We start from the raw sequence: 57,109 nt of genomic DNA, 5'->3' as shown, positions 1-57,109 counted from the left end.
CGACGTGCGCCACCCGGTGGCGAGCGACGAGCCGACGCGCGCCGCAGCGGCAGAGGTCTTCGAGCTCGCCGACAAGGAGTCCGGCTTCTCGCGCCGTACCCTCGTGCGCAACAGCCTCATCGGCGCGCTGATCGCATTCCCCCTCCCGGGCATCACGCTCCTCCGCGGTCTCGCGCCGCAGGATCGCAACCCGGTGCAGCTCCTCAAGCACACCATGTGGGCGGAGGGCGTGCGCCTGGCGCGCGACCCCTCGGGCGTGCCGATCAAGGCGAGCGAGGTCACCATCGGCTCCGCCTTCCACGTCATCCCCGAGACGCTCAACCACGAGGATTTCGAGAGCCTCTCGCTCGACGAGCGCGGCGGCAGCGAAACCCTGCTCGACGCCAAGGCGAAGGCCATCGTGCTGCTCATGCGTCTCGACCAGTCGGAGCTCAAGGAGCTGCCGGAGCGCAAGGACTGGTCCTACGACGGCATCGTGGCCTACTCCAAGGTCTGCACGCACGTGGGTTGCCCGGTGGCGCTCTACGAGCAGCACACGCACCATCTGCTCTGCCCCTGCCACCAGTCGCAGTTCGACGTCTCCGATCACGCGAAGGTCGTGTTCGGCCCGGCGAAGCGGCCGCTGCCCCAGCTCCCCATCACGGTGGACGATGAGGGCTACCTCGTGGCGCAGAGCGATTTCCATGAACCTGTCGGCCCGAGCTTCTGGGAGCGCCTCAAGTGAGCACCGTAACCGAATCCCCCGCGCAGAGCGGCACGGCGCAGAGCGGATCGAGCCGCTTCACCGCCGCGGCAGCCAACTATCTCGACGAGCGCACCAAGATCGGCGTCGCCGTCAAGGAGTTCGGTCGTAAGGTCTTCCCCGACCACTGGTCCTTCCTCCTCGGCGAGGTGGCCCTGTACAGCTTCGTGGTGATCCTGCTCTCGGGCACCTTCCTGACGCTGTTCTTCCAGGCATCGATGGCCGAGGTCCACTACAACGGTCCCTACGTGCCGATGAAGGGCCTCGAGATGTCCGTCGCCATGGCGTCGACGCTCGACATCTCCTTCTCGATCCGCGGTGGCCTGCTGATGCGTCACGTGCACCACTGGGCTGCGCTGCTCTTCGTCGCATCCATCGGCCTGCACATGCTCCGCATCTTCTTCACGGGCGCGTTCCGCAAGCCGCGCGAGCTCAACTGGGTGATCGGCTTCGTGCTGTTCATCCTCGCGATGGCCGAGGGCTTCACCGGCTACTCGCTCCCCGACGACGTGCTCTCCGGCAACGGCCTGCGCATCATCGACGGCATCATCAAGGCGATCCCGGTCATCGGCACCTACCTGTCGTACTTCTTCTTCGGAGGCGAGTTCCCGGGCACCGACATCGTCGGACGCCTGTACATGCTGCACATCATGCTCCTGCCGGCGCTCGTGATCCTCTTCGTGGCGCTGCACCTCGCCTTCGTCGTGATCCACAAGCACACCCAGTTCCCCGGGCCCGGCAAGACGCAGCAGAACGTCGTCGGCTTCCCGGTGCTGCCGGTGTACGCGGCGAAGGCCGGCGGCTTCTTCTTCATCGTCTTCGGCGTGATCGCGCTGATCTCCTCGCTCGTGGGGATCAACCCGATCTGGAACTACGGCCCCTACGACCCCTCCCCCGTGTCGGCCGGTACGCAGCCCGACTGGTACATCGGCTTCGCCGACGGCATGCTGCGACTCATCCCGCCGGGGTGGGAGACGGAGTGGTTCGGCTACACCTGGTCGTGGAACATGCTGGTGCCCGTCATCATCATGCTCGTCTTCCTCGTGCTCGTCGCGATCTACCCCTTCATCGAGGCCTGGGTCACCGGCGACAAGCGCGAGCACCACATCCTCGACCGTCCGCGGAACGCCCCCACCCGCACCGCGATCGGCGCCGCCGGCGTCACCTTCTACGCGGTCATGTGGGCGGGTGCGAGCTCGGACATCATGGCGACGCACTTCCAGCTGTCGATGGAGGGGGTCATCCACACCCTCCAGGCACTGCTGATCCTCGGCCCGATCATCGCGTACGTCGTGACGAAGCGCATCTGCCTCGGCCTGCAGAAGAAGGATCGCAGCATCGCGCTCCACGGCTACGAGTCCGGACGCATCGTGCGGCTCCCCGGCGGTGAGTACATCGAGGTGCACAAGCCCCTCGACGAGTACGAGCGCTGGCAGCTGGTCAGCTACCACGATTACGCACCGCTCATGCTGCGTCCCGACGACAACGGCCGGATTCCCTTCTCGAAGCGTCTTCGCGCTGGCTTCAGCCGCTGGTTCTTCGAGGACCGGATCGTTCCGCCCAGCCAGGGCGAGCTCGAGCAGGGCCACCACGAGGGCCACTGAAGCTGGCCTTTGTGAGCGGGGTCGCACCTTCGGGTGCGGCCCCGCTTTCGTGTGCTCCACGCCTTTCCCGGCATGTGCGGTGCCGGCGCCTGCCCCAGCTCGTGCACAGACCGTACCGCGCGCGGGCCGGCCGAGTGACCTTCCGCACCGGACGCGGAGCTGCCCACTGCGAAACGGATCCGCGAGAGCTCGGCTGCCGAGAAAGACCGGGAACGTGATCGCGCCGATACCGGGCACGATCCCCCGGTGCCTCTCGCCCCGGGGCCTCTCGCCCCGGTGCCTCTCCCAGCCCGCTGAATGATCAGGCCGGATCCTCGGAGGCACGCTCACGAGAGAGCCGGGTAGCAAGCCCGACGCACAACGACGCAGCCCAGAGGCCGCGCCCGAAGCAGATCGGCACACCGCTTGCCCCGCAGCTCGCAGCGCCGCGGTACCGGCAGGCACCCCCTTAGCCGGCGTGCGAGTCGGCCGCCCGCAGCGCCGCCATGCCGGCGAGCAGCACTGCCGCGAAGCTCTCCGACCCCAGCTCCCTCTCGACCGCGCTCAGCATGGTGCGCAGACGATCCCCCATGTCCGGGTCGCGGGAGCTGGCCACCGCTTGGACGACCAGGCGAGCTTGCTGCGCATCGGGGCGGAATGACGGAGCGTGCCCAGCGTCCACGAGCTGCGCGAGGGCCCCGTCGACGCAGGCGAGGAATAGCTCCTGCTTGGTGCTGAAGTTCGCATAGACGTGAGGTTGCGGCACTCCGGCGCGCTCGGCGATCGCCTTCGTGGAGGCGCCGTGAAAGCCGAAGAGGCCGAACTCGATGAGTCCGGCCTCCATCAGGTGCCTGCGGTTCTCGCCCGGCCTCCTGCGTGCGCGACGATCCGTCATGCGTTCACCGCAGATCGAGGATCTTGCGGTAGTGCTCGCCGACCGGCTCGAAGCCGCGGTGGTTGTAAAAGGATCCGATGCGGGCCGTCGAGGCGGAAAGCTGCCGCACCCCGCGACCCATGCAGTAGTGCTCGTTCGCCTGCATGAGCCGGTCGCCGACCCCGCTGCCACGGGAGGCCTCGTCGACCACGATCTCCTGGAGGTGAGCGGTCAGTCCGGGAGCGTGCAGGAGGCGCGAGACGGTCATCAGGGAGTATCCGACGACCACTCCGTCGAGCTCCGCGACGAAGAGCACGTTCGTCTCCTGGTCGCGGTGCCGGAGCACATTGTCGTAGGCGACGGAGAACTCGTCGCGGCCGATCGACTCGCGGCCCGTGGTGAACTGGCGGGCCAGGGCGAAGACCGCGGCAGCGTCCTCGCCCCGGCCCCGGCGTATGATGATGCTCACGCGCTGGATCCCTCTGCGAACGGCCCGCTCAGCGAGCGAAGTTCCCGCGGTAGTACTCGAACACCCAGCCGACCACGCCGATCGCAACCAGCGGCAGCGCGAGGAAGGACAGCCAGAAGTGGAAGCCGATGCAGAGGCCGACGATCACGAGCGCCGGGCCGAAGGCCAGGAAGATCGGCCACCAGCTCCAGGGGCTGAACTCCCCGAGCTCGGGGTCCCCGTCGTCGATGTCGGAGTCGAGTCGATCCTCGACCAGCACGCCGCCCTGCTTCCGCTGCACGAGCATGAGGTAGAAGGCGATGAAGCCGGTGAGCGCGCCGGAGAGCACGATCGCGGTCGAGCCGGCCCACTCGATCCGGTTTTCCACGATCCAGCTGAAGATCGTGTAGGCCGTTCCGACCACCACGAAGTACGCGGTGAGCACCCAGAAGATGACGATGTTGGATTTCATGATGCGATCTCCTCGGAGTTACTTCGCGACTTCGCTCACGCGAACCGGCTGCTCGATGCCGCTGACCTCGGGGTGATTGAGGTCGAAGGCGGGCGACTCGGAGCGGATGCGCGGGATCGAGGTGAAGTTGTGACGGGGCGGCGGGCAGGAGGTGGCCCACTCCAGCGAGCGACCGTAACCCCAGGGATCGTTGACCGTGATCTTCGGAGCACGACGCGCCGTCAGGTACACGTTCAGCAGGAACGGGATCATGGATGCGCCCAGGATCATCGCCCCGACCGTCGACACCTGATTGCCCCAGGTGATGCCGTCGCTGGGCAGGTAGGTGTAGTAGCGGCGCGGCATGGCCATGACGCCCAGCCAGTGCTGCACGAGGAAGGTCATGTGGAAGCCGACGAACAGGACCCAGAAGTGGATCTTGCCGAGGCGCTCGTTGAGCATCTTGCCGGTCCACTTGGGCCACCAGAAGTAGAAGCCGGCGAACATCGCGAAGACGACGGTGCCGAAGACCACGTAGTGGAAGTGCGCCACCACGAAGTAGGTGTCGGAGAGGTGGAAGTCGAGGGCCGGCGAGGCGAGGATGACGCCGGTGAGTCCGCCGAACACGAAGGTCACCAGGAAGCCGAGCGACCAGAGCATGGGGGTCTCGAAGGTGATCGAGCCGCGCCACATGGTGCCGAGCCAGTTGAAGATCTTCACACCGGTGGGCACCGCGATGAGCATGGTCATGAGCGCGAAGAACGGCAGCAGCACCGAGCCGGTGACGTACATGTGGTGCGCCCACACCGTCATCGAGAGCGCTGCGATCGAGATCGTCGCGTAGATGAGGGTCTTGTAGCCGAAGATGGGCTTGCGACTGAACACCGGGAAGATCTCGGACACGATCCCGAAGAACGGCAGGGCGATGATGTAGACCTCGGGGTGACCGAAGAACCAGAAGAGGTGCTGCCACAGAATGGCACCGCCCTCGCCGTTGTAGATCTGCGCGCCGAAGATGCGGTCTGCGGCCAGGCCGAAGAACGCGGCTGCGAGCACCGGGAACACGAGGAGCACGAGGATCGAGGTGATCAGGGTGTTCCAGGTGAACACCGACATGCGCCACATCGTCATGCCGGGGGCACGCATCGTGATGATCGTCGTGATGAAGTTCACGCCGCCCATGATCGTGCCGAAGCCGCTCACGCCCAGACCCAGGACCCAGAGGTTACCGCCGACGCCGGGCGAGTAGGTCATGTCCGACAGCGGGGCGTAGGCGAACCACCCGAAGGACGCGGCGCCCTGCGGGGTGAGGAAGCCGCCGACCGCGATGAGCGAGCCGAAGGTGTACAGCCAGAACGCGAAGGCGTTGAGCCGCGGGAACGCCACATCGGGCGCGCCGATCTGGAGCGGCATGATGACGTTCGCGAACCCCGCGAACAGCGGGGTCGCGAACATCAGCAGCATGATCGTGCCGTGCATCGTGAACAGCTGGTTGTACTGCTCCTTCGTCGCCACCACCTCGAGGTTCGGCGCGAACAGCTGGGCGCGGATGACCAGCGCCATCAGGCCGCCGATCAGGAACCACACGAAGGAGCTGATCAGATACATGTATCCGATCACCTTGTGGTCCGTGGATGTAATCCACGAGACGATGACATTGCCCTTCTTCATGTTCTGTTATCCCCAGTTCCCTCAGTAGTTCCCGCGATTACTCGTTGCTTGCTTGGGCGTTCTCGTTGTCCACGGCGAGATGCCCCTGGTTCGGGTTCGCCTCGGCACTCACCTGGCCCGTGTTCCCCGCAGCACGCAGCGAATCGATGTAGGCGTCGTATTCCGCCTGCTCCACGACCTTGACCTTGAAGAGCATCATCGAGTGGTACTCGCCGCAGAGCTCGGCGCACTTCCCCATGAATTCGCCGGTCTTGGTCGGGGTGAAGCTCATGTAGTTGGTCTGCCCGGGGATCATGTCCTTCTTGTAGAGGAACTCGACCACCCAGAACGAGTGGATGACGTCGCGGGTCTCGAGGCGGATCTCGGTGGTCTTGTCCACCGGGAGGTAGAGCACCGGCATGGTCTCTTCGGTGGCCTCGCCCTCGTCGTCGGTCTGCACCTGCACGCCCTGGAAGTAGACGTCCTCGTCCACGTAGTTGAAGTCCCAGGACCAGCGCTTGCCGAAGACCTCGACGACATTCTCGGGCGCGTCGTAGCGCTGCTCGATCTTGCTCATCTCCTGGGCGGTGAAGCCGAAGAAGCCGAGCACGAGGATGACCGGCACCACCGTGAAGAAGGTCTCGATGGGCATGTTGTAGCGAAGCTGGACCGGCAGGCCCGTCTGGCCCTTGCGGCGACGGTAGGCGATGGTGGCCCAGATGATGAGGCCCCACGTCACCACGCCCACGGCGAGCAGCACGATCCAGGAGGTGACCCAGAGGCCGGTGATCCCGTCGGTGTGGTTGGTGGCTCCTTCGGAGCCGTCGGGGAGGAAGCCGCGCTGCTGCTCGGGGGTGCAGCCGGCGAGCACGAGGGCCGCGGAGAGTACAACCGGGGCCGCAACCCATTTCATTCGACGATTGGAACGCACCGCATACCTTTCGAAACGTTTCTCGCCGGCACCGTGTGCGGCGAAGCTGATGACTCGCTGATAGCTTAGCGCGAAGCTGGGCATTTCCCGAACCAAGGAAGCACGGGTGTTGCGCCGGCTGTGCGCGGGCGCGGCGTCAGCTGAAGCTGTCGCCGCACGCGCAGCTGCCCTGCGCGTTGGGATTGTCGATGGTGAAGCCCTGTTTCTGGATGGTGTCCTCGAAATCGATCGATGCACCGTTGAGATACGGGACGCTCATCTGGTCCACGACCACCTCGACTCCCCCGAAGTCGACCACCGCGTCATTCTCGAGTTCCCGCTCGTCGAAGAACAGCTGGTAGATGAGTCCCGAGCAGCCCCCCGGCTGCACGGCGATGCGCAGACGCAGATCATCGCGTCCCTCCTGAGCGAGCAGGCTCCGCACCTTCTCCTGCGCCGCCTCGCTCAGCGAGACCCCGTGGGCCCGCTCAGGGGCTGCGACGCCGCCGGCCGCTGCGTTCGTGTCACTGCTCATGCCAACTCCTCGTCCAAGCGTCGATACCGTCTCCCCCAGTCTACCGCCCGGTACCGCCGCCCTGCGCCGTCCTCGGCGGCCCGCTCGCGCCCGGCTTCGCGCGGGAACGCAGATGGGGCGCGGTATCCTTGACGAGACCGCCGGCGTCGCGCCGGCACCGAGGGAATATCCGGCGCGATCCGCGCCGAGCGAGAGGAGTGGCGTGGCGAAGAAGCGCGTTGACAGCGCGGCCGGGAACGACGAGGCGGGGTCCGCGGAGCGCGAGGCGGTCGGCAAGGGCCGGCCGACGCCGTCCCGCAAGCAGGCGCAGGCCGCCAATGCCCGCCCCATCGTCGGTTCCAAGGACAAGTCCGTGCTCAAGGAGCAGCGCCGGCAGCAGGCCACCGCTCGCGAGCGCGCCCGGCTCGGCATGATGGAGGGTGACGAGCGCTACCTCGGGCCACGCGACCGGGGGCCGCAGCGGCGTTTCGTACGCGACTACGTCGACGCCCGGTGGAGCGTGGGCGAGATGCTCATCCCGATGATGCTCGTCGTGCTCGTGATGACCTTCATCCCGGGGATCGTCCAGGTCATCAGCCTCATCGTGATCTGGGCCTTCGTCGGCCTCGCGGTGATCGATGCCGTGCTGCTGGGCATGCGCCTGAAGCGGCTGCTGGGGCAGAAGTTCGGCGAGGATCGCGTGCAGCCGGGATTCCGCTGGTACGCGGCCATGCGCGCCTTCCAGTTCCGGCCGCTGCGCGTGCCGAAGCCGCAGGTCAAGCGGGGCCAGCGACCCGCCTGAGTCCCATCGCCGCAACCACGGCGGATGCAGAACGGCCCGCGGATCTCCGCGGGCCGTTCTGCATCGTCCCGCCGACTGCGGGACGAGGGAGCGGGGTCCGTCAGGACGGCACGCGCTCCCTCGGCTGCTGCCACCCGGCGCGCAGCAGTCCGCGGTTGATCGCGCGCACCCACAGCGGCCCCTCGTAGACGAACGCCGTGTACCCCTGTACGAGGGTCGCGCCGGATTCGAGCCGCTCGATGACGTCGGCGGCATCGGTCACTCCGCCGACCGCGATCACGCAGAACGCAGGGTCCGGCGCCACGGCCCTGATCCGGCGCAGCACCTCCAACGAGCGCCGCTTCAGCGGGGCTCCGGAGAGTCCGCCGGCTCCCATGCGCTCGATGTCCTCGTCGCTCGCCCACAGGCCGTCCCGTGACACCGTCGTGTTGTTCGCGATGATCCCCGCGAGGCCGAGTCGCTGCGCGAGCGCAACGATCCCGTCGATCTGCTCGTCCTCCATGTCCGGCGCGATCTTCACGAGCAGCGGGGTGCTTCCGGCCGCCTCGCGCACCGCGGCGAGCAGCGGCTCCAGCATCTCGAGCTCCTGCAGGCCGCGCAGTCCCGGCGTGTTGGGAGAGCTCACGTTGACCGCGAGATAGTCGGCGATCGGCGCGAGGCGCTGGGCACTCCAGACGTAGTCGCCGACGGCGTCCTCCACTTCGGTGACGCGGCTCTTGCCGATGTTCACGCCGATCACGGGGCGCCGGCGCGACAGCCGCGCGCGCTCGATGCGCGGTACGGCCGCGGCGGACCCCGCGTTGTTGAAGCCCATCCGGTTGATCAGTCCGCGGTCTTCGACGAGCCGGAAGAGGCGAGGCCGGGGGTTGCCGGGCTGGGCGTGCCGCGTGAGGGTGCCCACCTCGACGTGTCCGAAGCCGATGGCGCCGAGGCCCTGGATGGCCTCGGCGTTCTTGTCGAAGCCGGCGGCGAGCCCGAAGGGGCTCGGGAACTCGGTTCCGAGGGCGCGGACCCGCAGCGAGGGGTGGGGCGCGCAGAGCCGTCGCACCACTGCCCCGAGGAGCGGGGCCGCCCGGATCACCCGGAAGGCGAGGTGGTGCGCGGTTTCGGGGTCCATGCGCCGCAGCACGGTGTTGAACAGCAGCGGATACAGGCGCATGCGCGTCACTCCTCGGAGGCTCGGGCCGCGTCGCGGCCATGGTCGTGCGCGCGTGCCTCGTGCTCGCCGGTGCCGCGCGTCTCGCCCTCGTGGGCTTCGGCGGCGCCGCCGGGGTGGGCGCGCAGCTCGGCGATCGCGGCATCGAAGTCGGCGAGCGACTCGAAGGCCTGATACACGCTCGCGAAGCGCAGATAGGCCACTTCGTCGAGCTCTCGCAGGTGCGGGAGGATGGCGAGCCCGATCTCGTTCGCGTCGAACTGGGCGATTCCGCTGGAGCGCACCGACTCCTCGACCCGCTGGGCCAGCACGGCGAGGTCGCCCTCGGTCACGGGCCGGCCCTGGCACGCCTTGCGCACACCGCTCATCACCTTCTCCCGGCTGAAGGGCTCGACCACGCCGGAGCGCTTGATCACGGTGAGGCTCGCCGTCTCGGTCGTCGTGAAGCGACGGCCGCACTCGGGGCATTGGCGGCGGCGGCGGATCGACAGGCCGTCGTCCGCGGTGCGCGAGTCGATGACGCGCGAGTCGGGGTGGCGGCAGAACGGGCAGTGCATCAGCGCGCCCCCGCCTCTGCGGCGCGCGCGAAGCGCGCGCTGACGGCCTCGCCATGCGCGGGCAGCCCCTCCGCTCCGGCGAGGGCGAGCAGCGGCGCTTCGACCTCGGCGAGCGCAGCGCGGTCGTAGGCGATGATCTGCTGCGGGCGCAGGAAGGTGTGGGCACCGAGCCCGGAGGCGAAACGCGCGGTGCCACCCGTCGGGAGCACGTGGTTGGAACCGGCCAGGTAGTCGCCGAGGCTCACCGGCGTGTAGCCGCCGACGAAGATCGCACCGGCGTCGCTGATCGCCGCGAGCACCGCCGCGTCGTCGCCGGTCTGGATCTCCAGGTGCTCGGGACCATAGGCGTTGCTGACGCGGGCCGCGGCCGCGAGGTCATCGACGAGGATCACGGCGGACTGAGGACCGCCGAGAGCGGCGGCCACCCGCGCTGCGTGGCGGGTCCGGGGTGCGCGACGCGCCACCTCCGTGAGCACCCGCTCGGCGAGCGCCTCCGAATCGGTGACGAGCAGCGACGCCGCGGCCTCGTCGTGCTCGGCCTGACTGATGAGGTCGGCGGCGACGAACGCGGGCTCCGCCGTGGCGTCGGCGATGATCAGGATCTCCGTGGTGCCAGCCTCGGAGTCGATGCCCACCCTGCCGGAGACGACCCGCTTCGCGGCGGCCACGAAGACGTTGCCCGGGCCGGTCACCACGTCCACGGCTTCGAGGCCGATCTCGCTCACTCCGTGGGCGAACGCGGCGATCGCTCCGGCGCCGCCGATCGCGTACACCTCCTCGATGCCGCAGAGCGCCGCCGCCCACATGACCGCGGGGTGCGGCAGCCCGCCGTTGTCCCGCTGGGCGGGCGAGGCGAGCGCGAGCGTCGGCACGCCCGCGGTCTGCGCGGCGACCGCGTTCATGATCACGGATGAGGGATACGCGGCCTTCCCCCCGGGCGCGTACAGGCCGACGCGGGAGACCGGCTGCCAGCGCTGCGTGACCGTGGCTCCGTCGGCCATGCGGGTGATCTGCTCGGCGGGCACCTGGGCGGCGGAGGCACGGCGCAAGCGGGCGATGAGCTCGCGTAGCGCGGCCTCAACCTCGGCCGGGCAGTCCGCGAGCGAGGCGCCGATCGCTTCGACGGGTACGCGCAGGGCGTGCCCCTCGACGCGGTCGAACTCCCGGGCCTGCTCGCGCAGTGCCGCCGCTCCCCGCGCGGCGACGTCCGCAACGAGCGGGCGCACCCGCTCGACCGCCTCTTCGGCGCTCACGGCCGCGCGCGGAACGAGGTCCATCAGTTCGGCCCGGGAGAGTGCTCGGCCCCGCAGATCAATCGTTCGCATCACCGAACCAGTCTAGTGTCCCGTGCTTCAGCCGACGGCGGGGACGAGCATGCCGAACCAGGCGAGCTCGCGGGCGCTCGCCACGAGGGCCTCGGCGGCAGCCCCGGGGTCGACCTCGAGGAGGGTGGCGAGCGCGTCGGCGATCTGCGCCAGCGTCAACTCGCCATCGCACGCGCCGATGGCCGCCGCGAGCAGCGGGTCCGCGGTCACGCGGCGGGCGATGGGCCGGTCGGTGCCGAGAGTGATCGCCCGCGGCGCCTCCTCGCCAGGCCGGTGCGTGCGCTCCTCGCTCACCGCCGGATCGAGCAGCCAGCGAGCGGCCAGCGCCTCCGCGTCGCTCATGAGCGCGGCCGCGATGCCGGCGTCGCACGCGCCGGAGAGCGCGCGCCCCGGCGCCTCCGCGCTCCAGTAGGCGCCCGCTGCCTGTTCGACGTGCACGACCCCCCGCTCGCGCCAGGCCTCCGCCCGGCGCACGCGCACGGAACCGAGCCCCACCGCCACCGTGCGCCGGAGGGCGAAGTCTGCGAGCCACGCGTTCATCAGCGCGTCGAAGTCCTCGCTGCCCGGGCGCGCGCCGCCATCCCGCGCCCAGGTCTCGGCATAGCGCGCCGGGTCGACGCGGTCGCGCTCGATCACCCAGGCGTCGAGCGGGCCCGCCTCCTCCGCCGCTGCCGCGATCCAGGCGCGCACGCGTTCGAGGCCGTTCACCCCCCAGTGGGACTCCCAGTTGGCCAGGCACAGGAACTCGCCCCCTTCGCCCAGCCGCGCGGGCGCCTCGCGCACCACGCGCTCCGCGAGCCCGTCTCCCGCGACACCGCCGTCGCGGTACTCGTACACCGGAGCCTCGCTCCCCCGCGGCGAGATGACGAAGGGAGGATTCGAGAGGATGAGCGCGAAGCGCTCCTCCGCGACCGGCGCGAAAAGATCACCGTGCCGGAAGTCGATCCGGTCGGCGAGGCCGTTCAGCCGGGCGTTGGCCCGCGCGAGAGTGAGCGCCCGCTCGGAGATGTCGGTGGCGACGACGCGAGCGGATCCGGCCGCGGCGAGGTGGAGCGCCACGATGCCGCAGCCCGTGCCGAGGTCCAGGCTCGCGTCCCCCGATTCGCCCGCGAGGCGGTGCAGCGGCGCCTGCCCGATGAGGGATCGGGTGGCCCCTCCCACTCCCATGACGTGGTCGGGGCGCGCAGGGCCGAGGCGGAGCTGGTCGTCGAGGTCCGAGAGGATCCACCACCGGCGCGGATGCTGCGACGACGCGTCCGCGATCTCGACGGGGTTCAGCGACAGCGCCGCCCGCAGCGCGCCCGTACGGTCGGGGGCGAGCAGCCCGAGCTCGATAGCGCCAGCCGCGCCGAGCCGCGGCAGCGCTCGCTCGACGCAGCCCTCCGACAGCGCCTCGCCGAGCAGGAGGATCCGGATCAGCGCAGCGAGAGGCCGCCGTTCCGCCAGTGTCTCCCGCTCGCGCAGCCGCCGGGCGGGAGCGAAGACGCCCCGCAGGCGCGCGGACTCCGCTCCGTCCCCCAGCAGCGATGCGACCGTGTCGGCGCGATAGTCGGCGGCGTCCAGATCCCCGCGCAGCCGATCGATGAGTGCAGCATCCACCGCACCAGCCTACGGCGTATGCGCCGCGCCGGTCCCACCGGCGCGGCGCACTGGCTAGTAGGCGACCGTGAAGCGGGTACGGTGATGCCGGGGGTGCTCGATCTCGTCGGCGATCGCCACTCCGAAGTCGGCGCCCGAGATCTCGGAGTTCCCCTCCGCGTCGGTCAGCAGCACCTCGCCGCCGACCCGGTATTCGCCGCGGAACTCGCCGGCTGCCCACGCCCCGAAGGATCCCGCGGGGCTGACGTAGAACCAGTCGAGCGGCTCCGGGGCAGCCCGGAGATCATCGAGCACCCCGCCCATCTCGGCGGCCTCCGGCTTGATCTCGTCCGGGAACTCCGGAGTGTCCATCACCTTCGGCCCGCCGTCGGCCACGAGGAGCGAGCCAGCGCCGCCGATCACCCCGAGACGCACCCCGGCGGCCTCGGCCTCGCGCGCGAGCGCCGCGATCGCCGGCCGCACCTCACCCGCCATCTCACCGCGGGGCGAGACCGCCACCACGACCACGTCCGCGCCCTGCAGGGCCGCGGCCCGGTCAGCCGCCTCGGTGATGGAGCCCCGCACGTAGCGCACCCCCGCGATCTGCTGAGCGGCCTCGCCGCGGCTCACGCTCGTCACCGGGAGGCCGCGCACGGCGGCCGCCTCCACGATGTGCGAACCCGCGTAGCCGCTGCCGCCGATCACCGTTACCTGAGTCATGCCACTCCTCTCGTCGGGGGATGCCGGTCAGCGCTCCCTCCCCTGCGACAACCGGCGCAGGCGGGCGGCTATTCCCGCGTGTCCGGCGCGAAGAGCGGCCCCCCGGCACGGCTCAGGCGAAGGCGCGGTCCCGGGCGCTGACCGGGCTGGGCAGCACCGTGTCGCCCATGAGGTGGCGGTCGGCCGCCGCCGCTGCCGCGCGCCCTTCGGCGATCGCCCACACGATCAGCGACTGTCCCCGTCCCGCGTCCCCCGCGACGAACACGCCCGGCACCTCCGTCGCGAAGTCCGCGGTCCGGGCGAAGCCCCCGCGAGGCTCCCGATCGAGCGCGAGCGCCGGATCCCGCACCTCTTCCGGGCCGGTGAAGCCCATGGCGATGAGCACGAGATCCGCCTCCAGGAGGCGCTCCGTGCCGGGGATCGGCACGCGCCCCGCCTCGGTGAAGCCGGTCTCGGCGACCCGGAGACCACGCACCGCCCCAGCGCCGTCCGAGACGAACTCGACGGTGGAGGCGAGGTAGCGGCGCTCCCCTCCTTCCTCGTGGGAACTCGACACTTCGAAGAGCGTCGGGTGGATGGGCCACGGCTGCGTCTCGCCGCGGACCTCCGCCGGCTTGCGCCCGATCGCGAGGTTGGTGACCGACTTGGCGCCCTGACGGTGGGCGGTCCCGATGCAGTCGGCGCCCGTGTCGCCGCCGCCGATCACCACCACGTGCTTCCCGGCCGCATCGAAGGGCGTGGCGTCCAGTGCACCCGACTGCACCCGGTTCGAAGCGGTGAGGTAGTCCATCGCAAAGAGCACGCCGTCGAGCTCGCGCCCGGGAATCGGCAGATCCCGCGGCACCGTGGCACCGGTGGCGACGATCACGGCGTCGAAGCGCCGCCGCAGCTCGCTCCAGGACATGTCACGGCCGATCTCGATACCGCATCGGAAGCGGGTGCCCTCCTGCTTCAGCTGCTCGATCCGGCGCGCGACGAGCGCCTTCTCCAGCTTGAAGTCGGGGATGCCGAACCGCAGCAGGCCGCCGGGCTGCTCATCTCGCTCGTAGACCGCGACGGTGTGCCCGGCGCGTGTGAGCTGCTGCGCCGCGGCGAGCCCGGCGGGCCCGGAGCCCACGACGGCCACCGTCTTGCCCGTCAGCCGCGAGGGGGGCTGCGGTGCGACCCAGCCGTTCGCGTAGGCCTGATCGATGATGCTGTTCTCGACCTGCTTGATGGTGACCGCCGGCTGGTTGATGCCGAGCACGCACGCCGACTCGCAGGGCGCGGGGCACGCGCGGCCGGTGAACTCGGGGAAGTTGTTCGTCTCGTGCAGGCGCTCGATGGCTTCGCGCTCCCGGCCGCGGTAGACGAGGTCGTTCCACTCAGGGATGAGGTTGCCCAGCGGGCAGCCCTGGTGGCAGAAGGCCACGCCGCAGTCCATGCAGCGCGAGGCCTGCCGGGCGACCACCGTGGGGTCCGCGGGGTCCACGACCTCGCGCCAGTCCATCAGCCGCAGCGCGACCGGGCGCTTCGGCGCGAGTTCGCGCTCGCGCACCTTCAGGAATCCGCGGGGATCAGCCATGGGTCGCCTCCAGAATCTCGGTCCACACCCGTTCCCCGTCGGGGTCGATGCCTTGCTCATCGGCGCGCACCCGGATCTCGAGCACCCGGGAGTAGCCGCGCGGGATCAGCCTCGTGAGGCGTCCGTAGAAGCGCTCGGGGTCGGTGGCGAGCTCGGCGAGCAGCCCCGCTGCGAGCTCCGAGCCCGTCTGCTCGCGGTGACGGCGCAGGAGTTCGGCGACGCGCTCGCGCAGTTCGCGCTGCCCGGCGTCGAGGGGCTGGAGCATGAGCGCGCCGGAGGCGAGCTCGGCCGCGTTGATGTCTGACTGGTCGAGGTCGAGGATCACGGCCTCGCCACCGGACATCCCGGCACCGATGTTGCGGCCGGTCGGTCCGAGGATCAGCGCGAAACCTCCGGTGAAGTACTCCAGCGCGTGGTCTCCGGTGCCCTCGACCACGGCGGTGGCTCCCGAGCCGCGCACGAGGAAACGTTCCCCCACGGTGCCCGCGATCCACAGCTGGCCGCTCGTCGCGCCGTAGCCGATCGTGTTGCCCGCGATGACGTTGCCGAAGGCGGGATGGCCGGCGTCGGGATGCGGGCGGATCGCGATCTCTCCGCCCGAGAGGCCCTTGCCCACGTAGTCGTTCGCGTCGCCCACGAGGCGCAGCGTGATGCCGGAGGGCAGGAACGCGCCGAGCGACTGACCCGCCGAGCCGGTCAGGGTGACGTCGATCGTCCCGGGCGCGAGGCCCTCGGCGCCGTACCGGCGGGTGACCTCATGGCCGAGCATCGTCCCGACCGCGCGGTCGATGTTGCGGATCGGCAGGTCGATCACGACGGGCTCGCGCCGCTCCAGGGCGTCGGCGGCCATCGGCATGAGGCGGCCGTCGAAGTGCCGCTCCAGTTCGTGATCCTGCGCGGCGCCGTGGCGGCGCGGCTCCTCCGGAGCGAAGACGGGCCCGCGGAGGATCGGCGTCAGGTCGAGGCCCTCCGCCTTCCAGTGCCGGATCGCGTCGTCGACGTCGAGTGCGGCGGTGTCGCCGATGGCCTCGTCGAGGGATCGGTAGCCGAGCGAGGCGAGGATCTCGCGCACCTCCTCCGCGATGAAGCGGAAGAAGTTGACGACGTGCTCCGCCTTGCCGGTGAAGCGGTCGCGCAGCTCGGGGTTCTGCGTGGCGACCCCGACCGGGCAGGTGTCGAGGTGGCAGACGCGCATCATGATGCAGCCGGAGACCACGAGCGGCGCCGTCGCGAAGCCGAACTCCTCCGCGCCGAGCAGGGCGGCGACGACCACATCGCGGCCGGTCTTCAGCTGCCCGTCCGCCTGCAGCACGACACGCTCGCGCAAGCCGTTGAGCATGAGGGTCTGCTGCGCCTCGGCGAGTCCCAGCTCCCACGGCGAGCCGGCGTGCTTCAGCGAGTTCATGGGGCTCGCGCCCGTGCCGCCGTCGTGCCCCGAAATGAGGATCGCGTCGGAGAGCGCCTTCGCGACGCCCGCCGCGACGGGCCCGATCCCGCTCTGCGCGACGAGCTTCGTGGAGATGCGGGCGGAGGGATTGGCGCGCTTGAGGTCGAAGATCAGCTGCTTCAGGTCTTCGATGGAGTAGATGTCGTGGTGCGGCGGCGGCGAGATGAGGCCGACGCCGGGCGTCGCGTGACGGGTGCGCGCGATCCACGGGTACATCTTCTGCGGCGGCAGCTGGCCGCCCTCCCCCGGCTTGGCGCCCTGCGCGAGCTTGATCTGGATCTCGTCGGCGTGGGTGAGGTACATGGAGGTGACGCCGAAGCGCCCCGATGCGACCTGCTTGATGGCGCTGCGCCGTTCGGGGTCGAGCAGCCGTTCCTCGCTCTCCCCTCCCTCTCCGGTGTTCGAGCGCCCGCCGATCCGGTTCATCGCGATGGCGAGCGTCTCGTGCGCCTCCGGCGAGATCGATCCGTAGCTCATCGCGCCCGTCGCGAAGCGCCGCATGATCGCGCTGACGGGCTCGACCTCGTCGAGGCCGACCGGGGGGCGCTGGGGCGCGAAGCGGAAGAGGCCGCGCAGCGTCATGAGCCGCTCCTGCTGTTCGTTCACCCGCCGCGTGTACTCGGCGAAGATCTCGCGTCGCCCGGTGCGGGTGGCGTGCTGGAGCTTGAAGATGGTCTCGGGGTCGAAGAGATGCGGCTCTTCTCCGCGCCGCCAGCGGTACTCCCCGCCCGTCTCGAGCTTCTTGTGGGCGAGCGCCGCGGGATCGTCGGGGTAGGCGGCGCGGTGCCGCGCCGCGACCTCCGCCGCGAGGACGTCGAGGCCGACGCCGCCGAGCTTGCTCGCCGTGCCCGTGAAGTACCGCTCGACGAGTTCCGGTGCAAGGCCGATCGCCTCGAAGGTCTGAGCGCCGCAGTACGAGGCGACGGTGGAGATCCCCATCTTGCTCATCACCTTGAGCATGCCCTTGCCGAGCGCCTTGATGAGCTTGGCGATCGCCTCCTCCTCGGTGACGCCCGTGATGGAGCCGTTGCGCACCAGGAGTCCCGCCGACTCCATGGCGAGGTAGGGGTTGACGGCGGCGGCGCCATATCCGATGAGGGCGGCGACGTGGTGCACTTCGCGGACGTCGCCGGCCTCGGCGATGAGGGCGACGCGCATGCGCTGCCCCTCGCGGATGAGGTGGTGGTGCACCGCCGAGACGGCGAGCAGCGTGGGGACCGGGGCGAGGTCCTTGTTGGAATCGCGATCGGAGAGGATGATGAACTCCGCGCCGGCCTCGATCGCCGCACTCGCCTCCAGGCACATGGCCTCCAGGCGGTCCGCGAGGCCCTTCGCGCCGAAGTCGACCGGGTACAGGCCGCGGATCGTGACGGCGCGCTCCCGCTCGGGATCGTCACCGAAGTGCTGGATGCGGGCGAGCGCGTCGTTGTCGATCACGGGGAAGTCGAGGATCACCTGCCGCGCGTGCTCCACGGACTGCGCGAGCAGGTTCTCCTGCGGGCCGATGCTGGTCACCAGGCTGGTGACGAGCTCCTCGCGCAGGGCGTCCAGCGGCGGGTTCGTGACCTGGGCGAATTGCTGCACGAAGTAGTCGTAGACGAGTCGGGGCCGTGAGGAAAGCGCGGCGATGGGGGTGTCCGTGCCCATTGCCGCGATCGGCTCCACGCCGTGCTGGGCCATGGGGGTGAGGACCAGTCGCAGTTCCTCCTCCGTGTAGCCGAAGGTGCGCTGCCTGCGGCTGATGGAGGCCGGCGGGTGGACGAGGTGCTCGCGCTCGGGCTGTTCGGAGAGACGGATCCGCCCCGCCTCGAGCCAGTCGCCCCAGGGGGCGAGCTCGGCGAGCTCGGCCTTGACGGCCTCGTCGTCGCGCAGTTCACCCGTCGCCAGATCGACGGCGAGCATGCGGCCCGGCTGCAAGCGGCCGCGGCGGATCACCCGCTCGGGGGCGATGTCGAGCACGCCGGTCTCGCTGGCGATCACCATGATGCCGTCAGCCGTGACGAGGTAGCGGCCCGGCCGCAGACCGTTGCGATCGAGCGTGGCGACGAGCTCGCGCCCATCCGTCGCGATCATCGCCGCCGGCCCGTCCCACGGCTCCATCACGAGCGAGTGGTACTCGAGGAAGTCGACGAGCCGCGGGTGCAGGCCCGTCTCGGACTCCCAGGCCTCGGGCACCATCATCGCGAGGGCGTGCGGCAGGGAGCGGCCGGCCATCACCAGCAGCTCGAGCACCTCGTCGAAGCTCGCCGAGTCGCTGCCTCCCGGTGTGCAGATGGGCAGCAGGGGGCGCACATCGCCGAGCGCCTCGCTGGCGAGCTGCGCTTCGCGGGCACGCATCCAGTTGCGGTTTCCGCGCACCGTATTGATCTCCCCGTTGTGCGCGACCATGCGCAGCGGCTGGGCGAGGTGCCAGGAGGGGAAGGTGTTGGTGGAGTAGCGCGAGTGCACGATGGCGAAGCGGCTCTCGAAGCGCTCATCGGAGAGCTCCGGGTAGAAGGCGGGCAGCTGCAGGGTGGTGACCATGCCCTTGTAGACGATGGTGCGCGAGCTCAGCGAGGGCAGGTAGCACCCCGTCTCGTGCTGGATCCGCTTGCGGGTGCGGTAGGACTGCCGTTCGAGCTGATCGGGGCCCGGCACGCTGCCGGGGGCGGGTACGAGGATGAGCTGTTCGATTTCGGGGCTCGCGGCGAGGGCGCTCGCGCCGAGCACCTCGGGACGGACGGCGACGGGCCGCCAGGCGAGCACCGTGAGGCCCTCCTCGGCGGCGATGGCCGCGATCCGGTAGCGCGCCGCGCGGCGCTCGGTGCTGGCACGCGGCAGGAAGACGAGGCCCGCGGCGTATCCGCCGGCCTCGGGCAAGCGCAGGGCGGGATCGAGCTCGGCGAGCCGCGCTCGGATGAAGGTGTCGGGCAGGTCGCAGAGGATCCCGGCGCCGTCACCGGTGCCCGCGTCGGAGCCGACCGCGCCGCGATGCTCGAGGTGCTCCAGCGCGGCAAGCGCGAGCGACACGATGGAGTGGCTCGGCTCGCCGGTGAGGGAGACGACGGAGGCGAGACCGCAGGCGTCGCGCTCCTCGGCCGGATCGTAGAGGCCGACGGCCGTCGGCGCGTCGGGGCGGGCGGGCGTGGCGTTCGGGGATGCTGGGCGAACCGTCATCGACGTCCTCTCTCGGTCGGCGGGACGTCGGCGACCCGGGCGGTCCCACGCGCGCCGCACCGCGTCCCGCTGGGGTCGCGAGGCGGCGCGACGGTGGATGGAGACTCAAATTTACCACCCGTTTCTTCGGTGAAACGAATCCGTCATCGTACTTTCTACATCGGATTCGGAATTGCGCGCATATACACCGCATATCGTGCGGAATCGCTTGACATTCGCCGAACACCCGCGTTCGCCGTAACATTCTCGAAACACGGCCGTCGTGACCTCGAAATCGCGGCCGCGGGAAGGCCCGTTCGATACCCGCATCACCTCGCGCGCGATGTCCGATTATCGGACACGCATCGCAAGCCGCCGGCCCTTCCGGAGACGGCAAGGGCCCGGGAGACGCCGATCCCGGCGCCCCCGGGCCCTCCCGAGGACGAGCGCTCAGCCGCCGAAGCTCGCGGTGTCGCCGACGAGACGCGTGTGGTCCGCGGGAACCGGCTCGACCGCGGCGCGCGCCACCTCGGCCGCAAACTCGGAGACGTTGTAGAGGCGGCCGGCCTGCTCGCGGCGCTGCTCGATCGCGCCGGGGTTCAGGCGGTTCAGCAGCGTCGCCGTCACGGTGCCCTCGATCATGTCGCCCGAGACGACGACGAAGCCGATCCCGCGCTCGTCGAGCTCGGGGATCCGCTCCCGCAGCGCGTCCTCGCCCGCCCGCTTCGACAGGGCGACCGCCTCGTACTCGGGCATGGTCGGCGTGGTGCGGATGAAGTGGGCCTGGTGGCTCGTCACGAACACGACCCGTGATCCCTCGCCCATCAGCGGCAGGGCGGCGTCGAGCACCGAGAGCTGCGCGTCGCGGTTCAGCTTCAGCGCATAGTCCTCCCCCATCCCGCTCTCCATGCCCCCGGAGGCGTTGAGCACCAGGATGTCGAGGCCGCCGAACTCCTCCCGGACCGCCGTCATCATCACTGCGACCGACTCCGGATCGGTGAGGTCCGCGCCCTGCACGATGGCGCGCACCCCCAGTTCGCCGAGCTGCGCCGCGAGCTTCTCGGCCCGCGGGGCCTTGTTCCGGAAGTTGATGACCACATCGGCGCCGGCCTCCGCGAAGTAGCGCACCGTGTCCGCGCCGATGCCGCGGGACGAGCCCGTCACCAGGGCGCGGCGGCCGGCGAGCATGCCGGGTTCGAGAATCTGTGTCACAGGGGCTCCTCAATCGAGTGGACAGTCTGCCCTCCAGGGTAGTAGACACCATCCGTCTTCGGCGCTACGGGGTATCGGGACACGTGCGGAGCGAGTACGCTGCAACCACGGCGAGGGCGCTCGTCCAGTGACGACGCCGCAGTCTCCAGCGACCAGTCGAGGAGGTTTTCACCATGGCCGACCGAACGCTCCGAGGAACCCGCATCGGCGCCACGAGCCTGCAGGGCGAGGAGGGGGTGGAGCTTTCCCCCCGCAGGCCGGTCGAATACCTCACGGACCGGGGCAGGCGCTTCGCCGTCATGTTCGACGCGGACGCAGAACCCCCGGCGGAGTGGTTCGACCAGCGCACCGGCGAGATCGGATTCCTCGACGACGAAGCCGGCCGCGCCGCGCGCGCCGAGTTCGAAGAGAAGGAGACCACTCAGCGCACCCCCTGGGACATGCTGATCGAGCGGCGCACGCGCGAAGAGCTCGAAGAGCTGCTGGAGGAGCGCCTACAGCTGCTCCGCGCCCGCCGCGGCGGATCCTGACCGCGCGCTGCGGCGGGCCCGAGCGATCAGCGCCGCCGCCCCGAGCGCGAGGCCGGCGCCGCCCAGGAGCATGAAGCCGCCCGCCACGGGCGCGCCGATCACCAGCGCCGGGGTCGCGCCGTGCACGAGCGGCACCGTTGCGACCATCGCATCGGCCGTGTGCGGCACCAGACGGTCCAGCTCGCTGCCGTCGGGGGCCACGACCGCGCTGGTGCCGACGGTGGAGATGTTGACGAGCGCCCGTCCCGTCTCGACGGCGCGCAGGCGCGCGATGGCCAGCTGCTGGGCACTCTCATCGGTGCGACCGAAGTCGGCATTGTTGGTCTGGGCGAGGATCACCTCCGCACCCCCGTCCACCATCGCGACCGCCTGAGCGTCGAAGATGATGTCGAAGCAGATCGCCAGCCCTGCCCGGACCACCCCGGCCTGGGTGCTCAGATCGAGCGCCGAGGGCAGCGTGCCGGGCGCATACTCCAACTGCACCAGGTCCACGAGATCCGGGGCGAGCGCGTGGAAGAACTCGCGGTTCGGCATGTACTCGGCGAACGGCACCGGGTGGAGCTTGTCGTAGCGGCCGGGCAGCTGCCCCTCCGGACCCCACAGCAGCGAGCTGTTCGTGTACGTGCCGTCGTCGCTCGCGAGCACGGATCCGATGAGGATCGGCGCCCCGGCACGCTCGGAGAGCTTCGCCAGACGGTAGGAGCCGAGGGGGTTGTCCGGAATGCCGAACTCGGCGCTGTTCTCAGGCCACACGATCAGGTCGACCGACTCGTCCTCGGCCTCCAGCTGGTCGAGCATGGTCTGCGTTGCGGCGAGGTGGTCGCCGAGCACCGATCCGGAGTCGCGGTCGTCGAAGATCCCCGACTTCGAGTTGCCCTGCACCGCTCCGATCCTGACCGAGCCGGTGCGCTCCAGGGCGGTGGCGGGAAGCAGCGCGAGGACCAGGATCGCGACCGCCGATGCGGCGGTCGCGACGAGCAGCGGGCGGGTGGCGCGGCCTGTTGCCGCTGAGGCGCACGCGAAGGAGCAGGCGACGGGGACCGCGCACACCAGCGCCAGCACCCCCGACAGCCCCGCGAACCCCAGCCAGGACACCGACTGCAGCAGCGGCCCCTCGGCCTGGGTGTGGGCGAGCCGCCCCCAGGGGAATCCGCCGTATGGCCAGGAGCCCTGCACGCCCTCGCGCAGCACCCACAGCCCGGCCACCGCGAGCGCCTGAGCAAGAGGCAACGCGCGCAGCGCACGACGCCGGTGCCGCTCCGGAACGAACACGCCGCGGGCGAGCACCGCGAGCCCGCGCGTCGCCAGGGACGCGACGGCACCGAAGAGCGCGAACCACAGCAGCATCACGGTGCTCAGCGCCAACCACGGGACCGGCCCGAGGTAGAGGGTCAGCCACGAGATGTGCGGCATCCAGAACGCGGCCCCCGCCACCGCACCCAGCAGCAGGCCCAGCGGCCAGCGCTGCTGCCACACCGCGGCGACGATGAGCCCGACGCCCGGGAACGCCGCCCACCACCAGGCCAGGCCGGGGCTCGCGATGTCGAGCAGATAGCCGCCCGCAGCAGCGCACGCGAGCGCGAGCCACCACCTCAGGCGCGGCGGCTCCAGCGGCTCACTGCTCACTCGCGGCCTCCACGATGCCGCGGCGCACACCCCGCTTCGCCTGGCGGGCGAGCCGTGCCAGCTCTCCCAGGCGATCCTCATCGATGCCGGCGAGCGACGCCGACTCGCAGGCCTGCGCGATCTGGTCGAGCAGGTCGATGGTCTGCTTGCTCCACCGCACGAAGTCGCCCGCGCCGATGCCCGAGCGCTCCAGCACCTCCTCCACCGGCCGCCCCGAGGCCCAGGCGTGCATCGTCGCCGCCATACCGGCGTGCGGCATTTCGCTGCGCGGCAGCCGGCGGCGCTCCGCCAGCTCGTCGAGCTGCGCCCAGGCGTCGAGCACCCGCTCCGTCGCAGCGAGGAACGCCGCCCCGCCCGGCAGCCGCGGCTCCCCCTCGTCGTCCCGGCGCGGCTCGTAGCTGAGCACGCAGCACATGGCGGCGAGCCCCGGCGCGTCGAGGCCGCGCAGCAGATCGTGGCGCAGGCACTCGGCGACGAGGAGATCCCGCTCGCCGTAAATGCGGCGCAGCAACTCGCCCCAGCCGGTGACCACGAGCTCGCCTGAGGCGCCCCGGCCCACGGCCTGTCCGTGGTCCCGGGCCCCGCCTCGATCCTCGGCCGCCCCACGCTCCCGCTCCAGGTAGCCGAGCTCGAGGAGCAGCTCGACCACCCGATCGAAGGTGCGGGCGATGGTGCCCGTGCGCGAGGCGATCTGCCTGCGCCCGTGTTCGATGCGCCGCCGCAGCTTGCGCGCCCGGTCCTCCCAGCGTTTGCGGTCCGCGCCCTGCGAACGCGCGATCGCGGCGTCGTAGCCGGCTAGCGAGTCCTGCTCGGCGCGCAGTTCGCGCGCCTGATCCACCACCGCGCGGTCCGCCTGGAACTGCGCGAAGGACAGCTCCAGGGTTTCGCGCGCGAGCTCCTCGTCCATGCGCTGCAGCAGGTTCACGGCCATGTTCGGGGTGGGGCGGAAGCTCGACCGCACCGGGAAGGACCGGGCACCCGCCAGCTGCGCGAGCGCTTCGAGGTCGACGTCGTCGTTCCAGACGACCACGGCGTGCCCCTCGGTGTCGATGCCGCGCCGGCCGGCGCGACCCGTCAGCTGCGTGTACTCCCCCGAGGTCAGCGGCACGCGCTGCTCGCCGTTGAACTTGTCGAGGCGCTCGATCACCACGGCGCGCGCCGGCATGTTGATGCCGAGCGCCAGCGTCTCGGTGGCGAAGACGAGTTTCACCAGCCGGCGCTGGAAGAGTCGCTCGACCACCGACTTGAAGATGGGAAGCAGGCCCGCATGGTGCGCGGCGACACCGCGTTCGAGGCCGGCCAGCCACTCGCGCACGCCGAGCACGCGGCGCTCCTCCTCGCTCATGTCCGCGATCTCCGCCTGCGCGACCCTGCGGATCTCCTCGCGCTCCTCCCGGCTGGTCAGCGCGATCCCTTCGAAAAGGCACTGCCGTACCGCCTGGTCGCAGCCGTTGCGGCTGAATACGAAGACGATCGCGGGCAGCAGCCCCGTCTCGTCGAGCGCGCGGGCGATGTCGGCGCGCGAAATGCGGCGGCTGCGACGCACCGGAGGCCGGCCCCGGCTGCGCTCCCGGCCGCGGGCTCCGAAGGCGTCCGATCCACGTCCTCCCCGTCCGTTCGCTCCGCGCCCATCGCGCCCGCGATCGCCGCGCCCGCCGCCGTCACCGCGCCCGCCGCCCGCGAGCCGCCGCAGCTCCGGGTTGATCCGCCCGCCGCGCTCCCCCGGCCTGCCCGGCTCCGCGGCCTCGCCATCGCGTCCCACGTGGAGCGGCAGCAGGGCGCGATCGGTGAGCACGTGCTGGTAGAGCGGCACCGGCCGGTGCTCGGAGAGGATCACATCGGTGTCGCCGCGCACGGCGTGCATCCAGTCGCCGAACTCCTCGGCATTGGAGACGGTCGCCGAGAGCGCCACGAGGCGCACCTCGCGCGGCAGGTGCAGGATGATCTCCTCCCACACCGCGCCCCGGAAGCGATCGCCGAGGTAATGCACCTCGTCGAGCACCACGAAGGCGAGATCCGTGAGCGCCGAGGACTCCGCGTAGATCATGTTGCGCAGCACCTCCGTGGTCATCACCACGATGGGCGCGTCACCGCGCAGGTTCACGTCACCGGTGAGCAGCCCCACCTCGTCCTCGCCGTACTCCTCGCACAGCTCCCGGAACTTCTGATTCGACAGCGCCTTGATGGGCGCCGTGTAGAAGATCCGGGCGTCGCGCTCCCGCCGCGCGAGGGCGACGGCGAACTCGGCGACCGTCGTCTTGCCCGAACCCGTCGGCGCGGCGACCAGCACGCTGCGCCCCTCCTCCAGGCGCTCGCAGGCCGAGAGCTGGAAGCTGTCGAGCGGGTATCCGACACGACTGGCGAAGTGGTCGAGCGCGGTCCCCCCGCTCACTCGACGCTCCCCACGGTGTCATCGATGCCGTACTCCGCCAGTTCGCGCTCCCGGCGCTTGTCGACGCGCTTGTCGTGGACGATCGCAATCGTGGCCGCCGCGAAGTAGAGGACGATGATCGGGGCGGCGAGGAGGAACATGCTCATGAGGTCCGCGGCGGGCGTCGCGATGCCCGCGAAGAGGATGATGAGCAGGATCGCGAGCCGCCAGCTCTTCAGGATCGAACGGCCGCGCAGCACGCCGATGAAGTTGAGCATGACCAGGAACGCCGGCATCACGAATCCCACGCCGACCGCGAGCAGCAGCTTGATGGCGAAGTCGAGGTAGCTGCGCGCGGTCAGGTAGAAGGCGTCCTCCTCGGGCTGGAAGCTCGCCATGAGCCGCACGATGTTCGGCATCACGCTCCAGCCGGCGTAGGCGCCGCCGAGGAAGAGCGGCACGGCAGCCCCGAGGAAGGCGACCCCGTAGAGCTTCTCACGGCGCGTGAGACCGGGGGCGAGGAACGCCCAGATCTGGTAGAGCCACACGGGCGAGGCGATGAGGATCGCGATGAACAGCGAGATCTGGACCTTCGTGTCGAAGCCGCTGGTGATGTCGCCGTAGGCGATGATGGCGTCACGCCCCTGACCCTCGAGGTCGCGGATCGGCATCCGCAGCACATCCCACACCCAGGACGAGAGGAACCAGCCGGCGACGAGGGCAACGACGATCGCCGCCGCGGAGATCATCAGGCGCTTGCGGAGTTCGACGAGGTGCTCCCCGAGACTCATCCGCCCCTCGGAGTTGCGCTCCGTGCGCCCCAGTCGTGCCATTGCCTCAGTGTATCCCAGGCGGGCTGTGGGACTCGGTCTCGCGCGGGTGTGCGGCAGCTCCCCCAGAGCCCGGCTCGGCGGCACCAGGCCCGGCTTCGGCAGCGGCCAGTCCCGCCTCAGCCCAGCTTCGCACCGCCTCGCGGGCGCTCGCTGGAGCCTCGACGACGACCTCGCCAGGGGCCTGCTGCACGAGCCGCACCGCCGTGCCGGGATGCCAGGCCTCGACGCGCACGCGCACCCGCTCACCCTCGGCGCCGATCGGCTCGGGTGAAAAGCCCGCGATGCGGTCCAGCGCGCCCGCGCCGACGAGCGCCACGATCTCGGTGATGGCCCGCCGCGCTTCGCCCGGAGCCTCGCGATGCGTCGCGGCCTCGCCGAGCTGCCGGATCGAGCTCATCTGCTCGACACGGAAGGTGCGCTCCGCAGCCCGGTCCAGGCAGTAGGCGCGCAGGTACCACGCTCCGGACTCCTGCGAGAGCTGGATCGGCTCCGCCCGGCGCGAGGTGACGGCGCCTTCGGCGTCGCGGTAGTCGAAGGCGAGCACCCGCTCTGCGGCGATCGCGGCGACGACCGCGGCGACGCGCTCGTCCTCGGCGTCGGCCGTGACCGAGATGGGCTGCGGACCGAGCCCGCCCAGCGCCGAGCCCAGCCGGGCCGCGGTGCGCTGGGCCAGCGCGGCATCGTCGGGCGGCAGCACCGGGGTGAGGGCGTGGAGCCCCGCGATCAGCGCGGCGGTCTCCGTCTGAGCGAAGCGGGGCGCCTCGTCCACCGCGACGGTCTGCGTCAGGCTGACGACGTCGTCCCGCTCCAGCGCGTCCCAGTCGATGTCGAAGAGATCCTCGTGCTGGTAGCTGAGCGTCTCCCCGGGCACGCCCGCGGTGCCGAGGAAGCGCACGAGTCCGCGCAGCAGCTCGGCGGGGACGCCGAAGGCGGCCGCGAGCTCGGCAACCGGGGTCGGCCCGTGCTCCCGCAGATACGGCACGAGCGAGAGCAGCAGCAGCACGCGGTCGGGAGCGATGACGTTCTTATGCACGGGTCCCCTCCCGGCGGACGGGATCGACGCCCGCGGCACGGGCACCGGAAGCGGTGCCGTCTCCGGCGCGCTCATCGCCGTCGGCGGCGTGCTGCCGTGCGATGCGCCTGAGACCACCGGCGACGAGGCCGCGGAGCTGCTCGGGCTCCACGACCACCGCGTCGGCGCCGTAGCCGATCAGCTCCTCGGCGAAGAGATGCTGGTCGAGCACCCCGATCCCCATGTCGACGGCACCGTCGCCGGCCTCGCTCACCGTCGTGGCGCGCGGCCGCAGGCGCGCCTCCGCGGCAGAGCCGACGCGGACGCGCACGGTCGCCCGCTGCCGCTCGCGTACCCGGAGCAGCTCCTCCACCATGCCGTCGGCGCGGCCCAGCAGCGCCTCGTCGAAGCGCTCGCCCGTCACCTCCACCGCGCCCGCGATCCGCGCCAGCAGGAACACCCGCTCGGCATCGCGGTCGAGGTCGAGCGCGAGCAGGTGCCAGCGCCCGTCGGCACGGTGCAGCCGCAGCGGGGCGGCCCGGCGGGCGAGCGGCGCGAGGCGGCCAGGCAGCGCGTAGTCGAAGCGCACGACGCGGCGCTCCTCGATCGCGCGGCGCAGCGGGGCGGAGGCGGGCTCGGCCGAGCCGAGCTGGGGGGCCACGCCGAGCTGCCGCACGTCCAGGCCCGCGCCGAGCGCCTCCAGGCGCATGGCGGCGCGCCGCGACTCGGCGCTCAGGCTCCCCTCCCGCCAGGCGAGCGCGGCGAGCCGCAGCAGGGTCAGCTCGCGCTCGTCGAAGCGCAGCTCGGGCGGGAACTCCAGCGACTCCTTGGGGATCCGGTAGCGCGTGAGCTGATTGTTGCCCGGCTCCAGGGGCGAATCGCGGGTCTCGATCTGGATGCCGAGGGCGCGCAGCTGCTCCTTGTCCCGCTCGAACTGCCGGTCGAGGGCTCCGCTGGGACCGTCCTGGCGGTAGCGCTCGGCGTAGCCGTGAACGGACGAGAGCAGTTCCCGTTTCGTCAGTCCCTCCGGGCTGACGACGAGGGCGAGCACCAGGCTGAAGATGCGCTGCTCACCCGGCACCCGAGCTGCCATGCGACGCCTCAGTTGACTCCGACGATGTCGACCACCACGACACGGGCCTGCTCACCCTGCTCCCGGTCGATGACCACCACCTGCGAGCCGACGGGCTTGCCCGTGAGCTCGGCGCGGAAGGTGTAGCCGGACTGCGCCACCTGCTCCTCCGTGCCGATGGCCTGCAGGCCCGAGTCCCAGGTGTTCAGTCCCTCGGTCCCGTCCCAGCCGACGCTGAGCACCTGCGCGATCACGTTGTCGTCCGCAGCGACCTCGGGGCCGGAGCCCTCGATCCGCACCGCCGACTCCGTCTCTGCCGGGGCGGCCTGCGGCGGCAGCACCACGCCCGGGCGGCCCTCGTCGTTGGTCACCACGGCCGGGTAGCCGTTGGGCAGGCCGCGCACGCGGCCCTGCGAGGCGAGGGGCGCGACCGTCACCGTGTCGAGCACGCCGACCACCGGAGCGGTGAGCGCGGCGCCGAGCTGCATGCCGAACTGGGCGCTCTCCTCGGGAGACATCGCGAGCACCACGCGGTCGCCGGGCGCGGTGCACCGCACCGCATCGCTCAGCGGGTTCGCGGCCTCCTCCGAGATGAGGAGGAACTCGGGCGACTGCGCGCTGTCCGCGAAGCCGGGGCTCGCGTAGAGCTGCTCGCCGCTCTCCGAATCGAAGAACGCCATGTTGACGCCGACGAGGGTGTTCGCGCCGGCGACCTCGTCGCGATCCTCAGCCCGCTCGACGAAGCTGCGCTGCGAGCCGAGGATATCGTGCTCCTCGGGCATCGTCACCTGCGGCGCGGTGCCGAAGGCTCCGGAAACGGCGACACCGTCGCTGAGCACCCCCGGGGAGAGGGGCGACACGCAATCCTCCGCGGGATTCTGCGCGGCGCAGCCGGTCACGCCGGCGAGAATCAGCGCCGCCGCTGCGGACGCGGGGACGAGTCGACGAAGCATATGCACCTCTCGCGGAAGCCTGTGTGAACCCGGCAATCCTATCGAATCCAGATGGGGGCGATGCGCCGGCTCACCCGGCGTCGCCGCCCTCCGTCTCGGCGCCGCGGTCACGGGCGAAGCCGCGCGCCTCGCGCACCTTCTTCCGCAGCACCTTGTCGCTCTTGCCGCGTTCGCCGACCGCCTCCGGCGTCCACACCCGGTCGGGATCCTCTCCCCCGAGGTCGGGCAGCCAGCTCGCCAGGTCCTCGTCCGTGAACTCCCCCTTCGAGGCGCGGCGCTTCAACTCGGGGAGCACCGTCCCGGGCGCCAGCCTGCGCGCCGTGATGAGGAAGCCGGTGTGGGCGACCATGCGGTGATCGGGGCGCACCGCGAGTCCCTCGACATGCCAGCCCCGCACCATGGTCTCGCTGGACTGCGGGTGCGTGAAGGAGCCGCTGCGGCGGATCTGCTCGGCGGTGCGCGAGAGCTGCGTCACGGTCGCGACGTAGCAGATGAGCACGCCGCCCGGCGCGAGCGCCTCCGCCGCGACGTCGACGCACTCCCACGGGGCGAGCATGTCGAGCACGACCCGGTCGACGGTGCCGGCAGGGCAGCTGGAGGGCAGGGTCTCCTGGAGATCGCCCACCGTCACCGACCAGTTCTCGGGAAGCGTGCCGGCGAAGGCGGCGACGTTGGCGCGCGCGACCTCGGCGAACTCCTCGCGCCGCTCGAAGGAGTGCAGACGCCCCTCGGGTCCGATCCCGCGCAGCAGGTGCAGCGACAGCGCGCCCGATCCGACCCCCGCCTCGACGACGCGCGCGCCGGGGAAGATGTCCGCGAGCGACAGGATCTGCGCCGCGTCCTTCGGATACACGATCGCCGCGCCGCGGGGCATCGACATCACGAAGTCGGACAGCAGCGGGCGCAGCGCGAGGTACTCCTCGCCGCTGCTGTTCTGCACGACCGAGGCGTCGGGCAGGCCCACCAGCTCGGAGTGCCGGATCATGCCCCGGTGGCTGTGGAACTCGCCGTCCGGCACGAGGGTGATCGTGTTCAGGCGTCCCTTGGGGCCGGTGAGCTGCACGCGGTCGCCGTAGCGGAGCGGGCCGCGCGCGGCGGGCGCGTGGGAGCCCGGAGCGGCGGACGCTGCCCCCGCGCCGGCGCGGAGCGCTGCGAAGCGCTCAGACAGCCGGCCGGCGTCGACGCCGGCGAGGCTCGGCCAGAGCTCGTGCGCGTCGGCCCGCGAGAGGTCGACGAGATTCGGCACGCCGATCGCGATCGCGCCCGAGGCGTGCGCCGAGGCGACCCCTGGGGCCGAGTCCTCGATCGCCAGGCAGTCCTCCACGGCAACGCCCAGCAGTTCGGCGCCCCGCCGGTAGGGCTCGGGGTGCGGCTTCTCGTGGGCCACCTCCTCGCCCGTGACGCTCGCGGCGAAGAGGCCCGGCGGCAGCAGTTCCAGCACGGCATCGGCGATCGGGCGCACCGACATGGTGACGAGTGCACTCGGGATCCCCGCCTCGCCGAGCGATTCCAGCAGCTCGATCGCCCCGGGACGCCAGTCGGGCCCCCGCTCGCGCAGCCCGGAGGTCACGCCCGCCACCCACTCGGCGATGATCTCGTCGACGCCGAGCGGGACCCCGAGCTCCTGGAACATCCGGGCGCCCGCGCGCAGACCCGAGCCGACCAGACGCTCGCGCAGCTCCGGGCTGAGCTCGATGCCGTAGCGGTCGAGCATCGCCAGCTCGGCCTGCAGCCACAGCGGCTCGGAGTCGATCAGGGTGCCGTCCATGTCCCACAGCACTGCGGCGGGGGCGGTTCGTAGCTGGGTCGCGCTCATCCAGACGAGTTTAGCTGGCGCCCATGAACCCGCGGTGCTCAGCCGCTATCCTGGAGCCCACCCCGCCCCGAACCGAGGAGCTCAGCTTCGTGACCGCACCCGCAGGCCAGCACCCCCGCGTACTCATCGCCGCCTTCCAGGGCTGGAGCGACGCCGGCGACGCGACGACGGAGGTGCTGCAGCACCTCGGCGAGCTGCTCGACACGGAGGTGCTGCACGTCATCGGCTCCGAGGGGTACGTCGACTTCCAGGTCCACCGGCCTCGTCTCGTCATCGATGAGGCGGGCCGGCGCACGCTCGAGTGGCCGGACACCCGGCTCTACGGGCGCATCGAGCGGCCGGGAGAGCCCGGCGCCGCCGCACGCGAGGATGCCGGGGACGAGGCGGCGACCCCGGAACCGGAGCGCGTGCACCGGATCGACGGCAGCCCCGTCACCGAGCTCTTCCTGCTCGCGGGCGTCGAGCCGGCCCGCGACTGGCAGAACTTCGCGGACGAGATCGTCGAGCTCGCCGATGTCTGGGCGATCGACCTCGTGATCCTGCTCGGCTCCATGTTCTCGGACGCGCCCCACTCCCGGCCTATCGTCACGACCATCACCTCCGAGAACCCGGAGCTGCGGGAACGCTGCGGCGCGGAGCGCAGCAGCTACGAGGGACCTGCCGGCATCTCGGCCGTCGTGGACCTCGCGCTCGCGGAGGCGGGGATCCCGTCGATCTCGCTCTGGGCGCAGGTCCCCCATTACGTGCACAGCACCCCGTCTCCGAAGGCGACGCTCGCGCTGCTCGACAAGCTCGAAGAACTGCTCGACGTGGTGATCCCGCGGGGGGAGCTGCTCGTGCAGGCCAACGAGTGGGAGGCGAACATCAACCGGATCGCCGCGGCCGACGAGGAGATGTCACGCTACATCCGCCGGCTCGAAGAGTCGCGCGACGAGGCGCTTGCGGCCGAGACGAGCGGCGACGCCCTCGCCCGGGAGTTCGAGAAGTTCCTGGAGGGCGGATCGACGGGCCCGGAGCCTGGCGAGCCGCGACCCCAGGACGGCACCGACGACGAGCAGCCCCGCTAGCCGGTCCGCGCCCCGCCCGCCGCTCAGGAGCGCAGCTCGACGCCCAGGAGTGCGAGCGCCGCGTCGGCGATGAGATCGGGGTCGTCGACCCCTCGGTCGAGCGCCGCGTCGAGGCTCGCCAGCATCACGGGGGTGTCGAGGTCGTTCGCCAGTGAGGAGCGCAGCTGCTGCAGCACCGCAAGCGCCGGAACCGGCTCCTCCCCGCGACGGCGCAATCCCTCGCGCCACGCCTCCAGCCGGCGATGCGCCACGTCGAGGTCGCTGTCGTGCCACTCCCACTCCGAGCGGTAGTGGTGCGCGAGCAGGCCGAGCCGGATCGCCGAGGGGTCGGCCGCCGGGGCGCCGCCGTGGGTGCCGTCGAGCAGTTTCGACACGAAGACGAGGTTGCCGCGCGACTTCGACATCTTGTGGCCCTGATAGGAGACGAGCCCCGCGTGGCTGTAGAGGTGCGCCAGCGGCGTGTCGGAGATCGCGGTGGCGTGCGCCGCCGTGTACTCGTGGTGCGGGAAGATCAGATCCGATCCCCCGCCCTGCACCGTGAACGCTCCCCCGAGCGCGCCCGTGGCGATCACCGAGCACTCGATGTGCCAGCCCGGGCGCCCCTCGCCCACGGTCGACTCCCAGCTGGGCTCGCCCGCACGGGCCGCCCGCCACAGCAGCGGATCGAGCGGGTTGCGCTTGCCGGGCCGCTCGGGATCGCCGCCGCGCTCGGCGCTCAGCCGCAGCATCAGCTCGCGGTCGTAGGGCGCCACATCTCCCAGCCGCCACTGCGAGGCGCGCTCGGCCGCGTCCGTGTCGAAGTACACGTCGTCGCCGGCCGCATCACCCGTGGGCACCCGGTAGGCGAGGCCCCGGTCGAGCAGCGCGCGCACCGCAGCGGCGATCTCGTCGATCTGCTCCGTGACCGCCACATAGTGCTCCGGCGGGATCATGCCCAAGCGGTGCATATCGGATCGGAACAGGCCGATCTGCTCCTCGGCGAGATCGCGCCAGTCCACGCCGGTCTCGCGCGCCCGCTCCAGCAGCGGGTCGTCGACATCGGTGATGTTCTGCGCGTACACGGTGTCGATGCCGGCGTCGCGCCAGGCGCGCTGCATGATGTCGAAGGCGAGATAGGTGAAGGCGTGGCCGAGATGCGTCGCATCGTACGGGGTGATGCCGCAGACGTAGAGCATCGCCCGCCCCTCGGGGAAGGCCGGGTGCTCCAGGCGGCCGCTCGAGGTGTTGTGCAGCTTGGGTGCCGGGCCCTCGCCGGGAAGCGCCGGGATCTCCGGAGGCGTCCAGGTTCTCACTGCGCCGCTCCCATCGCCGCCGCGTCGCTCACGCTGGTCCCAGCATCCGTGGCGAGCGAGGCACCGCTCTCAGGAGTGAGCACGCCCGTCGCGAGCAGCACCATGATCGCGATCCCGAGCAGCACCCGGTAGATCACGAACGGCATGAAGCTGCGCTTCGAGATGTAGCTCATGAAGAACTTGATCACCACGATCGCCACGAGGAAGGCCACCACCGAGGCGACGAGCGTCATCAGCATCGGCGCGCCGCCGCTCGGCTCGCGGACCTCCTTCACGAGCTGATAGAACCCCGAGCCGAACACGGCGGGAATCGCCAGCAGGAAGGCATAGCGTGCGGCGGCTTCCCGCCGGTACCCCATGAGCAGGCCCGCCGTGATCGTGCCGCCCGAGCGAGAGACGCCAGGGATCAGCGCCATCGCCTGCGCGAAGCCGAAGATCAGGCCGTGCTTCCACGTGAGCTGCTCCAGTGGCCGGGTCTTGCGCCCCGCCCAGTCGGCGATGCCGAGCAGGATCCCGAAGACGATCAGCGTCGCGGCCACGAACCAGAGCGAACGCAGGGTCGTCTCGATCTGGTCCTGGAACAGCAGCCCGAGCACCACGATGGGCAACGTGCCGAGGATGATCCACCACCCCAGCAGCACATCCGGGTCGCGTCGCGGCACCCGTCCGGTGAAGGATCCGAACCACGCACCGACGATGCGCACGATGTCGCGCCAGAAGAACACGACCACGGCCGCCTCCGTGCCGATCTGCGTGATCGCCGTGAAGGCGGCGCCCGCGTCGCCGATGCCCATCAGCTCGCTCGCGATCCGCAGATGCGCGCTCGACGAGATCGGCAGAAACTCGGTGAGCCCCTGGATGATGCCGAGGAGGATCGCCTCGAAGATTCCCATCGTTTCCTTTCCTGGCAGCGCGAAGCCACCGATTCGGGCCGCCGTCCAGGATAGCCCAGACCGGCCCTCAGTAGCTGCGCAGCAGATCGAGCAGGACGCCGTGCCCGAAGTCGAGCGCATCCAGCGGCACGCGCTCGTCCACCCCGTGGAACATGCCGGGGAAGTCGAGCTCGGCGGGCAGCCGCAGCGGGGCGAAACCGTAGCCCGAGATGCCGAGCGAGGACAGCGCCTTGTTGTCCGTGCCGCCCGACAGCAGATAGGGCAGCACGCGAGCCTCGGGGTCTGCGCGCCGCAGGCTGGCCGTCATCGCCTCGACCAGCTCGCCGGAGAAGGGAACCTCCAGTCCGATGTCGGAGTGCACGGACTCGATCTCGATGTCCGGTCCGACGATGCGCTGGATCTCGGCCAGCACCTCCTCCTGCCGTCCCGGCAGCGGCCGCACGTCCACCAGTGCCTCCGCGGTGTCGGGAATGACGTTGTGCTTGTAGCCCGCGCTGAGCACCGTCGGGTTGCTCGTCGTGCGCAGGCTCGCCTGGATGAAGCCGCCTCCCTTCCCGAGCCGGAGCACCAGCTCGTCGGGCGTCACCTCGCGGGGATCCTCGCCGAGGATCGTCGCGAGCTCGTCGATCAGCTCGCGCGTCGTGTCGCACAGCAGCAGCGGCCACTCGTGCCGGCCCAGGGCCGCGATCGCCTCCGCGAGCCGGGTGACCGCGTTGTCGTCCCACTGGCGGGAGCCATGCGCGGCGGTGCCGCGGGCCCGCAGGCGGATCCAGTCGAGCGCCTTCTCGCCCGTCTGCACGAGGTAGGCGCGCGTGCCCGCGACGTCGATCGAATACCCGCCGACCTCGCTGATCGCCGTCCGGGCCCCAGCGAACAGCTCGGGGTGATGCCGCACCAGGTAGTGCGAGCCGAAGACGCCACCGTTCTCCTCGTCGGCGAAGAAGGCGAGGATCACCTCCCGCCGCGGCAGCTCCCCCGCCCGCAGCAGCGCCGCGACCGCCGTCAGGATCATGGCGTCCATGTCCTTCATGTCGACCGCCCCCCGGCCCCACAGCATCCCGTCCTTCACGACGCCCGCGAAGGGGTCGACGCTCCAGTTCGCCGGGTCGGCGGGCACCACGTCGAGATGACCGTGCAGCACCAGCGCCGGTAGCGAGGGGTCCGCCCCGGGAACACGCGCGACGACGCTCGCGCGACCCGGCTGCGACTCGATGATGCGCGGATCGAGGCCGAGCTCGCGCAGATAGGCGGCGACGTACTCCGCTGCGGGGCGCTCGGGTTCCGCGTCGCCGCCGCCGCGGTTCGTGGTGTCGATGCGGATCAGATCGCGCGCGATCCGTGCCGTCTCGGAGAGCTGCGGCTCTGGCGCTGCGGTGCTGGCGTCTTCGCGGGTCTCGTGGCTCATGCTCCCAGCGTAGCCGCCGCCCCCGACATGGGCGCTGCGGCCGCGTTTCGCGGCGTCATCTCGGCGCGCGCGGCCACCCCGATCACGGAGCCGCCGCGACACGATACGCTCGCAGGGGCGCCGGCGTGCGGCGCGGTCGGGATCGACGGAGGTGACCACGGTGCGTGCCGCTCAGCCGCCCTACACGGGCTTTCTGCTCGCCATCGGATCGGCGGCGAGCTTCGCCCTCTCCGGTATCTTCGCGAGCTCGCTGATCTCGGCCGGATGGAGTGCGGGAGCCGCGGCCACCGCCCGCATCACGGTCGCCGCACTCGTGCTCGCGGTGCCGAGCCTCATGATGCTCCGGGGACAGTGGGGACTGGTGCGCCGCGCGTGGCGCTCACTGCTGCTCTTCGGCCTGCTCGCCGTCGCCGGGTGCCAGCTCGCGTTCTTCCTGGCCGTCGGCTTCATCGCCCCCAGTCTCGCGCTGCTCATCGAGTTCATGGGACCGGTGCTGCTGGTGCTGTGGGTGTGGGCGCGCAGCCGGCTCGCGCCCTCGCGCCTCACGCTCCTCGGCGCCGGCCTCGCCGTGGTCGGCCTCATCGCCGTGTCCGGGGCCGGCCTCGAGGGGGCACTGCACCCGCTGGGGGTGCTCTTCGCCCTCGTCGCGGCCGTCGGCAACGCCGCCTACTATGCGACCGGGGCCGCGAGCGACCACGGCATCCCGCCTTTGCCCTTCGTCGGCCTCGGGCTCGCGGTCGCCGCGATCGCGCTGGGCCTCGTCTCCGCGATCGGGATTCTCCCCTTCGCCGTCACGAGCACCGCCCCCGTCATCGCGGGCGCCGAACTCTCACCGCTGGCCGTGGTCGCGGGCATGGCGCTCATCTCCACCGTGCTCGCCTACGTCCTCGGCGTCTCCGCCTCTCGACGGCTGGGCGCCACCATGGCCAGCTTCACCGGCTATTCCGAGCCCCTGTTCGGGATCGTGTGGACGATACTGCTGCTGGCCATTCTCCCGACGGGCATGCAGTGGCTCGGAGCCGCCCTCATCATCGCGGGCGTCATCACCGTGCGCCTCGGCGAGCTGCCGCGCCGCAGTCTCAGTCGAACATGAAGGTGGAGGCGCAGGTGCCGAACGCGACCACGAACGCGGCGAAGAGCACGAGCGTCACCCAGGCCTTCGGCGGGACGCTCTCAGGCCCCTCATCGGCACCTTCCGCCCCGGGAGCAGCCTCGCTCCTCAGCACCTCGTCCGCACGTGCCGCGCCAGCGGCCTCCTGTTCGCTCACCATTCCTCCTCGATCCCGGTCCGCCACAGGGCTCACAGCGCCCCCGCGATCCGGCTGACGTCCGTCACCAGCGCCACAGCCAGGATCGCGAACACCACGGCCATGAACCAGGTGTACATCCACCGCGAGCGGTGATCGCTGATCCAGAAACGGCGCACGCTGTAGATGCCGTTCAGCACGGCGACCACGCAGAGCAGGATCCCGACCGGAGCCGCGAAGACCCCCGCCACGCCCAGGATCGGGACGAGGATCGGGATCGCGAGGTAACTGATGAGGCAGCGCACTCCGGACACGATCAGCGAGGTGCGGAACCCTCGGTGCGCCTCGCGCTGCACCTTCGCCGAACGGTCGACTTCGCTCACGCGCAGCAGACGGCGCATGAAACGGTCCGCCGCGGAGCGCTCCGCACCCGGGGCGGCCGCCGCGGCGTCTCCCGTCACGCCGGTCGACGCATCCTGGGCGAGGGGGGCCTCACGCTCGGCGGGAGGCGCGCTCGCACTGTTCATCGTTGCTCCTCGATCGCTTCGGGGACGGGCCGGCCGGGCCGCGCTCGTCCATACACCCTATCAACCCCACATCGGATGTGGCCCGGCGCCTCAGGACTGGCAGCCCGCGCACCAATACAGCTTGCGGGCGCCGAACTCCTCGAGCAGGATGTTCGCCCCGCAGCGCTTGCACGGCGTACCCTCCAGCTTGTACACCCAGTGCCGCTCGTCCCGTTCGGCGAGCGCGCGGCGATAGTCCTCGCCCTCCAGCCCGTCGATCGTGATCATCTGCCCGACCGTGATCCCGATCTCCAGCAGATGAGCCCAGTCGTCCCACAGCGCTTCGAGCACCGTGCGGTCGAGCGTGTTCGCGGGAGTGTGCGGATCGAGGCCCGCGCGGAAGAGCAGCTCCGCGCGGTAGACGTTGCCGATCCCCGCGATCACCGACTGGTCCATGAGCACCAGCCCGATGGGGGTGCGCTTCTTGCGGGCGCGCTCCACGAAACGGTCGCGCTCAGCGGGAGTGTTCGCGTTCGCGGGATCCGGTCCGAGCCGCTGGACCACGGCGTCGACCTCCCCGGGGCTCAGCACCTCGCAGGCCGTCGGCCCGCGCAGATCGGCGCACACCCGCTCGTTCAGCAGGCGCACCCGCACCTGCCCGACCGGGTCAGGGGGAAAGGCGCTCGCGACCTCCCCCGCGCGGTCGTGCTCCGCCATCTGCACGCGCTGCAGACGCGCACGGCGCGGCGCGCCGATCGACGCCACCGAGTCCTCGCCTTCCTCGTCGACCACCCCCGCCATGCCGGTCTGCCCCAGCCGACCGCGCCCGAACTTGCTCGCGTGGATCTGGATCGCAGGATCCACGCGCACATCGCCCGCGAAATCCCACGCGCCGTAGATGCCCAGGTGGACCCGCAGCCAGCGCTCCCCCGCGAACTCCAGGAACATCTGCTTGCCCACGGCGCGCGCGTCCGTCATCTCACGCCCGCTCAGCAGTTCAGCGCCCTGCGCGAAACGGCCCTGCGGGCTCGTGACCTCCGGCGAGGTCCCCACGAAGTTGACGGAGAACTGACGGGCGATGCGATGGACGGAGTGACCCTCGGGCATTGCGGTGCGCGATCCCTACAGCTCGTCGATCTGCTTGCCCGCGATGGCACCCGTTCGCTCGTACTCGCCGAGCTGCGAGATACGGCGGACGTGCCGCTCGTCACCGGGGAAGGGCGTCGCGATGAACAGGTCGATGAACCGGATCGCATCCTCCACGGGGTGCTGACGCGCGCCGATGGAGATCACGTTCGCGTTGTTGTGCTCCCGGGCGAGCGTCGCCGTCGACTCGTTCCAGACCAGGGCGGCCCGGATCCCCTGCACCTTGTTCGCGGACATCTGCTCGCCGTTGCCGGAGCCCCCGAACACCACGCCCAGCGCCTCGACCCCGTCCCGCTCGTCGCGGGCGACCCCGATCGCGGCGTTGATGCAGAAGGAGGGGTAGTCGTCGAGCGCGTCGTATTCAGCGGGCCCGTGGTCGACGACCTCGTGTCCCTGCTCGCTCAAATGCTGCTGCAGTCGGTGGCTGAATTCGAGTCCGGCATGGTCCGTGGCGAGGTGAATGCGCATGCGCAACAGGATACCGGGACCGGGGGCCCCGCCTGCGCGCCAGGCCCTCCGTGCGGCGCCCCCGAGCCGGATCAGAGGATCCCCGGAGGAGGCGTGCGCCGAATGGAGACGCCTAGAACTGCGGGCCCCGGGTCCGGCCGCGCTTCAGCTCGTAGAAACCGGGCACGCTCGCAGCGGCCGCGATGCCGTCCCACAGGCGCAGCGCCTGCTCCCCCGTGGGCGCCGGGGTGACCACCGGGCCGAAGAACGACACACCGTCGATCGAGATGATCGGCACCCCCACATCGGGCCCCGCGATCTCCATCGCGTGATCCGTGTTCGCGCGCAGCGCGTCGTCGTGCTCTTCGGCGTCCGCCGCGGCCGCCAGCTCGGCGGGAAGGCCGATCTCGGCGAGCGCCTCGGCGATGATCCCGTCGGTGTCGGAGCGCCCGCCGGGGTGGATCCGCTCCCCCAGCGCCGTGTACAGCTCGCCGACCTTCGCCCCGCCGTGCGCGTCACGCACCGCGATCGCCACGCGGCCCATCCGCTTGCCCTGGAAGTGCGCTTCGCCGTACGCGCCGTGATCCTGCCCCTCGTTCAGGATCGCCAGGCTGATGGGGCGCCAGTCGATCTCGAAGCCGCGCACCGCGGACACCTCGGCAGCCCAGCGGCTCGTCATCCAGCACCACGGGCAGATGGGGTCGAAGTAGAACTCGACGGACGGTGACTGCGGCGCGCTTTCCTGGCTCATGCGCCCATGATAGCGACCCCGCCCCGGCACGTGAAGCGCCCCCCAGCGCACGCGCACAGCCCCCGGGCATAGGCTTGATCCCGTACCCATCGCCGCGGCCTCACGAGGGCCGCGCGCCGTCATCGATTCCCAGCCGAGGAGCACCAGTGCCAGGAACCAACCTCACCCGCGAAGAGGCCCGCGAGCGCGCGAGCATCGTCTCCACCGAGCGCTACGAGGTCGCGCTCGACCTCACCCAGGGCCCCGAGACCTTCGCCGCGGAGACGACGATCCACTTCTCCGCGCAGCCCGGTGCCGCCACCTTCGTCGACCTCATCGCCGACTCGGTCGAGCGCATCGAACTCAATGGCGAGTCCCTCGACCCGGCCGGGCTCTTCGCCGACTCCCGCGTGCAGCTCCCCGGCCTCGCGGCCGAGAACACGGTGAGGATCGTCTCCACGCAGCGGTACACCAACACCGGCGAGGGCCTGCACCGCTTCGTCGACCCCGCCGACGGCGAGGTCTACCTCTACTCGCAGTTCGAGGTGCCGGACTCGCGCCGCATGTTCGCCGTCTTCGAGCAGCCCGATCTGAAGGCCACCTTCCAGTTCACCGTCACCGCGCCCGCCCGCTGGCAGATCGTCAGCAACCAGCCCACGCCCGCGCCGGTCCCGGCCGGCCGCAAGGCGGGCGCCCAGGGCACGGACTGGACCGAGCAGGACATCGCGACGTGGACCTTCGAGCCCACTCCCGTCATGTCGAGCTACATCACCGCGCTCATCGCCGGCCCCTACTCGGTCGTGCGCTCCGAGCTGATCAGCCGTGACGGGCGCACGATCCCGCTCGGAGTGTTCTGCCGTGCATCCCTCTCCGAGTACCTCGACGCCGACTACATCTTCGAGAAGACCCGCGAGGGCTTCGCATTCTTCGAGGAGCAGTTCGACTACCCGTACCCCTTCGACAAGTACGACCAGCTCTTCGTGCCCGAGTACAACATGGGCGCGATGGAGAACGCGGGCGCCATCACCTTCACGGAGGCGTACGTGTTCCGCAGCCAGGTCACCGACGCCATGCGCGAGCGCCGCGTCGTCACGATCCTGCACGAACTCGCGCACATGTGGTTCGGCGACCTCGTGACCATGCGCTGGTGGAACGATCTGTGGCTCAACGAGTCCTTCGCGGAGTACATGTCGACGCTCGGCGTCGCGGAGGCCACCGAGTGGACCGAGTGCTGGACCACCTTCGTCGCCTCCGAGAAGTCGTGGGCCTACCGGCAGGATCAGCTCCCCTCCACCCACCCCATCGTCGCCCCCATCCGCGACCTCGAGGACGTGCTCGTCAACTTCGACGGCATCACCTACGCCAAGGGCGCCTCCGTGCTCAAGCAGCTCGTCGCCTGGGTGGGCCGTGAGCCCTTCATGCGCGGCGTCCACGACTACTTCGTGAAGCACCACCACGGCAACACCGAGCTCGGTGACCTGCTCGCGGAGCTCGAAGCGCACAGCGGCCGCAACCTCGCCGAGTGGTCGAAGCTGTGGCTCGAGACCGCCGGCGTCAACACGCTGCGCCCCGTCTTCGAGATCGACGCGGAGGGCCGCTACACGAGCTTCGCCATCGAGCAGACCGCCGCCCCCGACTACCCGACGCTGCGCCCCCACCGCATCGGCGTCGGCCTCTACGCGGCGAGCGAGGAGGGCGTGCGCCGCGTGCACCGCATCGAACTCGACGTGGACGGCGCACGCACCGAGGTTCCCGAGCTGGTGGGAACCGCACAGCCGGATCTGCTGCTGCTCAACGACGACGACCTGAGCTACGCCAAGATCCGGCTCGACGAGCGCTCGCTGGCCACCGCCGCCGAGCGGCTCGGGGACGTCGAGGACTCCCTCGCCCGCGCACTGCTCTGGGGCACACTCTGGGATGCCACCCGCGACGCCGAGCTTCCCGCGTCCCGCTTCGTCGACATCGTGCTCTCGCACATCGCCGCCGAGGACGCATCCACCACGCTGCGCACCCTGCTCGGGCAGCTGCTGCTCGCCGCATCCAGTTACGTCGACCCCTCGCGCCGCGCTGAGACCCTCGAACGGGTGGGCGACGCGCTGTGGCGTCTGGCGGTCGACGCGGAGCCCGGCTCGGACCGCCAGTTCCAGTTCGTGAAGTCGTTCGCGCAGCTCGCGGCAAGCGAAGACCAGCTCGATACCGTGCAGGGGCTGTTCGACGGCTCCCTGCCCCTCGACGGCCTCGACATCGACACGGACCTCGGCTGGGAGCTGCTCATCGCGCTCGCCGCCGGGGGCCGGGCGGGCGAAGAGCAGATCGAGAGCCGGCTCGCCGAGGACCGCACCGCCACAGGCAACCAGTCCGCCGCGCACGCCCGCGCGGCACTGCCCACCGCCGAGGACAAGGCCCGCGCCTGGGCCTCCGTCTTCGAAGAGAGCGACAAGCCCAATGCGATCGTGCGCGCCACCGGTCTCGGATTCGGCCGCGCCCACGACCGCGGCCTGCTCGAACCCTACGTGGAGCGCTTCTTCGAGGCGCTGCTTCCCGTGTGGGAGTCGCGCAGCTACGCCATCGCCGAGGAGCTGATCGAGGGCTTCTACCCTGCCGAGCTCGCCGACCAGCGACTCGCGGACGCGACCCGCGCCTGGCTCGACGCGCACGCCGACGCTCCCGCCGCCCCGCGCCGCATGGTTACCGAGCACCTCGCCGGCGTCGAGCGCGCCCTGCGCGCACAGCAGGCCGATCGGGAGGCCTGAGTGGAGGACGTCGAGGAGGTGGGGGCCACCGTGTGGCAGTCGATCGGCGACTTCCTCACGACGTATCAGCGCCCGCTGCTCATCGTGCTCATCGTCGTACTGGCGGTGCTCATCAACTGGCTGCTCCGGCGCCTGCTCATGCGCACCGTCACCAGGATCGTGAGCGGCGTCAAGCGTGCCCAGAACGTCGACACCACCTCCGAGATGCAGGCGGCCCCCTACGTGAACGCGCGCGCCGTGCAGCGCACCCGCACGCTGGGGGCCGTCGGCAGGCACATCATCAGCTGGACGGTCGTGGTCGTCGCGCTGATCCTCGTCCTCGGCCAGCTCGGCGTGAACCTCGGGGCGCTGCTCACCTCCGCCGGCATCGTGGCCGCAGGCCTCGCCTTCGGCGCCCAGAACGTCGTGAAGGACATCCTCAACGGCATCTTCATGGTGTTCGAGGACCAGCTGGGGGTGGGTGACTGGGTGACCGTCGGCGAGATCAGCGGAACGGTCGAGGACGTGGGGATCCGCGTCACGCAGGTGCGCGGCATCGACGGCACGCTCTGGTTCGTGCGCAACGGCGAGATCCTCACCCTCGGTAACGCCTCACAGGGCTGGGGTCGCGCGCTCATCGACATCACGGTGGAGGCGGACGCGGACCTCGACGAGGTGGAGCGGGTCGCGCTTGCCTCCGCCCGCTCACTCATGGAGCGCCCCGAGACCGCCCGCAAGATCATGGGCGCCCCCGAGGTGTGGGGCGTGGAGAGCGCCTTTGGCGACCGTGTCACCATGCGGCTCGCCATGCGCACGCGTCCCGAGGCCCAGTGGGCGGTTCAGCGCGCGCTGCGCCCCGTCTTGGTCCGCAACTTCGCCGAGGCGGGCATTCAGCTCGCCACCGAGCTGCCCCATTTCCCGGGAGGCAACAAGTGAACGAAACCCGCAGGCAAGGCGGTCAGCACGAGGCCGGAGCGCACCGGTTCCCGGGGGCCGCGCACCCGGGCGGCGGTCCCTCGGCTCCGAGGCAGGCGCATACCGGCATCCAGGCGCCCGCCGCGAACCCGCAACCGCGCCTCACCCTCCGCTCCGGCGAGCGCGGAGACGCCGTCACCGACACCGTGTGGGCGCAGCTGGGCGGCACGGAGACCTTCGAGCGGCTGGTGCGCGCCTTCTACCGCCGGGTGCGCGAAGACGAGGTGCTCGCGTCGATGTATCCCGAGGCGGACTGGGAGGGCGCGATCTGGCGGCTGCGCACCTTCTTCGAGCAGTACTGGGGCGGCCCGACGACATACTCCGAGCAGCGCGGCCACCCCCGGCTGCGCATGCGGCACGCCCCTTTCCCGGTGACGCCCGAGGCGAAGGAGCACTGGCTCGCCCACATGCACGCCGCCCTCGACGAGGTCGAACTGCCGCCCATGCACGACGCCGCTTTCCGCGACTACATCGAGCGCGCCGCCCTCGCCATGGTCAACCGCTTCGAGTAGCCGCGGGCGGCCCTCCGTAGCCGCCGTCCCGCGAACGCATCCCGCGTCCGGTCCGTCCCGCCCGCCTCCCAGCCGGGCGCTGCGCGATCGTAGACTGGTGGGCATGACGCTGCACCTCACCGACGATGCCGAAGCCGATGCGCTGCTGACGGAGAACCCGCTCGCGCTGCTCATCGGGATGCTGCTCGACCAGCAGATTGCGATGGAGGTGGCCTTCACCGGGCCGCTGAAGATCGCGCAGCGGGTGGGCGCGGTCGATGCGCGCACCATCGCGGAGACCGACGCCGACGACTTCGCTGCCGCCTTCAAGCAGACGCCCGCCGTGCACCGCTTCCCCGGCTCGATGGCCGAGCGTGTGCAGACGCTCTGCCGCGCGCTGCTCGATGACTGGGGCGGCGACGCCGCAGCGATCTGGACCGAGGGATCGCCCGACGGCCCCACGGTGCTGAAGCGCCTCAAGAAGCTCCCCGGCTTCGGGGAGCAGAAGGCGAAGATCTTCCTCGCGCTGCTCGGCAAGCAGTGCGGTTTCACCGGCGAGGGATGGCGTGAGGCCTCGGCCCCCTACGGCGAGGAGGGCTCCTTCCGCAGCGTCGCCGACATCACCTCCCCCGAGTCCCTGCTCAAGGTCCGCGAGACCAAGCGCGCCGCGAAGGCGGCCGCCAAGAAGAGCTGAGCCGGAATCGGCATAGTACGCTTGACGCGTCGCCTCCGTAGCTCAGTGGATAGAGCAACGGCCTTCTAATCCGTCGGTCGCAGGTTCGAATCCTGCCGGGGGCACTCGCTCCGCTCCGCGCTCAACGAATCCTCCAGGAGAGACCGACCGTCGACGATCCCGAGGAGGCCAGGAACCATGAAGCGATCCCGGGTGCATATCCTTGGGGCAAGCGGGACCGGGACGACCAGCCTCGCGCGGGCGCTCGCCGATGCCTGGTCGACGCCCCACGCGGACGCCGACGACTACTTCTGGCTTCCCACGGACCCGCCATACACCCGCAAGCGTCCCGAAGCAGAGCGGATCGCGCTCATGCGTCAGCTGTTCGTCCCGCGGGAGGCCTGGGTCCTCTCCGGGTCGATGCTCGGCTGGGGCGAGAGCATCGTCCAAGAGTGCGATGCGGTGGTCTTTCTCACGCTCGACCCCGCGGAGCGGCTCCGCCGACTTGAAGCGCGGGAACTGCGCCGACGGGCGGATGCCGCCTACGATCGCAACGCCTGGGAGACCTTCATGGAGTGGGCGCGGGGGTACGACGACCCAGAATTCATCGGCCGCAGCCGTGCCGCGCACGAGCAGTGGCTCGCTCGGCTCGAACAGCCTGTGCTCAGACTGGACAGCAGCGACTCACCGGCAGAACTCCTCGACCGCGTCCTCAGCTGGGATGGGCACGGACCGGAGTAGCCACGAGCCGGCCAGGCCGGGGCGTGATCGGCCGCCGAAGTGGCGGGCGGGGTCATCGCTCCCTCCGGCCGCGGCCCCGCCCCCTGCGGCGAGCGCGGGCATCTCGCGGCGCCGCGGCGATCCGTGTCCGAAGTGCGCGCAGGTCCCGGCTGAGTCCCACCCCGATGATGATCCCGATCGCGGCTCATCAGTCCCGGCGCGAGGAGCCGCAGCACGCTCTCGCCGACGTGAGGCTGCGCGAACTTCACGATCAGCACCGTCATCGCGAACGCGGTGAACACGTGGCGCTCTGCGCAGCCTCCCCCGTGCCCGGCACGTCCCTCAGCCCCTGCTATCCGCCGGGGGCGGAATGGGGGCGAAGCTCGCTTCGCCTCCGCGCTCGATGACGCCGATCGTGCCCGCGGGTACCTCCTCCCAGGTGCGCCGGCTCCAGTGCAGCTCCAGCGGCTCCGAGACGATCAGGTGGGCGTCGTCCGCGAGGCGATCGTCGAGGCCGTCCACGGTGCGCAGCTCGGCCCCGCCGCGGGAGGTGAACAGCGAGGGGGCGACGGCGCCGGAAGCCCCGGGGCTCAGCCACCGCAGCACGACGAGCCGCGTCCCGTCCGAGGCGCACATCGTCGCCCGGAAGGGTTCGGCGACGCCGAGCTCGCTCCGGGCCCGCTCCACCCGGTGCACCATGCGGGTGAGCGCCGCGACCGGATCGCCGGCGAGCCCGTAGCTGAGCGCGAGGAAGAAGCACACCTCGGTGTCGCCGTTGCCCTGGATGTACGGGTAGAGCTCCGGATCCACCTCCATCGTGAGCTCTCGTTTCAGACGCGAGAAGCCGCCGACCTCGCCGTTGTGCTGGAACATCCAGCCGCCATGCACGAAGGGGTGGCAGTTCTGCTCGGAAATCGTGCCTCCGGGCGCGGCACGCACGTGTGCGAGGAAGCAGTCCGACTCGATCTGGGATGCCAGATGCCGCAGGTTCTGGCTGTCCCACGCCGGGGTGGTCTGCCGGTACTGCCCCAGCGTCCCGTTCCTGCCGTGCCAGGCCAGGCCGAAACCGTCGCCGTTCGTGGGGAAGGCGCGGTCCCGGAACTGGGAGGCCATCGGATTGCCGGGAAGGAACAGATCCCGCGCCAGCAGGCTCTGGTCGATGAGGGAGTGATCGGGCCGCACGACGACATCCTCGATCGGAATCGCCGGGCCGAGATACGCGAGCCACCTGCACATGGGCCACCCTGCCAATCCGGGCGCACGCTCTGGCCCGCCCCCTCGGGAATCGCGTCCGCCAGCGGCGGCGCCACGCCCCGGCGGCCACCGAAGCCGATGGGATCCACCGGGGCCTGACCCCAGGCTAGGTCACTCGGGTGGAGGGTTCAAGGGGCGCGGCGGCGAGCGTTCCACCCGCATTCACGATTCGTTCACCGAGCGTTGGCTTCGTGTGCGACCCGTGATCGTCCTGTGATTTATAGGCTGAGTCCATGTCAGCGAGCTCGCCCCGCCGCACCAGCCTGGCCGACGAGATGGTGCACCGGATCCGGACGGGTGTCTGGCGACCGGGCGAGCGCGTGCCGCCCGAGAAGACCCTCCTCGCCGAGTTCGGCACCTCGCGCGCCGCGATCCGCCAGGCACTCGCAGAACTGCGCGAGGAAGGGATGATCGTGGGGCGCCGCGGCGCACCCCCGCGGGTGCAGCGGACCGCGATCCCGCAGTCCTTCGACACCTTCATCTCCTTCTCCGAGTGGGCGCGCGAGTTCGGCCTGGTGCCCGGCCAGCGGGTCGTGGAGGCCGAGACGCGGCCCGCGACCGAGCACATCGCCCGCGAACTGCGCGTCGAACCCGGCTCCCCGGTGGTGGAGGTGATCCGCCTGCGACTGCTCGGCGATCAGCCGGCCATGCTCGAACGCTCGGTGTTCCCTCAGCCGCTCGGCGAGCGGCTACTTACGAGCGATCTCTCGCACGGCAGCATCACGCACGCACTCGCCGAGGCCGGCGCCGCCCCGGTGCGCGCCCGCCATCTCATCGACGCCATCGGCGCGCATCCGCTCGAGGTCGAGCAGTTGGGCGTCTCACCCGGCACGCCGCTGCTGCGGGTGCGGCGCGTCTCCTTCGATGACACGGGCGCGGTGGTGGAGGCCGCCGACGACCGCTATCTGCCGGATATGGCCAGCTTCGCCGTTGAGAACTCCGCGCAGCGTCGCACCCGCTTCACCCGGCAGGCGGGAAACCCTGGTACCGAGCTGTTCGGAGCCGAGCGGGAGCCGCGCCCGCGCCGCCCATGAGCGGCGCGGGCGCCGCGTAGGATCGTGGGATGCGTGAAAGCTCCCGGACCCGCCTGCCCTTCGAGGTCTGGGCGCTCGTCGCCGGCGGCTTCACCGTCGCGCTCGGCTACGGGGTCGTGGCCCCTGCGATCCCCCAGTTCGCGCTCGAATTCGGCGTCTCGAACTTCGCCGCCTCCGCCATCGTCAGCGCCTTCGCGCTCATGCGGCTGCTCTCGGCGCCGCTCGCCGGCTGGGCGGTCGGGCGGCTCGGCGAGCGGCGCTGCTACACCGCCGGGATCCTCATCGTCGCGGTCTCGACGGGGGCCGCCGCCTTCGCGGCGGACTACGCCCAGTTCGTCGTGCTGCGGGGTCTCGGCGGAATCGGCTCGACGATGTTCACCGTCGCCGCCACCGCGCTGCTCATCAAGGTGAGCCCGCCGACGGCGCGCGCCAGGGTCGCGAGTCTCAACGCCGCCGGCTTCCTGCTCGGCGGACTGCTCGGGCCGGTGTTCGGAGGGGCCCTCGCGGCGCTCGGGCTGCGTGCGCCCTTCATCTTCTACTTCGTGACGCTCGTCGCGGCAGCCACCGTCGTCGCGGTCGCCCTGCGCGGCTCACGGGCGGCGGGCAGGCGGGATCCCGGGGAGCCCGGCGAGCACGCGGAAGTGACCGTGCGCGACGCCCTCGCGACACCGCACTTCCGCACGCTGCTGCTCTCGGTGTTCGCCTTCGGCTGGTCCTCCTACGGAGTCCGCGTCTCGGTCATCCCGATCTTCGTCGCCGTCGCGTTCCAGGGGGACGCGGCACTGGCCGCGTGGGTGCTCGCCGCTTACGCCGCAGGCAACGCGATCCTGATCTTCCCCTCCGGCCGCTGGAACGACACCCTCGGTCGGCGGCCCATGCTCGTCACGGGGGCCGCCGTGCTCGCGCTGAGCTACCTCGCGCTGCCGGCATCGCCGGAGATCTGGGTCGTCTTCGTGATCCTCTTCGTCGCCGGAGCGGGATCCGCGCTCGTGAACCCGGGGCAGCAGGCGGTGCTCGCGGACGTGCTCGCCCAGCGGCGCGGCGGCGGGGTCGTTGCGGCCTACTCGATGACGAGCGACCTCGGCGGGGTGATGGGTCCCCTTGTCGCCGGAGCGCTCGTGGACGCCGCGGGATTCGGCTGGGCCTTCGGCGTCACGGCCGCGCTGCTCGCCGCCGCCACGCTCGCCTGGCTGGCCGTGCCCGATTCGCGCCGTCTCGCCTCCGGCTGAGCGGCGTTCCGCTCAGCCTTCGAGATCGTCGACGCCCGGCAGCCAGCTCAGGCCGGGACGTCCCCAGCCGTTCTTCCGCTGCGCCTTCTGCGCGCCGCGGTTCTCGGGGTGGACGAGACGGTCAACGTAGAGGAGCCCGTTCAGGTGATCGAACTCGTGCTGCAGGATCCGCGCGAACCAGCCCTCCGCCTCCAGCTCGAAGGGCTTGCCCTCGATGTCCTGAGCCCGGAGCAGGGCACGCGGAGATCGCCGCAGGGCGAAGCGCTCCCCCGGGAACGAGAGACATCCCTCGACCTCGTCCTCACCCGGCAGGCCGGGCTCGGGCGGGGCGATCCAGAGCTCGGGGTTGATCGCCACTCCCCGCTCCGGTGCGACATCCTGATCCTCGTAGATCCACACGAACACCCGCAGGCCCACGCCCACCTGCGGTGCGGCGAGTCCCACTCCCGGGGCGGCCACGGTGGTGTCGAACATGTCGTCGACGAGGGCGCGCAGCGCGTCGTCGAACTCGGTCACGGGCTCGGCGGGCCGGTGCAGCACGGGCTCGCCGGAGATCACGATGGGGAGGACGGACATGGGCTCAAGCCTAGCGCGCACCGTCTAGACTGATTTGGATTGCCAGCCAGCGGTGAGGAGTCAGAGGTGTCGAACGTTCCAGCTGATCAGATCGTGTGGATCGACTGCGAGATGACCGGCCTCGACGTCGACCGCGACGGGCTCTGCGAGGTCGCCGTCATCGTCACCGACTTCGATCTCGTTCCGCTCGATCCGGGCTTCGAGATCGTGATCAACCCGGGTCCCGAGGCCCTCGCCCAGATGAACGACTTCGTGCGCGGCATGCACGAGGGCTCGGGGCTGCTGCCGCGAATCCAGCAGGGCGCCTCGCTGGAGGAAGCCGAGCAGGCGGTGCTCGACTATCTCGCCCGCTTCGTCACGGCGGGGCGCCGTCCGCTCGTCGCCGGAAACACGATCGGCATGGACCGGCGCTTCATCGCGAAGTACCTCCCCCGGCTGGAGGATCGGCTCCACTACCGCAGCATCGACGTGTCGACGATCAAGGAGCTGAGCCGCCGCTGGTATCCGGCCTCTTACTTCGGCGCGCCCGGTAAGAACGGCGGGCACCGCGCTCTCGCCGACATTGCCGAGTCGATCCGGGAGCTCGCCTACTTCCGCGATGCGGTGATGGTGGCGCAGCCGGGACCCGACAAGGACGAGGCCGAGCGGATCGCACGGGCTGTCGACGAGCGCTACTCGCCTGCTGCGAGCGTCGCGGGCGACGAAGACGGCGCGGCTCCCGCGAGCAGCTGAGCGCGGCGCCACGGGCCGCACGCCGACGCGGCGCGTGCCGGCGCCGGCCCCGAGCGCTCTCCCGCCGGAACGCGGCCCCACGGCAGGATTTCTTGGATCAGAATCCGATATTTTCCCTGATGAAGCCGGTGAAACCGTCGCGCGCCCTGATGTCCGGCGCTGCGGCAGCGTGACATAATGAACTGCGCTCGACCGCGGCTCCCCTGAGTCCGGACGCAGCCGCGGGACACATGGAGGGGGACCGTGTTCACAGGCATGGACGTCGCGAAGCGGGGTCGGCTCGTCGCCGTGCCGCTCTCCGTCGTCGCCCTCGGAGCCGTGGGATACGGCGCCTACCGCCTCGCCGGCACCGCCTCCGCCTCATGGACACTCGTCCTCGCCATGGTGGTGAGCGTCATCATCTGCTCCCCCTTCCAGTTGCGCATCGGCCGCAGTTCCGAGGCTCCCCGCATCGGCGTCGCCGTCGCGCTGCTCGCGGCGAACCCGGCCCCGCACGAACCGTTCCTCGGCGCGTGCATCTGGACCGTCGGCCTGCTCATCTCCCAGCTGTTCACCCGCCGCGGCCCGGTCGCTGCGTTCCGCGAGACCGGCATCGGCGCACTCTCCGCCTTCGCCTTCGTCGCCGTGCAGACCGGCCTCCAGGGGGCCGGCGCGTGGCCGGCGCTCGGCTACCTGGGCGCCGCAGTCGCCTCCTCACTGGTGGCGCTCGGACTGGAGGCACTGCAGCACTACGCCAACCCCGAGGAGGAGCGCGGCTTCGGCCCCTCCGAGATCAGCGCCGTCCGCCTCGGCCTCGCGACGCTCGTGATCGCGGGGGTCGCAACGGCCATGCACCACATCGACGCGGATCTCGTCCCCTGGCTCGAGGGCGATGCCCAGGCGAGCCGCCCCGCCGTGCTGCTCGTGCTCACCGCCTCCGTGTTCTATGTGATCGCGCAGCGGCGCCGCTACGCGGGCAACCAGCAGCGCCTCACGGAGCTCGTCGACGCCGCGGTCGCCTTGCCTCGCGCAAGCGGCGAGCAGCTCGCGGCGGAGCTGCGTCGTCGCGCGAAGGCGATCGTCGCCGCGCGCGAGGTCACCCTCCGCGCGGAACCGCCCGCCGCCGACGACATCGGTGCGAGCGTCCGGCTCGACGCGCACGACTCGCGCTACCTCGTCGCCTCCGCCAAGGTGGGCGGCGCGCCGTTCAGCCGCGAGGACGAGCACGCCCTCGGCGTGCTCGCGCACGTGGCCAGCGAGGCCTCGCGCTCGCAGGACGAGGTGGACCTGCTGGAGCGCCGCGCCAACACCGACCCCCTCACGGGGCTGCCCAACTACGGCGCCTTCGAGCGCGCCCTCGTCGAGGCGAACGAGTTCCGGGCCTACCATCCCGGGATCGCCCTGCTGTTCCTCGACATCGACAACTTCAAGGAGCTCAACGACACCCACGGGCACCGCGCCGGCGATGAACTCCTGCGGGTCATCGGCGACCGCCTGCAGGGGTCCGTCGGCAGCGGCGACTTCGTGTCCCGCGTCGGCGGTGACGAGTTCGTGGTGATCCTGACCGGCCTCGTCTCGCAAGATCAGGCGAAGGCGACGGCAGACCGCCTCCTGGAACGCGTCGTGCGGCCGCTCGCGATCGAGGGACGCGACATCCGCCCGCAGCTCAGCGCGGGGCTCGCTTATTCGAGCCACCGAGAACTCGACGCCCGCACGCTCGTCGAGGACGCGGACCGGACGATGCTCCAGGCGAAGCGCCTGCGGCGGGAGGGCCCGGGCGGCGAACCCCTCGGCGTCACGGTCTCCTCGCACCGCTCGACCCGCACGAACGACATCGTCGCCCGTGCGATCCGGGAGAACCGGCTGGGTCTCGCCTTCCAGCCCATCGTGAATATCGAGCAGGGCCAGATCTGGGCCTTCGAGGCGCTGGTGCGCTACATCGACCCCGAGCTCGGCCCCATCTCTCCCCCCTCGCTCGTCGCCCGGGCCAAGGGCCTCGGGCTGATGAACGAGCTGACCCGCCAGGTGATCGACAAGGCGCTCGATGCCGCCGAGGAGTTCCGCCGTCTCGAGCCGAGCATCGGCTGCATGACCGTCAATCTGGAGCTCGGCCAGATCAGCGACGATGAGCTGGGGGCGTTCATCCGCGACTCCGTCGCAGCCCACCCCGACATCTCACTGTGCGTCGAGCTCAACGAGCGCTCCCTGCGCGGAGCCACCGACGAGCTGCGCCGCGACGCCGAGCTCATGCAGCGATCCGGGGTCATCATCGCCCTCGATGACTACGGCTCGGACGACTCCCCGGTCGGCGCCCTCGTGCATTTCCCGATGAACATCCTGAAGATCGACAAGAGCCTCATCAGCAATCTCGACGACATCCGTCAGCGCGAGGTGATCCGGGCGCTGCAGGGCTTCGGCGACAGCCTGAACCACACGGTCGTCGTCGAGGGGATCGAGAACCAGGCGATGGCCGATGTGCTCGTCGAGCTGGGCGTGCGAAGCGCGCAGGGGTACTTCTTCGGGAGGCCCGCATCATTCGCGCACACCATGGAGCGCATTCAGAAGTGGAGCACGCGCGCCAGCATCTCGTGAGGCTCCGCCACGGTCGATCCGCGGCTCCGCGGTCACGCGCCTCAGAACTCCTCTTCGCCGGCGGAGGCTGGGGTGACGTCGACGCCGCCGTTCAGGCGCGCGATCGCCTCGTCGGGCTCGAAGTCGGGATCGAGCTCGAAGAATGCGTCCAGCACCCCCTTGAAGGCGAGAGCGGCGACCGACCACGTCTCGACCTCGTCGCCCTCAGTGATCTCGAAGTGCGCCTCGACGAGCGCGGGCACCGTGGAGCGCACCACCCCGAGGCCTTCGATGACGGACGCCGCGGCGACGACGAACGGCTGGTAGTCGTCGTGGAAGTCGTCGCGCAGGCGGTAGCCGATCGTGGGCAGCACGTTCCGGTAGAAGCTCTCCATGGTCTCCACGAAGGCGAGCTGGCTCGCCCGCAACGCCTCCAGCACACGGGCACGGGACTCTCCCTCCGGCCAGGAGAGGATCGTGGTCGACAGCGCCGCGTAGGTGCGCCACTTGCCGGACGCGGTCACGACGTCGAAGTTGTATTCGGCGGCGGTGCGGATCACGTCGATGAGCACGCCCCTGCGACCCTCCACCGAGCGCAGGTCCCCTCCGCGCGAGCTGAGGAACTGCCAGGTGGTCAGCAGTGTCTGCGTGTCGGCGCGGTCGATGCGGGCCTGAATCGCGAGGCCGGTGAAGAGCTCCGTCAGGAAGTCCGCCGTCGAGGGCCAGATCCGCGCGAACTGGCGGCTGGACACCCCGGCTTCCGCGCAGATCCGCTCGATCGTCGCGTCGTCACAGCCGAGCGTCAGCCCGACGGTGTCGGCGTGTTCGGTGGCGCTCCGGAGGATCCTGGCTCTGGCGTCATCGGGTTCCTGCTGTCCTCCGTGGCCGCCAGCGCGGTTCCATGTGTCTCGCGGCACTGCGCTCCCCATTCGCGACGGTGTATGAGTTGCCATGATAGCAAGTCGCCGCTTTCCGGCGGGAGCCTCCCCCGGCTTCCCTCCCCCGGCTTCCGGCTTCCGCCAGAACGAGAGAACCCCCTGCATCGCAGGGGGTTCTCGACCGAGGGTGGCTAACGGGACTTGAACCCGCGACCACCGGCACCACAAGCCGGTGCTCTACCAACTGAGCTATAGCCACCATGCTGACCTGTTCGCCGGAGCGGACGAGGCAACCCCACGATCATAGCCCATCTCGGCACCGGGGTGCGAACCGGCGCGCGCTCGGGTGTGTTCGGCCTTTCGTGGCCCGGGGCGGGTCACGGGGCGCTTCGGAGTCTCAGGCGGCGCGCCCCGATGCGGCCCCCGTCCGGGTGCGGCCGAAGGTGCTGATCGCCGGCTCCGCGTCCCGGTAGCGCTCCACGAGCGCGGGGTAGTGCTCGCCGACGCGCTCGATCGAGGCCGGCACGTCGACCTCGATGGGGACGTTGTCGTCGAGGTAGTGCTCGATGTAGCGGGGCTCGCCGAGCCTGGAGATGCTGAGGAGTCCTTTCACGTGGCGCTCGAGCCACGGCTCGAGGATCGCGAAGGTGCGTCCGAGCCGGTGGCGGGAGAGATGCGCGAGCATCAGCGCGAAGAGGTGCGCCTGCACGAGCGCCTGCACTCCCGCGGACTCGTGCCGTGCGATGACGCGGGACACCTCCACGCTCGTGGCGCCCGCTTCGCCGGGAAGGAGCGCATCCGGACAGTATTCCTCGATCGGGAGCGGCCGGTGTTCTCCGCGCAGGATCAGTCGCGCGACTCCTACGAGGCGGGTTCCGCTGCGGTGGTTCTCGAACACGCCGAAGGTGACGGAGCGCGCGTCGTCGGGGTCGCGGTCGGTGCCGTCGGCGTCGAGTTCGCTCACCGAGAGCTGGCCGGTCTGCTCCACGTACACTTTCCGGCGCAGCTGGAAGTGCGCCGCGAACTCGCGTTCGAAGCCGGGGAGCGCGATCCCGTCGCGGGCGATGAGCCCGCCTGCCAGCCGGGCGGTCGGCGCGTCGTCGAAGACGGTGGATTCGAGCACGGGAATGACGTCGTGGTTCGAGACGCTGCGATCGATCTGAGACAAGGCTGGCATCCTCCTGGGTTGCTGACGGCGCGAGGGCTCGCGCCTCCGGCGCGCTTCCGTCCCCCCGGCGATGCCCGGAACGCGTGAGGTCTCCCATTCTGCCGCAGGGCACGTCCCCCTGAGCCGAGTCCGGAGGGGTGTCGGGCGGCGGGCGGCGCATCCCGGGCGTGTCGGAGGGTGTCCCATGCGCCGCGCGGATCGTCGCACCGGGCACTGATCCCTCGCGCGACTCGGGGCCCGGTGTGTAGGGTGAAAGCATGCTCGAGGTGTCGCATGAGGAGTTCGAGTCGCTGGTCGCCGACGGCCTCGACTCGCTGCACGACGACATGCTGCAGCAGCTCGACAACGTCATCTTCCTGATCGAGGACCGGCCGGCAGACGGCAGTGATCTCCTCGGCGTGTACGAGGGTTTCTCGCTTGCGGAGCGGGACGCCTACGGCTACGGAGAGGAGCCGGATCGCATCACGCTCTTCCGCGAGAACCTGCTGGAGCACTGCGCAGACCGCGAGGAGCTCGTCGCGGAGATCCGGGTGACGCTCGTGCACGAGATCGCGCATTTCTACGGCATCTCGGAGGAGCGCATCCACGAGCTGGGGTGGGGCTGAGGCGGTGCTGGCGAGTGTTTCGGCGAGCGGGGGGATCGCACTCGGTTCCGCCGCGACCCTCGCGCCCGCGAGCCGCCTCGCCGAGCCGAGCGAGCTCACCGTCGCGGAGCACCGCGCGCTGCCCGAGGACGAGCGTCCGTGGCAGACGGTCGTCTGGGACGATCCGGTGAACCTCATGTCGTACGTGAGCTACGTCTTCCAGGTGCACTTCGGCTATGACCGAGCGCACGCGCAGCGGCTGATGCTGCGCGTGCATCACGAGGGCAGCGCGGTGGTGGCGGAGGGCGAGCGAGAGGCCATGGAGCTGCACGTCGAGGCGATGCACGGATACGGACTCTGGGCGACCGTGCGGCAGGCGGGTGCGGCATGAGGCTCAAACCTCTGCCCGGCGGTTCGCTCCGTCTGCGCTTGGAGGCCGATGAGGCGGCGATGCTGGATCAGCTGGTCTCACAGCTGACGCGGCTGCTGTCGAGCCACAGCGGCACAGCGCTCGACCCGGACCCGCTCTTCGCGAGCCTGGAGGTCGGCGGCTCGGATGAGCCGCCCGAGGATCCCGCGCTCGCCCGGCTGTTCCCCGATGCCTACGAGGGGGACGACGATGCGGCGCAGTTCCGCCGCGTCACCGAGCAGGGTCTGCTCAACCGGAAGCTCCAGGATGCGCTCGAGGTGACGGCGGCGCTGGGAGTGAGCGACGGCAGCGGACCTGCGTCCGCCCCGGTCGACGTGACGGTCACTCCGGCGACACTGCCGGCGTGGGTACGCACCCTGACGGCGCTCCGGCTGGCGATCGCCGCCCGCATCGGCCTCGATTCCGAGGAGGATCACGAGCGTCTCGCCGCCGATGAGGAGACGCGCGGCACGGTGCTCGTGTTCGACTGGCTCGCCGCGATCCTCGATTCGGTGCTCGCGATCATGTCCGCATCCGGCGAGGCCGCCGGGGGCTGAGGCGGTGGTGCGCCGCTCCCCCGGGGCTTCAGGCTCCGGGCGCCTCGAGCGAGCGCGGATCGACGACGGGTCCCCTGCCGGTGAGGAGGCTCGCCGGCGTGACGCCCGCGGCGCCGAAGCGGCCCCGCACCTCGTCCACCGCCTCGTCGACGGCCCGCCAGTCCTCGTCCTCGCTCCAGAGTGCGTCGCCGCCGGCGCGCTGCAGCTGCTCGGCGCGCACCCCGATGAGCCGCACCGGCCGGCCGTCGGCGCCGAGCGCGTCGAACAGCTCCGTCGCGGTGCGGTAGATGCGGCGGCTTGCGTTCGTCGGCTCACTCAGGGTGCGTGAGCGGGTCACCGTGTCGAAGTTCTCCCAGCGCACCTTGATCGAGACGGTGCGGGCCTCGATACCCGCGGCGCGAAGGCGCTCCCCGGTGCGGCTTGCGAGCCGGAGGAGTTCGCGCCGCAGCACGACCGGGTCGCCGGTGTCGCTCGCGAAGGTTTCCTCGTGGCCGATGCTCTTCTCGATCCGGGTGGTCTCGACGGCGCGCGCGTCGCGACCGTTCGCCAGTTCGTGCAGCCTGCGCGCACTGGCGCCTCCGACGATGCGCTCGAGCGACGGAAGGGGCTCCCGCGCGAGATCCGCGACGGTGCGGATCGCCCGGGAGTGCAGGGCCCGGGCCGTTGCCGCGCCCACGCCCCACATGGCCTCGACCGGGAGGGGGTGCAAGAACTCGAGGGTGCGCTGCGGGGGCACCTCGAGCACCCCGTCCGGCTTCGCCCGCTGCGAGGCGAGCTTCGCGACGAATTTGGTACCCGCCAGTCCCACCGAGGCCGGCAGGCCCGTGCGCTCGCGTACCCGCTCGCGGAGCCGTCTCGCGATCTCGGCCGGTGGTCCGAAAAGCCGCACGGAGCCGGCGACGTCGAGGAACGCCTCGTCGATGCTCAGCGGTT

Annotated in this window: 52 protein-coding genes, 2 tRNA genes and 1 pseudogene (2 of these 55 running past the window's edge); 19 read left to right on the top strand and 36 right to left on the bottom strand. The window is 70.9% G+C overall.

What is annotated here, in order from left to right; all coding sequences use genetic code 11:
* Together qcrA and qcrB are read left to right on the top strand one after the other, a co-directional pair.
* Positions 1-724, top strand: partial view of a cytochrome bc1 complex Rieske iron-sulfur subunit gene (gene qcrA, locus B4915_RS02690; RefSeq protein ID WP_105804305.1) — the 3' portion only. 392 nt of this gene lie to the left of the window's left edge; 724 of the gene's 1,116 nt are visible here — the last part of the coding sequence; the start codon falls outside the window, past its left edge; its stop codon occupies positions 722-724.
* Positions 721-2,346: a cytochrome bc1 complex cytochrome b subunit gene (qcrB, locus tag B4915_RS02685; protein ID WP_105804304.1), complete on the top strand. Its 1,626-nt coding sequence runs from the start codon at positions 721-723 to the stop codon at positions 2,344-2,346. Before qcrA ends, qcrB begins: the two co-directional genes overlap by 4 nt.
* A gap of 448 nt (positions 2,347-2,794) precedes the next feature.
* On the opposite strand, the gene B4915_RS02680 is transcribed toward qcrB, so the two are convergent.
* The 6 genes from B4915_RS02680 to B4915_RS02655 form a co-directional block, all read right to left on the bottom strand.
* A complete protein-coding gene (locus B4915_RS02680; protein ID WP_105804303.1) occupies positions 2,795-3,220 on the bottom strand; it encodes a TetR/AcrR family transcriptional regulator in 426 nt (141 codons plus the stop codon).
* Positions 3,221-3,224: 4 nt separating this feature from the next.
* Positions 3,225-3,668, bottom strand: a complete 444-nt coding sequence (locus B4915_RS02675) for a GNAT family N-acetyltransferase (protein WP_105804302.1) — start codon at positions 3,666-3,668, stop codon at positions 3,225-3,227.
* A 28-nt stretch (positions 3,669-3,696) separates the two neighbouring features.
* Positions 3,697-4,119, bottom strand: a complete 423-nt coding sequence (locus B4915_RS02670; RefSeq protein ID WP_105804301.1) for a cytochrome c oxidase subunit 4 — start codon at positions 4,117-4,119, stop codon at positions 3,697-3,699.
* Between the two features lie 18 nt (positions 4,120-4,137).
* Positions 4,138-5,769: an aa3-type cytochrome oxidase subunit I gene (gene ctaD / locus B4915_RS02665; protein WP_105804300.1), complete on the bottom strand. Its 1,632-nt coding sequence runs from the start codon at positions 5,767-5,769 to the stop codon at positions 4,138-4,140.
* Positions 5,770-5,806: 37 nt separating this feature from the next.
* Positions 5,807-6,661 (bottom strand): aa3-type cytochrome oxidase subunit II, encoded by an 855-nt coding sequence (gene ctaC, locus B4915_RS02660; protein ID WP_105804299.1) that lies wholly within the window; start codon positions 6,659-6,661, stop codon positions 5,807-5,809.
* A gap of 154 nt (positions 6,662-6,815) precedes the next feature.
* Positions 6,816-7,193, bottom strand: coding sequence for a HesB/IscA family protein (locus B4915_RS02655; RefSeq protein ID WP_105804298.1), 378 nt, complete (start codon positions 7,191-7,193; stop codon positions 6,816-6,818).
* 202 nt (positions 7,194-7,395) lie between these two features.
* Between B4915_RS02655 and B4915_RS02650 the strand changes: the two genes are divergently transcribed.
* Entirely contained in the window at positions 7,396-7,974 is a 579-nt protein-coding gene (locus B4915_RS02650) for a DUF3043 domain-containing protein (protein WP_245907311.1), read from the top strand.
* 100 nt (positions 7,975-8,074) lie between these two features.
* On the opposite strand, the gene B4915_RS02645 is transcribed toward B4915_RS02650, so the two are convergent.
* The 8 genes from B4915_RS02645 to B4915_RS02610 all read right to left on the bottom strand — a co-directional run bounded on the left by B4915_RS02645 (position 8,075) and on the right by B4915_RS02610 (position 20,644).
* Positions 8,075-9,127, bottom strand: coding sequence for a quinone-dependent dihydroorotate dehydrogenase (locus tag B4915_RS02645; RefSeq protein WP_105804580.1), 1,053 nt, complete (start codon positions 9,125-9,127; stop codon positions 8,075-8,077).
* Between the two features lie 11 nt (positions 9,128-9,138).
* The gene (gene nrdR, locus B4915_RS02640; protein ID WP_105804296.1) at positions 9,139-9,687 is read right to left on the bottom strand and encodes a transcriptional regulator NrdR; all 549 of its coding nucleotides are present in this window, start codon (positions 9,685-9,687) and stop codon (positions 9,139-9,141) included.
* Positions 9,687-11,012 (bottom strand): histidinol dehydrogenase, encoded by a 1,326-nt coding sequence (hisD, locus tag B4915_RS02635; protein ID WP_105804295.1) that lies wholly within the window; start codon positions 11,010-11,012, stop codon positions 9,687-9,689. Before hisD ends, nrdR begins: the two co-directional genes overlap by 1 nt.
* Positions 11,013-11,039: 27 nt before the next feature.
* Positions 11,040-12,611: a methyltransferase gene (locus B4915_RS02630; RefSeq protein ID WP_105804294.1), complete on the bottom strand. Its 1,572-nt coding sequence runs from the start codon at positions 12,609-12,611 to the stop codon at positions 11,040-11,042.
* A gap of 54 nt (positions 12,612-12,665) precedes the next feature.
* A complete protein-coding gene (locus B4915_RS02625; protein WP_105804293.1) occupies positions 12,666-13,310 on the bottom strand; it encodes an NAD(P)-dependent oxidoreductase in 645 nt (214 codons plus the stop codon).
* Between the two features lie 112 nt (positions 13,311-13,422).
* Entirely contained in the window at positions 13,423-14,874 is a 1,452-nt protein-coding gene (locus B4915_RS02620) for a glutamate synthase subunit beta (RefSeq protein ID WP_105804292.1), read from the bottom strand.
* Positions 14,867-19,477 (bottom strand): glutamate synthase large subunit, encoded by a 4,611-nt coding sequence (gene gltB / locus B4915_RS02615; protein ID WP_105804291.1) that lies wholly within the window; start codon positions 19,475-19,477, stop codon positions 14,867-14,869. Before gltB ends, B4915_RS02620 begins: the two co-directional genes overlap by 8 nt.
* Positions 19,478-19,906: 429 nt before the next feature.
* Positions 19,907-20,644, bottom strand: a complete 738-nt coding sequence (locus tag B4915_RS02610; protein ID WP_425436306.1) for an SDR family oxidoreductase — start codon at positions 20,642-20,644, stop codon at positions 19,907-19,909.
* Positions 20,645-20,841: 197 nt separating this feature from the next.
* On the opposite strand from B4915_RS02610, the gene B4915_RS02605 reads away from it, so the two are divergent.
* A complete protein-coding gene (locus B4915_RS02605) occupies positions 20,842-21,198 on the top strand; it encodes an RNA polymerase-binding protein RbpA (protein WP_105804289.1) in 357 nt (118 codons plus the stop codon).
* On the opposite strand, the gene lnt is transcribed toward B4915_RS02605, so the two are convergent.
* From lnt to B4915_RS14850, 8 genes and pseudogenes are all read right to left on the bottom strand, one after another.
* Positions 21,163-22,824, bottom strand: coding sequence for an apolipoprotein N-acyltransferase (gene lnt, locus B4915_RS02600; protein WP_245907310.1), 1,662 nt, complete (start codon positions 22,822-22,824; stop codon positions 21,163-21,165). The two genes, B4915_RS02605 and lnt, sit on opposite strands and share 36 nt — an antisense overlap.
* A complete protein-coding gene (locus tag B4915_RS02595; RefSeq protein WP_105804287.1) occupies positions 22,814-25,216 on the bottom strand; it encodes a DEAD/DEAH box helicase in 2,403 nt (800 codons plus the stop codon). The genes lnt and B4915_RS02595 overlap by 11 nt, the downstream gene beginning before the upstream one ends.
* Positions 25,213-26,028, bottom strand: coding sequence for a twin-arginine translocase subunit TatC (gene tatC, locus B4915_RS02590; RefSeq protein WP_181158436.1), 816 nt, complete (start codon positions 26,026-26,028; stop codon positions 25,213-25,215). The genes B4915_RS02595 and tatC overlap by 4 nt, the downstream gene beginning before the upstream one ends.
* Before the next feature lie 4 nt (positions 26,029-26,032).
* Complete coding sequence (locus tag B4915_RS02585; RefSeq protein ID WP_105804578.1) at positions 26,033-27,061, bottom strand: helix-turn-helix transcriptional regulator; 1,029 nt, start codon at positions 27,059-27,061, stop codon at positions 26,033-26,035.
* Positions 27,054-28,133, bottom strand: a complete 1,080-nt coding sequence (locus tag B4915_RS02580; RefSeq protein ID WP_105804286.1) for a helix-turn-helix transcriptional regulator — start codon at positions 28,131-28,133, stop codon at positions 27,054-27,056. Before B4915_RS02580 ends, B4915_RS02585 begins: the two co-directional genes overlap by 8 nt.
* Positions 28,134-28,141: 8 nt before the next feature.
* Positions 28,142-28,972, bottom strand: a complete 831-nt coding sequence (locus B4915_RS02575) for a peptidylprolyl isomerase (RefSeq protein WP_245907309.1) — start codon at positions 28,970-28,972, stop codon at positions 28,142-28,144.
* A 163-nt stretch (positions 28,973-29,135) separates the two neighbouring features.
* Positions 29,136-30,233 (bottom strand): tRNA (adenine-N1)-methyltransferase, encoded by a 1,098-nt coding sequence (locus B4915_RS14855; RefSeq protein WP_425436305.1) that lies wholly within the window; start codon positions 30,231-30,233, stop codon positions 29,136-29,138.
* Between the two features lie 87 nt (positions 30,234-30,320).
* Positions 30,321-30,881: pseudogene (locus B4915_RS14850) on the bottom strand (HAD family hydrolase); the annotation flags it as partial.
* An 89-nt stretch (positions 30,882-30,970) separates the two neighbouring features.
* Between B4915_RS14850 and B4915_RS02565 the strand changes: the two are divergent.
* Positions 30,971-31,948: a proteasome assembly chaperone family protein gene (locus B4915_RS02565; protein ID WP_245907308.1), complete on the top strand. Its 978-nt coding sequence runs from the start codon at positions 30,971-30,973 to the stop codon at positions 31,946-31,948.
* Positions 31,949-31,971: 23 nt separating this feature from the next.
* On the opposite strand, the gene mshC is transcribed toward B4915_RS02565, so the two are convergent.
* The 3 genes from mshC to B4915_RS02550 all read right to left on the bottom strand — a co-directional run bounded on the left by mshC (position 31,972) and on the right by B4915_RS02550 (position 35,538).
* Entirely contained in the window at positions 31,972-33,240 is a 1,269-nt protein-coding gene (mshC, locus tag B4915_RS02560) for a cysteine--1-D-myo-inosityl 2-amino-2-deoxy-alpha-D-glucopyranoside ligase (protein ID WP_105804283.1), read from the bottom strand.
* Positions 33,237-34,133, bottom strand: a complete 897-nt coding sequence (locus tag B4915_RS02555) for an undecaprenyl-diphosphate phosphatase (protein ID WP_105804282.1) — start codon at positions 34,131-34,133, stop codon at positions 33,237-33,239. Before B4915_RS02555 ends, mshC begins: the two co-directional genes overlap by 4 nt.
* A gap of 67 nt (positions 34,134-34,200) precedes the next feature.
* A complete protein-coding gene (locus B4915_RS02550; protein ID WP_105804576.1) occupies positions 34,201-35,538 on the bottom strand; it encodes a M20/M25/M40 family metallo-hydrolase in 1,338 nt (445 codons plus the stop codon).
* 151 nt (positions 35,539-35,689) lie between these two features.
* On the opposite strand from B4915_RS02550, the gene B4915_RS02545 reads away from it, so the two are divergent.
* On the top strand, positions 35,690-36,631 hold the full coding sequence (locus B4915_RS02545; RefSeq protein ID WP_245907307.1) for an EamA family transporter: 942 nt from the start codon (positions 35,690-35,692) through the stop codon (positions 36,629-36,631).
* Here the strand turns inward: B4915_RS02545 and B4915_RS02540 are convergent.
* The 5 genes from B4915_RS02540 to B4915_RS02520 form a co-directional block, all read right to left on the bottom strand.
* Positions 36,618-36,806, bottom strand: a complete 189-nt coding sequence (locus tag B4915_RS02540; protein ID WP_146120011.1) for a hypothetical protein — start codon at positions 36,804-36,806, stop codon at positions 36,618-36,620. The genes B4915_RS02545 and B4915_RS02540 overlap by 14 nt on opposite strands.
* A gap of 32 nt (positions 36,807-36,838) precedes the next feature.
* The gene (locus B4915_RS02535; RefSeq protein WP_245907306.1) at positions 36,839-37,312 is read right to left on the bottom strand and encodes a hypothetical protein; all 474 of its coding nucleotides are present in this window, start codon (positions 37,310-37,312) and stop codon (positions 36,839-36,841) included.
* A gap of 90 nt (positions 37,313-37,402) precedes the next feature.
* Positions 37,403-38,398 (bottom strand): Fpg/Nei family DNA glycosylase, encoded by a 996-nt coding sequence (locus tag B4915_RS02530; RefSeq protein WP_105804280.1) that lies wholly within the window; start codon positions 38,396-38,398, stop codon positions 37,403-37,405.
* 15 nt (positions 38,399-38,413) lie between these two features.
* Positions 38,414-38,905 (bottom strand): ribose-5-phosphate isomerase, encoded by a 492-nt coding sequence (locus tag B4915_RS02525; RefSeq protein ID WP_105804279.1) that lies wholly within the window; start codon positions 38,903-38,905, stop codon positions 38,414-38,416.
* Positions 38,906-39,017: 112 nt separating this feature from the next.
* A complete protein-coding gene (locus B4915_RS02520; protein ID WP_105804278.1) occupies positions 39,018-39,635 on the bottom strand; it encodes a DsbA family protein in 618 nt (205 codons plus the stop codon).
* Positions 39,636-39,781: 146 nt separating this feature from the next.
* Between B4915_RS02520 and pepN the strand changes: the two genes are divergently transcribed.
* The 6 genes from pepN (at position 39,782) to B4915_RS02490 (ending at position 45,226) form a co-directional block, all read left to right on the top strand.
* Positions 39,782-42,367 (top strand): aminopeptidase N, encoded by a 2,586-nt coding sequence (gene pepN / locus B4915_RS02515; RefSeq protein WP_105804277.1) that lies wholly within the window; start codon positions 39,782-39,784, stop codon positions 42,365-42,367.
* Positions 42,368-43,282 carry a mechanosensitive ion channel family protein gene (locus B4915_RS02510; RefSeq protein ID WP_245907305.1) on the top strand — a complete coding sequence of 305 codons (915 nt, stop codon included), beginning with the start codon at positions 42,368-42,370 and terminating at the stop codon, positions 43,280-43,282.
* Between the two features lie 185 nt (positions 43,283-43,467).
* Positions 43,468-43,833, top strand: coding sequence for a globin (locus B4915_RS02505; protein WP_105804572.1), 366 nt, complete (start codon positions 43,468-43,470; stop codon positions 43,831-43,833).
* A 103-nt stretch (positions 43,834-43,936) separates the two neighbouring features.
* Complete coding sequence (locus B4915_RS02500; RefSeq protein WP_105804276.1) at positions 43,937-44,506, top strand: HhH-GPD-type base excision DNA repair protein; 570 nt, start codon at positions 43,937-43,939, stop codon at positions 44,504-44,506.
* A gap of 31 nt (positions 44,507-44,537) precedes the next feature.
* Positions 44,538-44,610, top strand: a tRNA-Arg gene (locus B4915_RS02495).
* A 73-nt stretch (positions 44,611-44,683) separates the two neighbouring features.
* Positions 44,684-45,226 carry a P-loop NTPase family protein gene (locus tag B4915_RS02490; RefSeq protein WP_105804275.1) on the top strand — a complete coding sequence of 181 codons (543 nt, stop codon included), beginning with the start codon at positions 44,684-44,686 and terminating at the stop codon, positions 45,224-45,226.
* A 321-nt stretch (positions 45,227-45,547) separates the two neighbouring features.
* On the opposite strand, the gene B4915_RS02485 is transcribed toward B4915_RS02490, so the two are convergent.
* The gene (locus B4915_RS02485; protein WP_105804274.1) at positions 45,548-46,441 is read right to left on the bottom strand and encodes a class II glutamine amidotransferase; all 894 of its coding nucleotides are present in this window, start codon (positions 46,439-46,441) and stop codon (positions 45,548-45,550) included.
* Positions 46,442-46,692: 251 nt separating this feature from the next.
* Between B4915_RS02485 and B4915_RS02480 the strand changes: the two genes are divergently transcribed.
* Positions 46,693-47,493 (top strand): GntR family transcriptional regulator, encoded by an 801-nt coding sequence (locus B4915_RS02480; protein WP_105804273.1) that lies wholly within the window; start codon positions 46,693-46,695, stop codon positions 47,491-47,493.
* A 29-nt stretch (positions 47,494-47,522) separates the two neighbouring features.
* Entirely contained in the window at positions 47,523-48,722 is a 1,200-nt protein-coding gene (locus B4915_RS02475) for an MFS transporter (RefSeq protein WP_105804272.1), read from the top strand.
* A 12-nt stretch (positions 48,723-48,734) separates the two neighbouring features.
* Here B4915_RS02475 and def read toward each other — a convergent pair whose 3' ends face one another.
* The gene (gene def, locus B4915_RS02470; protein ID WP_105804271.1) at positions 48,735-49,298 is read right to left on the bottom strand and encodes a peptide deformylase; all 564 of its coding nucleotides are present in this window, start codon (positions 49,296-49,298) and stop codon (positions 48,735-48,737) included.
* 66 nt (positions 49,299-49,364) lie between these two features.
* Between def and orn the strand changes: the two genes are divergently transcribed.
* The gene (gene orn, locus B4915_RS02465) at positions 49,365-50,030 is read left to right on the top strand and encodes an oligoribonuclease (RefSeq protein ID WP_105804270.1); all 666 of its coding nucleotides are present in this window, start codon (positions 49,365-49,367) and stop codon (positions 50,028-50,030) included.
* A 243-nt stretch (positions 50,031-50,273) separates the two neighbouring features.
* On the top strand, positions 50,274-52,601 hold the full coding sequence (locus tag B4915_RS02460) for a putative bifunctional diguanylate cyclase/phosphodiesterase (protein ID WP_181158435.1): 2,328 nt from the start codon (positions 50,274-50,276) through the stop codon (positions 52,599-52,601).
* A 41-nt stretch (positions 52,602-52,642) separates the two neighbouring features.
* Here the strand turns inward: B4915_RS02460 and B4915_RS02455 are convergent, their stop codons facing one another.
* The 3 genes from B4915_RS02455 to B4915_RS02445 all read right to left on the bottom strand — a co-directional run bounded on the left by B4915_RS02455 (position 52,643) and on the right by B4915_RS02445 (position 54,626).
* Positions 52,643-53,497: a hypothetical protein gene (locus B4915_RS02455; protein WP_105804268.1), complete on the bottom strand. Its 855-nt coding sequence runs from the start codon at positions 53,495-53,497 to the stop codon at positions 52,643-52,645.
* Positions 53,498-53,644: 147 nt separating this feature from the next.
* Positions 53,645-53,717: transfer RNA gene (locus B4915_RS02450), tRNA-His, on the bottom strand.
* 138 nt (positions 53,718-53,855) lie between these two features.
* On the bottom strand, positions 53,856-54,626 hold the full coding sequence (locus tag B4915_RS02445) for an SdiA-regulated domain-containing protein (RefSeq protein ID WP_245907304.1): 771 nt from the start codon (positions 54,624-54,626) through the stop codon (positions 53,856-53,858).
* Between the two features lie 257 nt (positions 54,627-54,883).
* Between B4915_RS02445 and B4915_RS02440 the strand changes: the two genes are divergently transcribed.
* From B4915_RS02440 to B4915_RS02430, 3 genes are all read left to right on the top strand, one after another.
* On the top strand, positions 54,884-55,231 hold the full coding sequence (locus B4915_RS02440) for a metallopeptidase family protein (RefSeq protein ID WP_105804266.1): 348 nt from the start codon (positions 54,884-54,886) through the stop codon (positions 55,229-55,231).
* A gap of 118 nt (positions 55,232-55,349) precedes the next feature.
* Complete coding sequence (gene clpS, locus B4915_RS02435; protein WP_219845079.1) at positions 55,350-55,601, top strand: ATP-dependent Clp protease adapter ClpS; 252 nt, start codon at positions 55,350-55,352, stop codon at positions 55,599-55,601.
* Complete coding sequence (locus B4915_RS02430; protein ID WP_105804265.1) at positions 55,598-56,176, top strand: DUF2017 family protein; 579 nt, start codon at positions 55,598-55,600, stop codon at positions 56,174-56,176. Before clpS ends, B4915_RS02430 begins: the two co-directional genes overlap by 4 nt.
* A 28-nt stretch (positions 56,177-56,204) precedes the next feature.
* Here B4915_RS02430 and dinB read toward each other — a convergent pair whose 3' ends face one another.
* A protein-coding gene (gene dinB / locus B4915_RS02425; protein ID WP_105804264.1) for a DNA polymerase IV crosses the window boundary here: on the bottom strand, positions 56,205-57,109 show its 3' portion. Its footprint extends 322 nt past the window's final position; 905 of the gene's 1,227 nt are visible here — the last part of the coding sequence; its start codon lies beyond the right edge, outside the window — the gene reads right to left on this strand; the stop codon is at positions 56,205-56,207.

The sequence above is a fragment of the Leucobacter massiliensis genome, assembly GCF_002982315.1.
Taxonomy (GTDB): Bacteria; Actinomycetota; Actinomycetes; order Actinomycetales; family Microbacteriaceae; genus Leucobacter; species Leucobacter massiliensis.
This window is presented reverse-complemented; position numbering and strand designations above follow the sequence as displayed.

Bases quoted from the DNA above. Each gene is read 5' to 3' on its own strand.
- B4915_RS02655 (WP_105804298.1), bottom strand. From the start codon at position 7,193: ATGAGCAGTGACACGAACGCAGCGGCCGGCGGCGTCGCAGCCCCTGAG.
- B4915_RS02580 (WP_105804286.1), bottom strand. From the start codon at position 28,133: ATGGCAGCTCGGGTGCCGGGTGAGCAGCGCATCTTCAGCCTGGTGCTC.
- B4915_RS02440 (WP_105804266.1), top strand. From the start codon at position 54,884: ATGCTCGAGGTGTCGCATGAGGAGTTCGAGTCGCTGGTCGCCGACGGC.
- B4915_RS02680 (WP_105804303.1), bottom strand. From the start codon at position 3,220: ATGACGGATCGTCGCGCACGCAGGAGGCCGGGCGAGAACCGCAGGCAC.
- gltB (WP_105804291.1), bottom strand. From the start codon at position 19,477: ATGACGGTTCGCCCAGCATCCCCGAACGCCACGCCCGCCCGCCCCGAC.
- B4915_RS02500 (WP_105804276.1), top strand. From the start codon at position 43,937: ATGACGCTGCACCTCACCGACGATGCCGAAGCCGATGCGCTGCTGACG.
- nrdR (WP_105804296.1), bottom strand. From the start codon at position 9,687: ATGCACTGCCCGTTCTGCCGCCACCCCGACTCGCGCGTCATCGACTCG.
- B4915_RS02625 (WP_105804293.1), bottom strand. From the start codon at position 13,310: ATGACTCAGGTAACGGTGATCGGCGGCAGCGGCTACGCGGGTTCGCAC.
- B4915_RS02490 (WP_105804275.1), top strand. From the start codon at position 44,684: ATGAAGCGATCCCGGGTGCATATCCTTGGGGCAAGCGGGACCGGGACG.
- def (WP_105804271.1), bottom strand. From the start codon at position 49,298: ATGTCCGTCCTCCCCATCGTGATCTCCGGCGAGCCCGTGCTGCACCGG.
- B4915_RS02610 (WP_425436306.1), bottom strand. From the start codon at position 20,644: ATGCTCGCCGGCCGCCGCGCCCTGGTGACGGGCTCGTCCCGCGGCATC.
- B4915_RS02550 (WP_105804576.1), bottom strand. From the start codon at position 35,538: ATGAGCCACGAGACCCGCGAAGACGCCAGCACCGCAGCGCCAGAGCCG.
- B4915_RS02475 (WP_105804272.1), top strand. From the start codon at position 47,523: ATGCGTGAAAGCTCCCGGACCCGCCTGCCCTTCGAGGTCTGGGCGCTC.
- B4915_RS02530 (WP_105804280.1), bottom strand. From the start codon at position 38,398: ATGCCCGAGGGTCACTCCGTCCATCGCATCGCCCGTCAGTTCTCCGTC.
- B4915_RS02520 (WP_105804278.1), bottom strand. From the start codon at position 39,635: ATGAGCCAGGAAAGCGCGCCGCAGTCACCGTCCGTCGAGTTCTACTTC.
- ctaD (WP_105804300.1), bottom strand. From the start codon at position 5,769: ATGAAGAAGGGCAATGTCATCGTCTCGTGGATTACATCCACGGACCAC.
- B4915_RS02620 (WP_105804292.1), bottom strand. From the start codon at position 14,874: ATGGCTGATCCCCGCGGATTCCTGAAGGTGCGCGAGCGCGAACTCGCG.
- ctaC (WP_105804299.1), bottom strand. From the start codon at position 6,661: ATGAAATGGGTTGCGGCCCCGGTTGTACTCTCCGCGGCCCTCGTGCTC.
- B4915_RS02670 (WP_105804301.1), bottom strand. From the start codon at position 4,119: ATGAAATCCAACATCGTCATCTTCTGGGTGCTCACCGCGTACTTCGTG.
- B4915_RS02485 (WP_105804274.1), bottom strand. From the start codon at position 46,441: ATGTGCAGGTGGCTCGCGTATCTCGGCCCGGCGATTCCGATCGAGGAT.
- B4915_RS02525 (WP_105804279.1), bottom strand. From the start codon at position 38,905: ATGCGCATTCACCTCGCCACGGACCATGCCGGACTCGAATTCAGCCAC.
- B4915_RS02480 (WP_105804273.1), top strand. From the start codon at position 46,693: ATGTCAGCGAGCTCGCCCCGCCGCACCAGCCTGGCCGACGAGATGGTG.
- B4915_RS02555 (WP_105804282.1), bottom strand. From the start codon at position 34,133: ATGGGAATCTTCGAGGCGATCCTCCTCGGCATCATCCAGGGGCTCACC.
- hisD (WP_105804295.1), bottom strand. From the start codon at position 11,012: ATGCGAACGATTGATCTGCGGGGCCGAGCACTCTCCCGGGCCGAACTG.
- B4915_RS02430 (WP_105804265.1), top strand. From the start codon at position 55,598: ATGAGGCTCAAACCTCTGCCCGGCGGTTCGCTCCGTCTGCGCTTGGAG.
- B4915_RS02605 (WP_105804289.1), top strand. From the start codon at position 20,842: ATGGCCGACCGAACGCTCCGAGGAACCCGCATCGGCGCCACGAGCCTG.
- B4915_RS02535 (WP_245907306.1), bottom strand. From the start codon at position 37,312: ATGAACAGTGCGAGCGCGCCTCCCGCCGAGCGTGAGGCCCCCCTCGCC.
- tatC (WP_181158436.1), bottom strand. From the start codon at position 26,028: ATGGCACGACTGGGGCGCACGGAGCGCAACTCCGAGGGGCGGATGAGT.